A 57,671-nucleotide genomic window follows, 5' to 3' on the forward strand; every position below is an offset into this window, starting at 1 on the left:
CTGTCGTCACACAACCCGATTACACGCTGCCGGGAACCAACCCCATTACCGCTATGCCGGGACGACGACAAACACGGGGCCACCGACCGAACCGCTTGACACATAACGTCTTACGCTGATGTGCGGATATTCGCTTGACCGTAGTAGACGTTACTTATCGGCGATCAGAAAATTCAGGCTCTGCCGATGAAAATAGGGTGCGGATGCCTGGTCTGCCACGGAATCCGCACACCATCCACGCTGCTCTCCGGGGCAATCTATCCCCGGATCAACTAATCCACCTTTTTGCAGACCGCAAGGCCCCGCGATCGCACGAGGGACAAGCCCTGCTCACACTGGCTTTCATCAGTAGCTGTCTGGCCTTCCTTCTTTCGCGGCACACACCCGGACCTCTCGTTGAAGTACTGCTTGCTCGTACACTTCGGCGGTTTGGGCTCTGCGGTGGCCGTCGCGGCGGGGCCTGCGAGTACCGCACCGGCCATGCACACCGCCGCCACGGCGGCGGTCAGACCAGGAATCTTGCGCATAGCGTCCTCCAATGTTCGAACCGGCCGCGGATGGGGATCACCCGCGAATAGAACCACCGGTGATTCGGCACAGACGTGCTGCCGGATGGAAATGCGTCTGGTAGAGCACACTTCGGTCGAATTCGAGCACGCCGGTAGGCATGCTTAGCGGCGGTCAGGAGCGAGGACGCCGACTCTGGACTGACATACTGAAATCGGCAAGAGCGTGCGTTCGGTCGGCCGCAGCTCCGGCCGGCGGAACCGACCCGTAAGCGGCATTACAGCTCACTCGTGCCGAGTGCAGCCAGCACGCTAGATGGTCCGGCTAAATCGTTCGCAGCGCGGCTACTTACCGCGCGTTTGCGGGCGTCGCGGGTCGGGACGAGTGATCGGGCAAGCGGACTTCGCCGCTACCCGCCCGTGGTGCCGCAACGAAACCGGCCGGGCTCGAACAGTGTTCGCAGACGCGGACTGCGAACGCTGCAGCCAGCCGCGCCGGAGATGTCGACTGTGCGACCGGCTCTCGTGTGCGAGGCGGTCAGCGCGTCCTTTCGCGCGGCCTGACGCTCGGCGTAGCCTCGAAGCGGTACTGCGACATCGGTCAGCACAAGTTCACTATCAGGTTGGCTAGGGTGTTCTCGCGATCCAGCGGTTCCCCGATCCGCGTTATCGCTGTTTGACAGGAGTCACCGTGCGGGCACTGTGTGTGTTGCACGATGCCAGGTCGTCCACCGGCCTGATCGGCGACGCACTGTCTGACCGGGGCTGGCAGGTGGATGAGTTCCTGGTAGTGCCCGCGGATCAGCATGACTCACCAAATATCGAGGTTTCCTTTCCGGACAGTTCGATCTACGACCTATTGGTGATGCTGGGCGCGCCGTGGGCCGCCTATGACGACGCGGGCATCGGCCGATGGCTGACGCCCGAGCGACGGTGGCTGTCCAGGGCGGTAGCGGTCGGCGGTGCCGTGCTCGGGATCTGTTTCGGCGCGCAGGTGCTGGCGCGGGCGCTGGGCGGTTCGGTTGCCCGGTCGGCGAACCCGGAGGTCGGTTGGGTGCGTATCGATTCCGATGTCCCGGCGTTGATCCCGGCTGGGCCGTGGTTCCAATGGCACTACGACAGTTTCACCCCTCCACCGGGCGCGATCGAACTGGCCAGGAACGCGGCTGCTGTGCAGGCATTCCGGGTCGGTCGCAGCCTCGGCGTGCAGTTTCATCCAGAGGTGACCACGGCCGGAATCAGACGTTGGTTGGACAACGCGGCAACGACGCGAGCCCATCCGGACGTGGTCGATCCAGTCGAACTGCTCGCAGAGGCTGATCGGCAGGCCGTCGCGGCCCGTGGTCGCGCGGACACGCTCGTCGCGGGCTACTTGGACCGGATATTTCCTTCAGGTTGACGCGCTTGCGGCTTGTGCCAGGCGGGGGTCGGCGCACGCGACACCCGCCTGATCGCGACATGCGAACAGTGCTGCTGTCGTCCCGCGGCCGCCCCGGTGCAGCGGGCGAGGTCCGGTGTCGTCTTACGATTGTTCAGACGGCAGCGGTACGCCGGTGAGTAGCATCGCGTCCTCCTGCGACATTCCGTCGATGTGCTCGCCGTCCCAGTTCATGTCGCCGGCGAGGCTCACCAACTGGCCCATGTGCTCACGGAAGCTCTGGCCGACGGAATGGCACATCGCCAGCACCGAGTACATGGTGGGCAGCGGGTCGTGCCAGCCGCTACCGGCATCCCGCACCTGCGCGAGGTCGTCGATGGACTCGGGTAGGTGGTGCAGGCGATCGGCAAATCCGTCGGCCAGCACGGCGAGCGCGAGCTGCACTTGGTCGCCCGGTTCGAGCACGAACGTCTCGGCCCGCGGGGCGAGCAGCCCCGCCGCCAGCTCTTCCCGGGGCATCAGCAGCAGGCCGTCGGTGGCGCGGGGATTGCACTCGATGAAGCTCAGGCCGTCGTCGGTGATCATGAAGTCGAAGGAGATCTGGCCGGTGTAGCCCAGCTCGGCCACGATCGGCTCGATCAGCTTCAGCGACTTCGTCGCGTCGATCGCCTCGAACTGGATGCCCGTGCTGTGCCTGCGTTGTCGAGGGATCCGGTACATCAGATGAGCGCTGACTCGGCCCTGATGAACGGTGCTGTAGGTGCAGACCGTCTCACCGTCCAGGTAGGGCTGCACCAGCCAGGGCGACGCCGGCGTGGGGTGGACCTCGTCTATCTCCAGCGCGTCGGCCAGCGGACCGGTATTGGTTAGACAGCACACTCCGCCACGTGAGAACACTCCGCGCGCGAAGTACCTGTCGAGACGGTCGGTCGCCTCGCGTAGCTCGCTGTCGGAGGTCACCAGGACTGTCTCGGGAATCGGCAGCCCGAGCTGCTTGACCAGCCGCTCGAATGCCCCCTTGTTATGCAGACGGGCCAGCGTGGCGAACGGCGAGGCAAAGACGGTCGCGGCCCGACTGAGCCGCTCGATTTGGGTCGCGATGTAAAAGGCCTCTTCGTAGGTCGGGATGATCACGTCGATTTCGTGCTCACGAACGATCCGTTCGAGCTCGGAGAGGAAGCCCGCCGTGTCGCTGCGCGGCGGTGGATACACGAAATGACCCGCGAGGTACTTCGAATGGTTCCCCGGTGACAGGAAGTGATCATCGGCGGCGTAGATCTCGCGGCCCTCGCCCGCGAGCTTCCGGACCATGGCCAGCGCGAACGGCATCCGCGAGCTGGTGATCAGTACCTTCATGGGTTCATCTCGCTGTTGAACTCGCAACGTAGATGGACGCCACGTGAGTGGGGCGAGCCGTGCCGCGACCGGGTTTCTGGTCACTAGTCTAGGCCGACATCCCGTCGGTTAAATGGGATCGCGCCAATTTCATTGCGGCAGTAATAATTTCGCCGATATTGACCTTGTTGTCGACTTCAGGCGGCGCCGAAGTTTGCCGATGAACGACCGGCGCACGGGCCGTTGCACGACCCGGCCGCAGAAGACGACCGAAGTATCGAGGTGCGCTTGGTCGGCGCGTTCCGGACTGGTGCGCCGTCGAGCATTTCAAGCACCTTCATCGCGGCACGAACTGTATTCGTTCCACCCGGTAGCTACGGATAGGGCAGCCGATGCGAATCCTCGACCTCTCCAACAGCCGGTTTCGGTTGCTTACCGGCGGCCAGGAGCGGGGCGCCGACTCTGGACTGACGTACTGTAATCGGCTACTTATCGTTGGCGTTAGGGCCTGATCCCGGCCAGGATCGGGTCTAGGTGCCCGGTGAGAAGCTCCCTAATCGGCTGCCCACCTGCGTCATTGGTGTGGCTCATTATTGGCTTGCGTCTTACCGGTCACCGTGTCGGGAATGGCTGAAGAGGGGTTTGCCCAGCTCGAAGTAGCGGTGCCTTCCCGCACGGACCTCACACGCCGACACGGGAAGGACGCCACTGGTGACGGCCATCATTGGAATGGACCCGCACAAACGCTCAGCCACGATCGAGATCATCGACTCCGCCGGCACGGTGCTGGCCACGGGCCGATATGGCACCGACAACGCCGGATACAGCGAAATGCTCGCCGCCGCACAGCGATACAAGGATCGAGTGTGGGCGATCGAGGGATGCAACGGTATCGGCCGGCATATCGCGCACCGGCTGGTCCATGACGGTGAGGCCGTGATCGACGTGCCGGCGAAACTCTCGGCGCAGGTTCGAGTGTTCGCGACCGGTAACGGCCGCAAAACAGACCCCGTCGATGCGCACTCGGTGGCGTTGGCGGCGTTGCGGTCACCGGATCTGCGCCAGGTGCACGCGGATCCGGAGCTGATCGCGTTGGGCATGCTGGCTGATCGCCGCGATGAACTCGGTCGCGCCCGCACCGACACCGTCAACCGGCTGCACCGGCTGCTGCTGGAATTGCTGCCCGGCGGGGCCAAGAAGTTTCTCTCGGCGATGCAAGCGCGCAAGCTGGTCGCGACCGTCAAACCCCGCGATCCCGCAGGCAAGGTCCGGCGCCGTCTGGTCGTGGAGTTGATCGGCGAACTGGAAACCATCGACCGCAAAATCAAGGCCGCGGACAAAGAGCTGCGCGAGCTCGTCGCCGAGCGTGGTTCCACTCTGATCGATCTGAACGGGATCGGACCAGCCGGCGCGGCGCGGCTGCTTGCCGATGTCGGTGACCTGCACCGTTTCCGGGACCGCAACCGGTTCGCATCCTGGAACGGCACCGCCCCCTTGGATGCTTCTTCCGGTCAGCAGCAACGACATCGACTTTCCCGCGCCGGAAACCGGAAAATCAACCGCGTCTTGCACACCATGGCCATCGTTCAACTACGCAATCCCAGCGTCGGCCGCACTTACTTCGACCGCCGCAAAGCCGAGGGCAAAACGTCGATGGAATCGATGCGGGCACTCAAACGGCGCCTGTCGAACGTGGTTTACACCTGTCGTTCGTCATGTTGTGCGCTGCCTCGAGCCAACTTCAGTGACCGGGTTGCGGCGGCTGACGCTGTTGTCGCTGAGGGTGTGTCGTTGGTCCTCGGAGCTGGTCGGCCCGCTCTGAGGTCGGCATGCGTGGTGTCCCGTGTGGGAGATATGACACCGCAACGCTAGCTCGTCTCGGGCCGGTGCTGCCGTTCACTCTGCACGAGCGCGCCCGCCGCCAGCAGGTAGAACGGCGACATGAACAGCAAACCCGATCCCGCCGTGGCGCTGTGCTCGAGCGCCGACATCCCGAGATATCCGTCTACCGCGCCGAGAACGGCCAGACTACCTGCGGCCCAACGCGTTCCGAGCCGGGCATACCTGCGCGGCAGCACGAATACGACTGCGAGCAGCAGCACCACGAGGCCGGACTCTGCGACATATTCGAGCCATTGCTCGAGCAGCGGCGGCGGCGACAGGTAGGCCGCGAACACCGTGGCCTCGCTGTGGATCGCCCCGGCGTCGCTGTCCGGCAGTTCCGGGAAGTGCGCACTTAACACCTGTGGTAAAGCGACCAGGACCAGGGCCAACACGCGCCAGCAGGTGACGGAGCGCCACCACCGCCCCAGCGACACCATCATGCCTCCGCCCCATCTGACCGACCTCTCCGCGGGCGACGCTACCCGCGCAGCCCATCCGCAGCGAAATCCTGTACCCAAGCCCGCCGAGGCCTGAAACAACCCTACTGTCATTCCGGCGTGCCTTTGGCCGAAACTTACAGGCCGACAAAGGATCCCGTAAGAAGGCATGCTGGGATGACGAAGATGGGTGCTGGAGACTGCGAACGCCCGGGACACCAGAGCTACGGCACCCGGAGTGCTAGATCGCCGGGCCGAGGACGTTATCGAGTCCGCCGATGACTGCCACCGCGGCTCACCAAGGCTTGCGGACGCTCTGCGGGGTCGGTCGAGAGCAGCTGAATTGCGGGTTGCCACAGGCGAAGCAGTATCTGTAGGTCGGGCACATCCGACCTGCATACGGTCGGTTCGTATGCCGGTTCGCCATCGTTTCCGGCGAGCTGGTCGGCCGCGATAACCAGCTCGGCGACCTGTCGTAGGTGTTCTTGGTCGTTCTCGACGACGGTGGTCTCGATCAGGTCGTCGATGGCGGCCGGCAGGGGAAGCACGTATCTGGCGACGATCTGTGCCGCATCGTGGATTTCGATCCGTCGGCGGTGTAGACGCTCCTGCGCTGAAGCGTTCCAATCGTCGGCCCACTTGGGCCGGAATATGACCTGGGGTGCGGCGGCAGTCAAGTCCCGCCAGAGCGGATACAGCCGTCGCGCGGTGCGCGAGTCGCGATCCAGTCGCAGCAGCTGCGCGACGGCCTGTGCCGTGGACCGGGCCGTTACCGCAACCAGCGCGGCGAAGAGAAACAGTCCTGGCTCGCCTGAGGCGAGTCCATCGGAGACGACGTCGTACGTGCGCTGGGTCAGTTCGCTGCCGGCCCCTGTCGCGTCCAAAGCAGCGGAAACAACGATCGAGCACACGGGCAGAAAGTTGGCGACGCCGAAAAACACCGTGGCGACCACCATGATCAATTCCCACCGCGTGGTCGCCCGCCAAGTTATAGCTCGATATCTCAGTGCACACAAGTAGCAAGAAACTACTAGAGGCAGAATCGAATACAACCCGATGTAGGCACCGTATCGCCAACCCCCGTAATCGGCGATCGACGCCATTCCGTGCACTCGCGCCGGACTGCTCAACGCCAGGAATACGACGCCGACAACCACCGACAGCACGATCACGATCTTGAACCGGATTCGGAAATGCACCCGGCCGTATTCGCGGAACATCACTATCCCGAGTCCGCATGCCCAGGCCGTCACGGTCAGCCAGTGCCAGATATCGAAAACCGTGGGTAGGCCGCCGGGGACGACTCCGGCTATCCGGCGAGCGATGACCGGCTCACGCAGGATGGCTGCTGCCGCATCGAATCCGAGCACGGTGTTGATCAGGCTGCCGAAAACGGTTGTGCGCGGGGTCAGGACGGGCCGCAGGATCGCGATGGCGACGATGAACACCGTCGCCGGCAGCGTGGCCCAGGTCGGCAGGTGGTCGTCCGGCCACATGCACTACAGCTCTTTCATCATCGGGTCGCGGCGTGGTCCGATGCTTCGCGCCCGGGAGCCGATCAGGTTCGCGAACAGCTCCGCTTCATACTCTTCGCTCGAGGCGTAGCTGGATAGTCCACGGGCGGCGATCACTGCGGCGGGGTCGATCTCGTGGCCCAGCGCCAACTCACTGGTCAGCCTCGTCAATTCATCGGTGGGGATCGACGTGTCCTGCCCGTGGCCGAGCAGCATATGACCGACCTCGTGCAGAGCTACGTGCAGCTCTATAGCGGGATCGGACGACTGTCGAAGCAGGATCACGTCGCAGTCCACGCACGCCAGCCACAGCCCGCACAGCCCTACCGGGGCGGTCGGCGGGAGCAGCAATCGCACGATCCGGCGCCCGCGTGTGTGCTCGACCGACGCGATGAACTCCTCGACTGTCCAGTCCGCCGGCAGCTCCAGCCGGTAGATAATCGAATGCAGCCGGGCACGCGTAGAAATCTGACCTCGGATGCGTTTCCATTTGGCGGCGGATCGGGGTCCAATCACGATTCCCCCTTACCCTTGCAGATCGGGTCTTACCAACCGCGCATCAACAACGGCGTCATTGCCGCTGGCACAGCGCTTATCGTCGAAAGGTCCATTCGACCGAACTCGACATCATGCCTTGTCCCCGAACTCAGGCTAGCACGCCGGTACCGGACGCGGTCTGTGATCTTGCGTCTGGTGGAATGGCTGTTCAGCTGATGTCCGCTGAGGTCGGTGATGTTGCCGGAGTGCGGATTTCGGCGCGCATGTGCAGGCGTCGGGGGTGCAGCGTCACCGCAAGGGCGGGCCGCATATCGTTGCCCGGAAGCGCACGCAGGCGCCAGCGGGCGGCGATAGTGGCCAGGGCAATAGCGGCCTCGTCGAGGGCCGGCAGGTCACCGATGCATTTGCGGGCGCCGCCGCCGAAGGGGATCAGTGCGTTCTGCGCCGCCGTGGATTCGGGCACCGCTCCGGAGAATACGACGGTCGCGGTCGCGTTCGCGGCGAACTTCCCTGTCTCCATGAGGATGTCGAGATCCTGCCCGGATTGCCAGGCGCTGGTGACGGCATCGATCTGCGCCGAGATCGACGCCGCGTACGCGGGCAGCCGACTGCGGTGGAAGGCCGGTTGCAGCATGCGGCGCTGCCGTCGATGTCGGCTGTGTGGGCAGGTGACAACCTAGCTTTGCGAACCATAGCTGGCGAGGTGATCAGGATTGTCGACGAATTTGCGCATCTCGGTGAACATCTGCGCCGCGCCGCCGAGCGACCACCCACCGTCGACGGGAATGAGGGCGCCGGTGACGTAACTCGCCATCGGCGAACTCAACCAGAGGCAGCAGTCGGCGATCTCCTGCGCGGTTCCGTATCGGGCCAGCGGCACCGACTCGGTGATGATCTGCTCGATCTGTGGAGTCGGCGCCAGCCGCGCCATCCCCTCGGTGCCGGTGATCGGACCGGGAATGACCGCATTCACTCGGACACCGGCTGCGCCCCACTCGATCGCGCACACTCGGGTCAGCATGTCGACCCCTGCCTTCGCCGAGCATGCGTGCGCCTGCATCGGCATGGGGATCGATGCTTGCGGTGCGGAGATGGTGATCACCGACGCGCCGGGTTTGCGGAGGTGCTCGTACCCCGCCCGCAGCACGTTGTAGGTGCCGGCCAGGTCGATGCCGATGACGGCGTTGAATGCGTTCGACGACATGGCGGTGATCGGCGCGGGGAAGTTGCCCGCCGCACCGGAGACAAGGACGTCCAGTTCACCGAATCGGTCCCGCGCCGAGGTCAACGCCGCGGCGACGGCGTCGAACTCACGCACGTCGGCAGCGAATCCGAGCACCGAGCCGCCGTGCTCGCGCAGTTCGGCGACGGCCGCGTCGACCTTCGCCTGTTTACGGGACAGCACGGCGACACTGGCTCCCGCCTTCGCATAGGCGTGTGCGATGCCGAGATTGATACCGCTCGTACCGCCCGCTACGAAAACGCTGCGGCCCGAGTAGTCGAACGGCTGACTCACAGTCATGGGGTTCCTCTGCTTTACGAAGTCGGCACCGGCAGGACTTGCAGCGTGCACGTCGCCGTCGCTACCAGCTTGTCGGATCCGTTGTGTGCTTCCGCGGCGAGGAAAATGGCCGTCCGTCCACTCTTGCGCACCACGGTGTGCAACCTCAGCCGTTCTCCGGCGAACACCGGGCGCAGGTAATGCGTCGTCATGTCCAAACTCGTCGTCGGACCGCGCGCGGTCAGGTAACTGAGCGCCCCGAAGAGGTCATCGATCATTGCCGAGAGAAAGCCCCCCTGCAGCAGGCCGACGGCGTTCGCGAACTGCTGCGGCACTGCCACTGTCGCGGTCAACGATCGAGCGGGAACGTACTCTTCGAACTGCATGTCCAACGTCTTCGTCGACGGCGGCGGAAGCACGAGGTCGACTCCGGGTGGGATCGGAAAGCTGCGAAGCATTGCGAATGTGTGCTCGAGGATCTGTTCGTGCCCGTGAATCGCGTCATCGCTCATGAGTGCATCCTTCGTTATCGCGGCTGCGTTGCGCCGCTGTCAGAAATGATTCCAATACCTGTTGACGGGCCCACGTCACGCGCAGGCAGCCCGCCGTGCGCCAGTACGACCGAAGGCCCGGTCCCCGACCGTTGAATGAACAGGGGCGGCGCGGTGGATCCTGCTGCGGTCATAGCCCCTCCTCACCCCGAACGATGGCTGCGTAGCGCGCGAAACTTACGCTCCGCCAGCAAGATCAGTTTAAGCATCACTGTCGTTTCCAGTACGAAACATCGACGAATGAACTCGGCGCGGTTCCGCACACCGCCGCTCGCTTCCGGCCTGCCGTCACCGGACGGCGGTCGCGGTCGGCTCCGGCTGGGGGAGGTCGTATCTCTTGGCGAGTTCTCGCTCGAACGACCCCGCCCACGATTCCAGACGGTCGACATTGCGCCGCATGTCGCGGAAGCACCGGTCGGCGGTCTTGTCGGTGATCAGGTCCAAGTGCAGCTGTGTGCAGATAGGTTCCTTGCTGTACTCGAGGAACATGTACTCGTCCGTCGGACGGGTTTGCGTCGCGAAGGCCCGCAGGTTGGCTTGCATGCGCTGCTGGATGCCGTGGAATCGTTGTGCGATGGGATGGAATTCGGCGGCCGCGTCTTCGTTGGCGATCAGGCCGCGGAAGAGCAACTGGGCGGGCAATGCCCAGTAGAACGAGGTGTCCCAAATGACTTTGGTGAACATGGCAGGCGCGTGTCCGAAGATCGGGTAGTTGTTCAAGTACACCGGAAAGTAGCTCTGCCAGAGATCCTCGAGCAGCAGCTGGTTGTACGTGTCGGCGACAGCCTCGGTCAGTCGGCCTGTGCGGTCGAGCTCGATCATCCGCGTGGTGATGGTGTTGGTGTAGGCGATCCAGTCGGAGCCAGGGCTGTAGAAGGCGTCGAGGAATACGGCTGCCTCGCCGACACAGGACCATCGATGGTGTGAAAACGCTTGCTTGGAAAAGTAACTCGCGTTGCGCACCTTGAGGAAGTCGATGATCTCGGCCTTCTCGACGAACCCGGCGAGCGTCGGTTCGTATTCGCCGAGCCAGCGGCGGGCCTTCGTCTCGGTCGAGTAGGTGCTGAAGGGGTGGACGTTCTCGTCGGTCACGATGCCGACGCTGGTGTTTCCCGACGACAGCGGGATCATCCACACCCAGTAGCCGGTACCCATCAGGTGATTGGTGGAAAACCACCGGCGCTCCTGGGTTTTCGGCGTCCAGGTCGGGCTGGTGGCCGCCGCCATCTTCTCTACGTCGTATTCACCGCGGAAGCGCCACCAGGCGGCGTTGATCTTGTGTGCGCTCGGCGTGCCCAGGCCGAGTTTGCGTTGGATCAGCCGGTGCCGACCCGAGGCGTCGACGATGAAGCGCGCCCGGACCGTGCGTTCGGTGCTTTCGCCCTCCAATTCGTAGTGGACGACGTGATCCTCGTCGTCGCCGGCCAGGTCGACATCGGTCACCTTGGCCAGCTCTACGAGATCGACACCGAGGTCACGAACGCCGCGCCGCAGCTCTCGTTCGAGGATGCCGCGGTCGATCTGATACGAGTGCACGCGCGGGAACCGCCGCGAACCGATCTCGGGCCGGGCCTCGAAGGGGCCGCGGGCATCGCCGAAGAACAAGCGCAGCCCGAGCTTGGGCAACTGCTGCCTATTGAAATGCCCGCTGAGGCCGAGCTGTTCGGTGAAGTAGTGCGAACCGGCTTCGACCGCCGATTCACCCACCTTGTAGGCGGCGTCGGGGATGTCGCCGGTGCTGCGTTCCAGCACCAGCACGGTGCAGTCGGGCATGGCCCGCTTGATCTGCCTCGACGCGGTCAGTCCGGCCAAACCCCCGCCACACACCACGACGTCGTAACGTTCGACTTGATTCATGATTCTTCCGTTCATGCTGTTCATCCCCGTCGGAGCTAGTCGGTGACCACGAGACCCGTGAAACTCGGGAAGGCGTTCTCGGCAGACAGCTCCTCGGCGATCGTTTCCATCACTTGCGCGCTCGCGTTCTGGATGAACAGGTGGCCACCGGGAACAGTCGTGAGCGAGAAGCCGCCGATCGTCAGCTGCTCCCAGCCGCGCAGCTGGGCCGGCTCGAACAGCGGGTCGTCGGCACCGCGCAGGACCGTGATCGGAGCACGCAACGTGACACCGTTGTCGAAGCGATAGTTGCCGAGCATCTTGAGGTCCGCCCGTACCGCCGGTATCAGCGGCTTGACCGCCGATTCGTCATCGAAGTGTTCGGCGAACAGACCGTTGTCTCGCAACACTTCGAGTATCCGGCTGTCCGATTCGCGCTCCAGGTCGAAGCCGTCGCGGAGGTGTTTCAGGTTCCGCACGTAACCCTCGACCAGCTCGGGCGAGGGCCATCCCCCGATGATGAGTTTCATCGGGACCTCGGCGAACTGCTGCTCGAGGTACTTGGTGAGCTCGTAGGCGATCAGTCCGCCCATGCTGTGCCCATAGATGACGAAGGACCGGTCGAGGTACGGCAGCATGGCATCGGCCAGCTCCGCGATGAAGGCGGGCATCGAGTCGATCGGAACCTCGTCGATGCGGTTGTCCCGGCCCGGGTACTGGATCGCCACCACGTCGACCGTGTCGGGCAGGCTGTTCGCCCACGAGGTGAAGGCCGAGGCGCTGCCGCCGACGAAGGGCAGCGTGAATACGCGCAGTGTCGCCGTGTCGGATCGGCCCTTCGTCGCGCGGATCCAGCGCTCCGGGCCTGCGGGTTCCGCCCCGGATGCGGGGAGCGCCACGGACCCGGTGTCGAAGACGTGGGCGAGGACATCGGTGGCGAGCTCGATCAGGGTGGGCCCGCGCATCAGGCCCATGGTCGGGAAGTCGATGTCGAGTTGCTTGGCCAGCACGTTGCGGATCTGGCCTGCCATGAGCGAGTCCATGCCGAGGTCGGTCAGTGAAACGTCATGGGCCAGGCGATCGACCGGCATGTCGAAGATCCGCGAGACCTGCTCGGACAGTGCCGTGACCAGCCGCGCTTCGCGCGCGTCCGGCGCAAGCTCGACGAGCTCGGCGCGCAGGCTCTCGGTGCCGAACGTGGTGGCCGAGCCCGATCCGCCGTCGAGGGCGAGATGTGCGAGCCGTAGCGAGCTGCGGAACGACGGCATCACCTGACTCATCATCACGAAGTCCACGCCGAATACGCTTGCGCGGCTGACACCTTGGGCCAGGCACCGCCCGACGAAGCCGCACGCTGTGTCCGGTGAGATCGCCTTCCATCCCATCCGAGCGAGCGTGTCGAGCTTGTTGCGCACAATGAACCCGACCTCGCCGATGGCGCCCCAGTTGATCGTCAGGGCAGGCAGTCCGAGGTCGCGGCGGTGTGCGGCAAGCGCTTCCAGGAACCCGTTCGCCGCTGCGTAGTTGGCTTGACCAGGCGTGCCGATGTACCAGCTCATCGACGAGTACATGACGAAGGCGTCCAGGTCCAGCGCACGCGTGTGGTTGTGCAGATGCCACGCGCCGTCGATCTTCGGCCGCACGGCGCGAAGGAACTGCTCCTCCGTCATCTGCGCCAGCGCCACGTCGTCGAGCACCATCGCGGCGTGGAAGACGCCCCGTAGCGGCGGCAGTTCCGACAGCCGCTCCAGCAGCCCGACGACCTCGGCCTCGCTCGACACGTCGGCCCGTTCGAGCACCACATCGGCGCCGGACTCCCGCATCGCCGCGATCACCGACTCGTTCTCGGCATCGACCTGGGCCCGGCGCCCGACCAGCACCACGGTGCCCGCGCCCTTGTCGACCAGCCATTGGGCGGTCCACAGACCGAATCCCGTGTATCCGCCCGTGACCAGGTAGGTGCCATCGGCGACGAACGCCTGGTCCACACTCGCGGCCGGATAGACGAGAAGCTCCGTCTCCGGCTCGAACTCGACAACGACCTTACCGATCTGCTTGGCGCCCGCCATGTATCGGAACGCGGAGACCACGTCGTCGGCGCCGAAGTCCGTGTGGGGGAGTGCAGGCAGCGTGCCCGCCGCGACACCGTCGAGCACCTTCGTCATGGACTCGCGGCACAGCGCCGGATCTTCCAGCAGCAGTCGGTCGATGTCGATCGCCGCGTAGATGAGGTTGTTGCCGAACGGCTTCAGACCCAGTTTGTAGTTGTCGTAGATGTCCTTCTTGCCGATTTCCACGAACCGCCCTCGGGGGCGGAGCAGCTCGAGGCTCTTCGGAATGGTCTCGCCCTGAAGGGAATTCAGCACGAGATCGACCCCGTCGTAGCGCTGTCGAATCGCGTCGGCGAACGCCAGCGAACGGGAGTCGAAAACGTCCTCGACACCCAGCGTTCGAAGGTATTCCCGCTTCTCCTCGCTACCGGCGGTGGCGATCACCGTGGCGCCGAGCAGGTGTGCGATGTGGACCGCGGCGAGCCCGACACCGCCGGCGGCGGCGTGGATGAGAACCCGCTCGCCGCGGCGCAGCCTGCCCACTTCCACCATGCCGTACCAGGCGGTCAGGTACGCCATCGGCAGCGTCGCGGCATCGGCGGCCGAGAGTTCCGCCGGTGCCGTGAAGACCCGCCGGGCATCCGCGACCACCATCGAGCCGAAGCACCCGCGAGCAAAGGCGACAACACGATCCCCCGGGGCAATGCCCTCGACCTCGGATCCGACCTGCGTGACAACTCCGGCGCATTCGACACCGAGGTTGTTCTCGTAGAACCCGCCGAAGGTCGCGCCCTCCGACAGCACCCCGAGCGACAGCATGACGTCCCGGAAGTTCAGGCCGGTGGCGAGCGGCCGAATGGCGACGTCGCCCGGACCGACGACCGGCAGGGCCTGCTTTTCGAACCGAAGCTGCTCGACCCCGGGCTCGGCGGGAGCGGCCAGCGCAAAGGGGGTCTCGTCCGACACGCGGGCGAGCGTCGCCACCGACGCCTCGAACTCGGCGAGCGAGACGTGCTCGAGGCGGTCGATGAAGCGCTTGTCCGCGCGGAAGGCGACCTCCTCGTCCGCGGCCTGTGCATGAAGTAGCTCATCGAAGAGCTGAGCCGCGCGCTGCCCGGCGTCCGATGTCGCCGGGTCGAAGTCGATGATCTTCGCGGGCAGCGTGACCTGCTCGTTCAACAGCACCCGGAGAATTCCCCAGCTCGGCAGCTGTGCGGGCACGACGCGGTCGGTCTCCTCGATGATCTGTGCCCCTGCCGTCGCCACCCAGAACCTCGGCGCCTTGGTCCAGTCCAGCTGCTGAACCGCCTGCGCCAGCGCGATCACGCTGTAAGCGCCATGAAGTTCCAGCTCGGGCAACAGCTCGGTGGTGAGATCCGACCCCGCGAAATCCAGGTTCCACAGATGCAGCACGCCGGCCACACCTGCGGTGTGTTCACGCACCTGTTCCAAGACGCGCTGCATGTCCGCGCTGCTCGTCGGATGCACCCGGAAACTCCGCGCGTCGACCTGCTCGAAGGCCGCGCCGCGCCTGACGACGACACTCGCGGCGCCTGCCTCCCCGAGCATGGCGAGATAGCGTTCGGCGACACCGTCCGCGTCCGCGAGGACGACCCAGGCACCCGGCTCGACGTGCGGCTGATACGGCTCGAGGTCCAGCGCCTGCCCGCGCGCCAGAATCACCGAGTTGCCGGACTGCTCCGCGGTGGCGCGCTCGGAGAAGACCTGGACGTGCTCGAAGCCCGCGGTCGGCAGAAAGTCGCGCCACGCCGCATCGGACAACAGCGGGTAGTCCGGCCGCAGGTCGTGGTCGGCGAACTTCCACCACCCTTCGGTCATCCCGAAGGTCAGGTCGACCCAGTGCGGCGAAACCGCTCCCTCGACGATCAGGAGCTGCCCCTGCGACGTCAGCAGACGTTCGACGTTGTCGAGGGTGGCCCGCAGACTCGCGGTGGCGTGCAGCACATTCGACGCCACGACGAGGTCGAAGTAGTGCGGATCGAAGCCCTGCGCCTCGATGTCGGACTCGATGTCGAGGATTCGATAGTCCATGAAATCGCTGTCGGCGAACCGCTGGCGCGCCTTGGCAAGGAACAGCTCCGAGATATCCGAGTACACGTATTCCGCACGCTCGGCAGGCAGCTCGGCGAGCACATGGCCGGTCGTGCCGCCCGTGCCTGCACCGATCTCGAGCACCCGCACCGGTCGGTCGCTCGGCAGCGCCCGCAGCAACTCCGCGACGATGCGGCGGACGATGCGATTGGTCTTCTCGAAGGAGAACGAGGTCCCGTACAGATCGGCGACCGATTCGAACTCGTCCTCCGGGAAGATGAGTTCGACCGGATTGACCTCGTCGCGCAGGACGGCGGCCAGCTCCGTGCCACAGCGCTCCAGCACCGCGAACTCGCTCGCGCATTCCGGATGCTCCGCGCGCAGCCGGGCAAGTATCGGTCCGGGATCGACCCTGGCAGGCGTAGTCAGCACCTGCCATGTTCCGGCGTCGTCTTCGATGATCCCCTGCAGCGACAGCAGCTCGAGTACGCGACCGAGGTACCGCCGATGTTTCTCGTGCACCCCGAGCTCCCGCGCGACCTCGTCCAGGGTGAAGCGGCGGTCGATCGAGAAGTTCATACCCAGCTGGTAAAAGGCCTCGGTCACATAATCGATGCACAGCCGATCCATATCCACTTCCGTCACCGCGTGGTAGTGGTTGTTGACCGACCAGTCCCGCAGCTCGGCGATCAACGGATCGACGGCTACGTGCAAGTCTTCTTCCGAGGGCAGGAAATCGGCTGGGATGCGTGTCTTCGCGTGTACCGGTGCCGGGTGCCAACGGAAGTCGTAGAACGACTGCAGGAGGTCGTCGCCCGCATCGGTACTTTGGGTGATGGACTTGAGCCGCATGCCTTCGAACTCGGCCACGATCGTTCCGTCGTCGGCGACGATCAAGAAATCGCCCTCGCGATACATCGGGTCCCCGTGCAGGCGTGCGCTTCCGTAGCAGTACACGGTACCGCTGGGCTTCCGGTAATAGCTGAACCGTTTGACCTCGACCGGAAGGAAGAGCGTTTTGCCTTCGCCGTCGGGACGATTACTCGGCAGGACGTCGTCGTAGACCATGGCGAGCGAGGTGATGCACGAGTCGAGCAGTCCGGGATGGAACGCATGGCGCGGCGCCTCGTCGGCGGCCGCCGACGGCGTCTCGAGCAGGGCCAGAGATTGGCCGGGGGCGTGCGTGAACTTGATGGCCGCCTTGAACGTCGCGCCCAAGGACAGGCCATTGTGTTGGAGGTCGGTGTAGAAACCCGCGGGATCGACCTCAGCGGCGCACTCGGCCTGGAGTTCCGCGAGCGGTTTGGGGAGTGCGGCGGCGGGAGCATCGCGGCGAAGGGTCCCCAGCGAATGCAAACTCCAGTCCTTGTCGCCGTCCTGACGGCTGTACACGGAAAACTGCAGCGCCGCGGTCAGCACCACTTGGACCAATGGGGCCGGGCGGTTGTCGAAAACGAAGAGGGCGCGCCGGAACTCGACATTCTCGAGCGAGTACGCGCCCGCACCGAACGCATCTTCCGCGCAGCCGATCACCATGTCCAGGTGCCCCGCCGCGGGAAACACAATGGGCCCTTGGACCCGGTGATCGTCGAGCCACGGGAATCGGACCGGGTCGAGCTTCAGTTCCCATACGTGTTTGCCCGGCTCGTCGGCGACTGCGACGCGGTTCCCGTCCCCGACGAGCGGATGGCCCAGCGACGGGAATCGGTTGCTGCGTGACGTTGCCTCTTCCAGCCAGTAGCTTTCGCGCTGCCACGGGTAGAAGGGCACCGGGACACGTTCGCAGATACCGTCGAACAGGGTGTCCCAATCCGGGTCGAAACCTGCCACATACAGCGAAGCAAGCGAGTTCAACAGGGTGACGTAATCGCTGTGCTTGCGATTCAGTGATCCGACGACAGTTCCCTTGACTTGCCGCTTGTCGAGCAGCTCCGCAATGGACGTCGCGTGAATGGGGTGCGGGCCCAATTCGACGAACGTGAGGTGCCCGTCTTCGATCAGGCGATCGATGGTCGGCGCGAATTGCACGGGCTCGCGCACGTTGTGCCACCAGTACTCGGCATCGAGCGCGCCGGTGGGGGCGATGGCTCCGGTGACCGTCGAGTACATCGGAATCGTCGCCGGACCGGACTGCAGCCCGGCGAGCGAGGAGATCAGCTCGTCCTGCAGCGGATCCATGTGGTGGCTGTGGAACGCCACACTGACCTGGAGCATGCGGCAGAAGATCTTGTCCTGGTTGAGCTCACGCTCGATTTCCTCGAGCGCGTCGGGGTCGCCGGCCAGGGCGGTCGACTCCGGGCCGTTCAACGCCGCGACGGCCACCCGCCCGCGATACGCGGCGATTCGGTCCTCCGCCGCGTCTCGTGGCAGACCCACCGCGAGCATCTTTCCTTTTCCGGATGCTTTCTGCTGCACCCGGCTCCGATGGAAGATGACCCGTACCGCGTCCTCGAACGACAGCGCCCCCGACACGCAGGCGGCGGCGACTTCGCCGATGCTGTGGCCGACGACGGCCGCGGGGACGATACCCCAGCTCTGCCACACGGCAGCCAAACCGAGCTGTACCGCGAAGACGGCGGGCTGGGCGATGAAGGTTTCGCCGATGCGGCTGTCGGCCTCGTCGCGACCGAGCTCCTCGGTGACGGTCCAGTCGGCGTACTTGCTCAGCTCGGCGTCGATCCGCTCGACCGTCTGGCGGAACACCGCGTTAGTGGCGAGCAGCTCACGCGCCATGCCCCACCACTGCGGGCCTTGACCCGAGAACACAAAGGTCACACTCGAAGCGGCGTGCCCTTTGACACCGCTTCGAGCCGACTCGGGCGACGAGCCCGCCGCCACGTCGTGCAGGGCGGTGCGTAGCTCGTCCACGGACGAGCACACCATGGCTAGTCGATGGTCATAATGCGAACGCGTCTGCGCCTGCGTGGCCGCGATGCCGGGCAGCGCCGGAGCTGTCGTGGGGTCGTCGAGGAAGTCCGCGTAACTGTCGGCGTACGCGCGCAGCGCGTCCTTCGACTTGGCGCTGAGACTGAACAGCACAGGCTCGTGCGCCGCACGCTCCGTTACCGTGTCCGGCTTCGGCGCCCGATCCGGCGGACCCTCGAGGATCACGTGGGCGTTGGATCCGCCGAACCCGAACGAATTCACACCCGCCAAGCGCGGCCTACCCGCAGGCCACGGTTGACGGGCGGTAGCAAGCTGCAGGCCCATCTCCTCGAACGGGATCGCCGGGTTCGGTTCCGCCGCGTGAATGTTCGCGGGGATCTCACCTTTGCTGACAACCAGGCACGCCTTGATCATTCCGGCGATTCCGGCCGCGGGCTCGAGGTGCCCCAAATTCGACTTCACCGCGCCGACGATGCACGGCCCGTTCCCGTTACGCCCGGCCGACAGCGCTTTTCCGAGTGCGCGCGCCTCGATCGGGTCACCGACCGGCGTTCCCGTTCCGTGCGCTTCGACATAACCGATGTCGGACGGAGCAATACCCGCATCACGACAGGCATCCGCGATCATCTGCGTCTGAGATTCCTCGCCGGGCACGGTCATGCCATTCGTGCGACCATCCGAATTGGTCGCGCTACCGCGGATCACCGCGTAGATATGATCGTCGTCGGCAATGGCCGCCGACAGCGGCTTCAGGATGACCGTGCCCGACCCCTCGCTGCGCACATAACCATCGGCCGACCGACTGAACGACTTGGACCGGCCGTCGGGCGACAGAAATGTCCCCTGACTGAACGCAATGGTGGTCTCGGGCAAGATGTTCGCGCCAACGCCGCCGACGATCGCCATCGTCGCCTCGCCGGAGCGGATACTCCGGCACGCAAGGTGAATGGCGACCAATGACGACGAGCAGGCCGTGTCCACGATCATGCTCGGACCGCGCAGGTCGAGCAGATACGAGACGCGGTTGGCCACAATACAATTGGTGATACCGGCCATGGTGTGGCCGCCGAGCAGGTAACGATTCTCGGGATTGAGCTGAATGATCCCGTAGTCGTGGCCGGAGACGCCCGCGTAGACGGCAGTTCTACTACCGGCGAGGCGTTCGGGAACGATACCGGCATCCTGCAGCGCTTCCCAGGTCGTCTCCAGAAACAGGCGCTGCTGCGGGTCGATCCGCTGCGCCTCGAGTGGGGTGATTCCGAAGAAGTGCGCGTCGAACGCCGTGATGTCGTCGAGGTATCCGCCCGCACGGGTCCGAAGATGCCCCGGACGGGCCGCATCGCGGTCGTAGAAGGCGGTCTTCGTCCACCGGTCCGCCGGGACATCGCGAATGGCATCCCGCTCCTCGAGCAGGAGTTGCCAGAAGTCGTCGGCACTGGCGATTTGTCCTGGGAACCGGCAACCGATCCCTACCACGGCAATGCCCTCGTATGCGGTCGATACGTCCTCGATCGTGGAACTCTGAATAGAACTCATCGCGTTACCTTTGTTCGTAAACCATGCATCAATGCGCCAAAAGGTATGGCCGATTTGCCGCCATCGACGGACGAAGCCGTCCCCGAAACGGCGTAGAAATCGATGCCCCTCGAGAAACGTCCAGCCATCTCGGGAGCGGAAACTTCTGTCGATGGCTCGAAATATCGGACACGACAGGCTCATGCGAGCAGCAAGCCGCGATATCGAACGAAGAAGCAGACTTCCATCGTCGATTCGCGTTGTTCGGGCGCCGAGGCCACGGCGAGGCAAGGGCAACGGGCCGATTGGGCTGATCAGCGCAGGCAAACGTAGTTGCACCGGGACTCTGCTCAATCGTGCCGAACGTCCACATAGCCGATGTCTACCTCACGTCTGGTACCAAGACCTGCGCTCGTAGACGAACGTAACGACCCGCAGTGTCCATGTCAACGCATCGGTGTGCGTCACTGTGCATGCTGCTCGATAGCTGCACCGTACCGCAGTCGGCTCTCTGCCAAGAAACAGGACATGAACAGGGAAGATGCCTGGCGTCATTTGTTGAGGGGAATGCCCTCCGGGCCGGAATTCCACAGCACGACATCGGCCACTTTGCACTTCTAGCGTGCAGTCTCGGCCCAAATCGACCGAGGAAGAGCGATGCTCGTGTGCACGATGACGCGGTGCGCATGTGCACGATGGATAGCTCTGCGCAGCTAGGTGGTATCGTGTTCGCCATGGGCGCCGAAGAGACCGCGAAGCGTCATAGCGTCGAGCCGGATGGACCACGGTTCGGCCGGCAGTTGAAGGCGTTTCGGCAGCGCAATCTTCCCGATGAGCTGATAACCCACCAGCGCATCCACGACCTGGGTGGTCCCACCCGGAATGTCCAGTCTCGGATCGAGAGCGGGCAAGTCGACACCATCAGCTCCACCACGGCGGCCAAATACGACCGAGCGCTCGAGGCGCTGGGCTTGCCGCCCGGGAGTGCGACTGCGGCTCTGTACCATGCTGCCCCGCTCGGATCGCCCGCCGGCGAGCAACCCGCCCCGCCGGCAGCGGACGACGACGTCGAGAGCGGCGTGAGCGCGCTGCAGAACCTGGCTCGCAAGCACAGGCCTGTCGTAGATCTCGTGACCGAGTTCGATCGGCTCGGCATCGAATTGAAGAAGGCCCGCAGCCACACCGAGGGCTATCAGCTGGTCTTCCCCAAGTCGGCGATCGAACAGCTGCTCCAGGCCCTGCAACATGTCGCCAAACCCGCACACACAAGGCACGAATCGGACCCAGAAGATGCCCGCTCACCCGATGAGCGCATCGAATGACGGCCGCTGGTCAGGGTCCTTCGTCCTGAGCTGGAGATGACCTCGGCGGCGACCGTTCTGCCGCGACTCGAAAAGCGCTACAAGACAGCGAATCTGACGTGTGCAGTGGCGAGACAGCTGCTGGCAACCCCCTGCTTCACGTCGTCATGCGTCCGTGTGGGCGAGTGTGCAGGTATGTCGACATCATGGCGTCGGCTCCGACGTTTCCGGTAAGGATGGGTCATCCGGGCGCATCCGTGATCGTGAAGGAGCCGTGATGAAGTACGTGATCCTGATTCACTCCAACCCGCAGCCCTGGGGGCATCCGACGAGTGACTATCTGCCCGAGTACCAGGCGATGTCGCAGGAAGAGCGGGACCGGGTGAACTCCGATTTCGAGAAGTTGCTCGGCGAGATGCAGGAGAAGGGCGAGCTGCTGACGGGGGAAGCGCTCGGGGCGCCCGAGTCATCGCGGCTGTACCGATGGGGTGACGGCAAGCCGCTGGCGACCGATGGGCCGTATTCGGAGGCCAAGGAGCATTTGGCGGGGTTCTTCCTGATCGACGTCGAAAACCACGCTCGCGCAGAGGAGATCGCCGCGCAGTTCGCCGGTCCCGGTGAAACCGTCGAATTGCGGCCCGCGATGTGGCCGGGCGGCGACGACCAGTGAGCAACCGGGTGGTGCAGGACGTGTGGCGGCGCGAGTCGCCGCATGTTCTGGCCGCCCTGCTGCGTAGGCACGGCGACCTCGGTGACTGCGAGGATGCCGCCCAGGAAGCGGCCGAGGCGGCGACGGTGCAGTGGGGTCGCGACGGGGTGCCCGCCAATCCGCGGGGCTGGCTCATCACCGTGGCGTCGCGGCGCTTGATCGACCGGGTGCGGGCCGACCGGGCCCGGGCCGAGCGCGAAGCGGCCGTGGCCGTCGCACAGCCGAGTGACGCGCACGTGGTGGCGTCGGTGGATCAGGCGAGCGTCGACGACAGCGACGACATGCTGCGGATGCTCGTGCTGTGCTGTCACCCGAGTCTGAGCCGCTCTTCGCAGGTCGCGTTGACTCTGCACGCCGTGTGCGGTGTGGGAACGGCTGAGATCGCCGCCGCCTACCTCGTTCCGCCGCGCACCATGACCCAGCGTCTCACCCGGGCCCGGTCGACCCTGCGGTCGGCCGGTGCGGTGTTCGAGCTCCCGAGCCGATCGGACCTACCCTCGCGCATCGCGTCGGTACTCGATGTGTGCCATCTGCTGTTCACCGAGGGCCACACCCGTTCTGCCGGTGGCGCACTGGTGGATTGCAGCCTGACCGAGGAAGCGATCCGGCTCACCCGTCAATTACATTGCGCGATACCGGATCACGACGAGGTCGCCGGAGCGCTGGCCCTCATGCTGCTCACCCACGCCCGAGCGGCGACCCGGACCGTGGACGGCAACCTGGTACCGCTGGCCGAACAAAACCGTTCCCGGTGGGACTGGGACCTGATCGCGGAGGGCGTCGGCATCCTGGAGCGGGTCCTGCCTCGCGGCCATGTCGGCCGGTTCCAATTGCAGGCGGCGATCGCTGCGGTGCATGCGGAGTCACCCACATGGGAGCGCACCGACTGGCCGCAGATCAGCATCCTCTACGCCATGCTCGACCGAGTCGCACCCAGCCCGATCGTGACCCTCAACCGCGCCGTCGCTATCAGCATGGCCGTCGGCCCACAGCAGGGTTTGGACCTGATCGCGCCCCTGCTCGACAACTCGTCGATGCGGCGCCATCACCGGACGCACGCGGTACGCGCACACCTACTGGAACTGATCGGCGACCGGACCGGCGCCATCGACAGCTATCAGCGGGCCGCGCAACTCGCCACGAGCGTCCCCGAGCAGCGGTACCTCAACGATCGTGTGCGCCGCCTCACCGACCCCGGTTAGACGGCGCACACCCCGTCGCTAGTTCCGCGCCGCCAGGATCTGGCTGAGGTAGTCGGGGGTGCCTTCGATGCGTTGCAGATGCGGGTAGCGGAGGCCGTCGTGATAGTTCAGTTCAATGGTCCGTGTCTGATCGAAGTCCTTCACCTGCAAGCGGATCGGTGCGGGGTCGGTCTTGGCCGCCTCGATCGCGGCTTCCATGGTGGCTTGGGAATAGGGGGCGTCGTTGACGGAAACGACCGTCATTCCGGTGCCGACTTTTGCCTTGAATGCGGGGCCGTCCCATCGCACGTCGGTGACCTTGCCTGCACCGGATACGTTGAGACCGATCGAGTAGGTGTAGTTGACGGCGCCCTCGGCCTTTTTCATCTGCGCGGTGAGTAAGGCGCCCGGGTTGTTGTCGTAGACCAACTTCCACCCCGTCTTCTCGACACTCGCGGCGAACGGTTCCTTTCCGTCGATGCGATCGCGCAGGTACTTCGCCCAGTCGTCGGCGACCACGCCATTCAGCGTCGAGACGACTTCGTCGAAGTCGTAGGTTTTCTGTGACTCCCACTTACCGTCTTCGACACCGAAGAACGCGCGAGCGAAATCATCGAGTGACTTTGAGTTCCCGGTCAATTCGCGGATCCGCGCATCCACCCCCAGCCACACCAGTTGCCCGCCCTGGTAGTAGTCCTCGCTGAGCTGCCACGACCGATACGGCTTCGTCCGCCGCTGCGCGATGATGGGATCGTTGGTGGTGTCCTGCAGCGTGCGCCAGGCAAGTCCGGGCCGGTTATCGGTGTAGGCGGCGACTACCGAAGCCAACGCGTCACGAGAAACCTCCGCAGGTCGCAAGCCGGACCGGCCGGTGAGCACGTTGCCCCAATACTGCGTCTGTCCCTCGTAGACCCACAACAAGCTGTCTTGCATCGGGACGTTGTAGTTGGGGGTCCACAGGTCTGCGGGGCGTCGAAACTTGCCGTTCCAGGAATGGGTGTACTCGTGCCCGAGCAGATCGGCGCTGCCCACCGCGGGGTCCCACCCGGTGAAATAGTCCGTGGGCTGGCCGTTCTCGCTGGATCGCTGGTGTTCCAAGCCGTTGGAGCTGAGCTGATCCGACAACGACAGCAGGAAGTCGTAGTGGTCATAGTGTTGTGCGCCGTACAGTCCCAGCGCCTGTTGCACCAGCGCCTTGTGCAGCTCGATGTGCTCGGGCTTGGCTTCGAGCTGCTCCGGTGCGTCGGCGAATACTTGCAGCCGCACCGGGGTTTTCGCGCCGGGAGCCAGGTCGAACTCCTTGTGATAGCGCCCCGCATACACGGGCGAGTCGACGAGGATGTCCAACGGAACAGTCCGGTAATTCACCGTGTCGCCGTCCTTGCCTGCGACCTCCAGTGCGGTTCCGGCCTCGAATCCTGGCGGGTAGGTAACGCTCGCGGTGAAGGGAATCTCGCTGACGGGAGAACCGGCTGGATAGAGGACCACGGCATTCCACTGCAAGTTCAGCATATTCGGCGTCATCACCACACGCCCTTGAGTGGAATCGGTGGGGGTCATGTACTGGAAGCTCGCGTCGATCGATTCCGCGCCGTCAGGCACAGTAACCTTGAACGCGTACACGTTCCGCGGATCACGCTTCCACTCCAGCTTATTCCCGGCGTTGGTGAAGGTGATGCCCGCGATCTTATCGATCGGACCGGACGGAGAGTGGTTGCCGGGCAGCCACTGCGGAAAAAGCAACTCGGCCTCGCCCGACTGAACGGGGATCGTCTGCTTCACCTGAATCACGCGTTGCGGCAGATTGGTCATGTCGACCGCCACCGAGATCGCCTTCTGATTCGCCGGGGCGTCGTCAGGCTTGTCGCGCAAGCCGAAGTACAGCGAGCCTGCCAGGAGAAGAAGAACGACGACGCCAACAGCGCCGATAATACGAATCTTGGACAACGACACTCCCCGAGTAACAGACGATCTTGTCGACACTGCGAAGTAGACGCAATGCCCGTCCCCGGCGGCTGGTGCTCATCCGCCAAGGATAGGACCTACCGATTGCCGTTATAAACAATGCAGCTCATAGCGGCAACAAGTTCGCGTACGGTGCGGTCGCCACAACCGCCTGCCCCATCCCCTCCTCCGGCGTCAACGCTGCAAATAGTTTGTTCGGGTCGGCTAGCGTCCCTTAGTTGCTGAACTGATTGTCGATCCTACGAGGGTTGGTATCGCAGTGTGCGAGGAGCGAGTGTGGGCTACGTCATACCTGTCGGAAGGTTTGGTCGCCGACTGCAAGGAAGGCTCCGACGAGTACGTCACCGGACTCATCGGTAGCAACCGGTAAGACTGACCTGTGCCTTCGTCGCCGTGGCGCGCGTTCGTCCGGAAGTGGTTTGGAACAGCACGCTGGTCGGCTGCAACCGGGTGTTTGAATCCCTTGTCGGCCAACGCATCTGGACGATTGACCAACGTGCGGTATGCGGCATGTGCGGCTGTGCCCCGCGGAGATGGGCCGAGTGCAGAGGTTGGACACCGCCGGCCGCACGGCAGAGCCGTGGGTGTCGCAGTCGACACGGCTCAGCGGGCGATGGGCTGCGGATGCCGACTGGACGGTCGCCTCATTGCTGTTCGGGCCGTGGGCTATCCGCGCCTGGCGCCGGCGGCCGGAGGTATCGGGTCGATCGTGGCCGAGCCTGCCTGCTACCCGGCAACGCGTCACGCATGATCGGTGGAAGATCGGTGCGGGAGAACCTGGACGAGTTGCGGTGAAGTCGTTTGCAACGTTCACGCGAACTATGCGACCGAGTCGACGCCGGCAGGAAGCTGTGGCTTCTCCTGTGAATGGCACTCGGACCGTTGGTGTTCGGCAAAAAGTCGGAGCCGGGCCGATATCCCGGCTAATGTAACGTGTTGATGGACAACAAGCCTCAGTGTTTCAGATCGGTTGTCGCCTGTCCGTGCGGGAGTCCCCGTGCGGACTATCGGAGAAAGTCTGAGACCGAGGCCGGTTTGTCGAAAGTTGTGAGGAGATCGTTGCCCGACACGCTGATCCAGGAGTTGGCTATGACCGACCAAGTCGGGGGGACCGCTTTTCGTAGCCGAGGCGTCCCACGGCATCGGCGGGGCAGTCGCCCTGCGTCGTGCCGCCGACGAGCGCTCCTCCGCTGATGCCCGTCGGCAAGCTCTCTGCACAACCGGTCCACGCGGTCGACTGCGGTGGGGTCGCTGCTGTCTGTGTGGTGATCCGATCACCCGAAGTCTCTGGTCTCGAACCTGCCGAACGAAAGGCAACACGCAGTGGAACTTCGTGACGTCCCGAGTGCGGCTGGACGTTTGCCGGTTCTCGGGCACGGTTACCAGATATTGCGTGACCCAGTCCAGTTCATGGTGGATCTGGTCAACGTCGGGAAGATAGTACGTGTCGACATCGGCAGTGTCGTTGTCTATGTCATCACCGATTTCGAACTACTCCACCGGGTTCTGGTAGAGACCCCTGATGCCTACGAGCGAGGGCTCCTCTTCGAACGCATCCGTCTCATATTCGGGGATTCGCTGATCGTGGCGGATGGTCAGCAACACAGGGATCTTCGTCGTCTGCTGCAACCAGCGTTCCACCGGACAGCGTTGGAAACCTACGCGCCCAGCATCAAGCGCAACGCGGATGCGTTGGCGAGCTCGTGGCGGCCAGGCCAGATCATCGAGGCCCGTTCCGCGCTGTTGGGGTTGGTGATCGCCAGCCTGCTGGGGTCGCTGTTCTCGCGCGAACCCGATACCGAAGAGCTGCAACACATTTCGAGTCTGATCGCGGACATAGGCGCAGGCGCCATCGTGGGCAGTGTGCTGCCCAAGAAACTGGCGAGCCTGCCATTGCCGGTCAACAGCAAATTCCTGTCGGCTGGAACGCAACTGCGGGACTACTGTCAACAGCTGCTCGTCGCGCGCCGGGACAGCGGTGAGCGCCGGAACGACCTGATCGACATCCTGCTGTATTCGTTCGGTGACGAACACCGTAGTGACAAGTTCCTGGCAGAGCAGGCGGTGACCGTTCTCTTCGGCGGCATCGACGCCACGACCGCCACACTGACCTGGGCTATGTACGAGTTGGCACATCGTCCGGAGGTTGCTTCGAGACTGCAGCAGGAGATCTCCGCCGCGGGAGACCTCAGCCCGCAGAGCCTCGACCAACTCGACTATCTGAACCGGTTCCTGAACGAGGTCACCCGGACCCATTCGCCACTACTTCAGACGAGACGCAGCGTCAGCAAGGTCGAACTCGACGGTTTCACATTTCCTGCCGGGACCGATATCGGCTACAGCATCGCAGCTATTCACCGCAACCCGAACATTTTCGCCGATCCGGACACTTTCGACCCCGACCGGTGGCCGACCTCGGGCTCTGGTTCGAAATGCAAGAGCTTCGTTCCGTTCAGCGAGGGCAATCAGATGTGCATCGGTAACAATTACGCCTGGATAGCGCTGCAAACAATTCTCTACAGTCTGCTGTCGAAGTGGGAGTTCCAGCCCGTCAAAACCAAGAAGCTGCCGCGAGCCCTGGGTCCGATCCCCTCGATGGGACGGCTTCCGCTCGAGGTTCGTCCGGTCTCTGTGTTATCGCGCGACCGGAAGTCGTGACGACGGGCTCGGCTCAGGCTGCGTCTGAAGTGGTGCGCGTCCTTCTGCGCAGTCCGGAGATCCGTCGAATGAGGATCGGTAGGACGGCTGTGATGATGAAGAGGCTGACGGCGACGAGGATGAAGTAGAGCAGCGATCCGTTGCGGCCGAAGCGCGGGAGGAAGGCGACTTCCTGGCCGGTCGCGGCGACGGCGTTGAGGAACGGGGCGTAGGCCTGTATCGCGGACCCGCGGGGCAGCAGATTGATGGAGTTCTCGCCCACGTATACCCAGAACAGCAGGACGGCGACGGCGGCGGACGGAGTGCGAATCAGTGACCCGACCGCGACGCCGACTCCGCATGCGGCGAACGCGTAACACGGGACGGTCCAGAGGAACCGGATGCCGGCGGAGTCGGTGATGTCCACATCCCCATAGATTTGCGGGAACAGGTGCGGCAGCGTGACCATGACGGCGATGAGCAGCAGCAGTGTCGAGATTGCCGTGATGGCGCCGTAGTAGATCCACCGGGCCGTCGCGGCCGTCCAAGACCGGGGAAACAGGAAGGCATTGAGATCGCTGGTCTGACCGCGCCATTGGGTGGCGTGGGCGTAGGCGGTGGTCACCATCATGACCGCCACGGACATGGTGATCACCCAGTACACGGAGTTGGTGGTGGAGACCGTGGCCAGGTAACTCTGTCCGGGAAGGCTGGCGAGTCGTTCCGCGACGGCGGCGATTGCGAAGGTGACGCCCAGTGGCAGCAGGAAGGTGAGGGGGACAGCGACGGCCCACAGGAAGCTGCGACCGGCGGTGCGGGTCCATTCCGCGGCGATGGCGCGGCGGATCAGGGTGGCCGGACCGGGGTTGTTCATGGGGCCACGCCGATCGCGACGTCGGTCGGCAGGCCGGCGATGCGTAGGTAGGCGTCTTCGAGGTTGGTCTCGCCAGGACTCAGGGTGTTCATGAGGTGGGCGAACGGCTGGTCGGCCAGCACACGCTGGTTTCCGACGATGACGATGTGGTCGGCGTTGCGTTCGACCTCGTCGAGCAGGTGCGTGGCGACCAGGACACAGGTCCCGGCGTCGGCGAGCCGGCGCAGCAGTTCGCGTATCCAACGGATACCCGCGATGTCGAGGCCGTTGAGCGGTTCGTCGAGCAGCAGGGTTTGCGGCTCGGAGAGCAATGCGGCGGCGATGCCGACCCGTTGCAGCATGCCGAGCGAATAGTGCCCGAGCCGACGATCGGCGACCCGGTGGAGGTCGACGATCTCGAGGACGTCGCCGACCCGGCCCGTGGGTAGTCCACGAGCGCGGGCGATCCAGCGGAGGTGCCGACGTGCCGTGTGGCGTGGGTCGAAGGCTCGGTAGTTGAGGTGCATTCCAAGTGTTGCCGGTGTGGTGTGATGGGCACGGATGAGGGTGCCGTCGACCCGGACGGTGCCGACCGCAGGCGCTATGACGCCACAGATACACCGCAGCAGCGTGGTTTTGCCGGTGCCGTTGAGACCGATCAGGTAGGTGAGTGCCCCGTCCGCGACGGTCAGTTCTGGTACTTCGAGGACGGTCACGCCCGGGTAGCTCAGGGTGAGGTCACGGATCTCGATCACGGCGCTCGGAGCCGGTCAGAAATCGCAGCCCATGGCCAGCCCCACGGCCCTGACGCCCTCGCACACGGAGCTGTTGGACAGCTTCCAGGCACCATCGATGCGCTTCCAGACCACTCGGGCAACCAGATCCGGCTTCCCCACTGACTTGCTGCGCAGCATAGCGGTGTGCACGTCGCCTTCGTGGGTCTCGGGACCGGTGATCGTGTTCGACCCTTGCGGGGCTCGATACCAGCCGATGTTGTAGAGGGTGCGCGCGACCACGACCGCCCTCGTGCCGCCTTCCATATGGGCGGCCTTGGCCTCGTCGGAGCCGGGTAGTTCGATCAGAAACGCGACTTGGTCGTCGAGTTGGCCCACGGTGGGGACATCTGCGGTAATGAGGTCTCCGGGAGCGGCGGAGGCGATAGGGGCATTGACAACGGCGGCGCCGGTCGTAACCGCGGCGACCGATGCGATCGTCGACACGACACCAGCGACAGTTTTGAGGGTCTTCATCAGTTTATCCTCGGATCGACTGGGACAGCACCTGACGCACGTTCGAATGTGCAGGCGGCCAACAACAAATTGGCGGGTTCGAGATTACTCCTGTTTGCGCCGGATAATTCACGGTTTGCGGCCGATTGCCCCGAGCATGATCATTCGAGTGTCCGGCAAGTCGGAGCGCAGCCACTGCTGTACCGGCACCACACCAGGTTCGAGCAACTCGAAGCCGGCGAACAATGCCTCCGTCTGTGCTGCTGAACGAAACTCGACTTGGGCTGAAGTGCCTTTGGTGCCGGCGAGCACCTGCAGTATCTCCGGGGCGGAATCAAGGGAGCCATGAGTCATCGCCAGGTAGCTGCCCGGGGCCAACTGGTCGCGGAAGGCGGCGATGATCCCGGCGGGGTCCTCGGCGTCCATCACGTAATGCAGCACGCTGATGAGCGTGATAGCCACGGGCTCGCCGAAATCGATCAGGGTGCGGTTCTTCAGCTGATCGAGGATGTCGAGGGGATGACGAACGTCGCCCAGCAGTGCGGTGACACCGTCCGGCTTGGCCAGCAGCGCGTCGCAATGGGTGTGCACGACCGGGTCGTAGTCGACGTACACCACCCGCGCGGCCGGCGCGATCTCCCGAGCCACCTCATGCACGTTGGGCGAGGTCGGGATGCCCGAGCCGAGATCGAGGAACTGACGGATACCGGCTTCCGCGGCCATCTGGACGGCTTTGATCCCGAAACTTCGGGTGAACCAAGCCAAGGTCTTGAGTTCGGGTGCGCTGGAGAGCAATTCATTGCCCATGTCGCGGTCGATCTCGCGATTGTCTTTTCCGCCCAACAGGTAGTCATACACCCGGGCAGAGTTCAGCTGACCATGCTCGAACGGTTGCGGCGTTCGGTTGTCGTCTGACGGGGGCCCTTCGGTTCCTTCGACCACAGGTGCAACCGTAGCCGATCGATACCCCGGACGGGTGCTCCTCGAGAGATTTGGTGCTCTTATCTGGTGGGAGTACGCGTTGTCCGAACGAGGCGCCGCGCCCCCCGACCGAACCGGCCGCCCGGTCCGGGTCATCGATGAATCATGCTCCCACACAGCGTGATCCAACATTTTACGACAGGCCTACCAGCGCTTACTCCCGGCCTCAGTGGCAGCCGAGGGCATCGGCGACGTTGCCGGCGAACCGTCGGCGCCGATACAGCTAGGACCCACAGCGACCGAATCCGCCGTAGGGTCAGGTGGGCATATATGTCCGAAATATCCGCTGGCGCACGCCGATTCGAGTCCGTCTGATCGTTCGGCGACTGTTCAGGTCTCTGTTTCAGCCAAGGCGACTGCGTGTGCGACTGCGGACTGCGCCCGCTCGACGGTCTTGTAGCGGCCCAGGCCGCACGGGGCCGCGACGTCCAACCGGCCGCCATAGGCCGACTCCGCCGCTGCCAGCCCCTGTCGTGCTTGCGCGAGCGGCTGCGCGGGATGCGCAAGTCCGGCGACAACACGCGTAGTAGCAGGCAATTCGAGGCGGGCCAGGGGCGCGTAGTACCGCGGCCGGACCGGCGCCTGTTTGCCATCGCCGATGGGCAGGTGAACGAAGTCGAGATGCCGCCCGGCGGGCCAGTATCGCGCTATCGCGTTGGCCAGCGCAACGACCGGGGCCGCCGACCTCGGTGCCACGACCGGCTTGTCTTCGAGGCTCCCGTAACACAAGTGCACACCGAAATGGGAACCATGGGGCGCCCGTGCGACCAGGCGCCCGATCGCTCGACCTGCCGCGGTGGCCGGACCTTGCCGCAGGCCCGCGGGTAGCCCGCTGCAGAGGAGTGTCTCCGCGGCCAGCTCGAGCTGGAATACGACGTTGTCCCGCAACGCCTCGTGGATACGGACGATCTCCCTGACGGTGGCGTCGAGAATCGGGCGGTAATAAGGAAAGCCCCGGTCACCACGGCCCAGCGAGCCTCGGCGCCACGCGAGCATCCGCGCCTCGAAGGCGATGAAACCGATAACGAAGGGCGTCGGTATGCCCACCTGCAAGCGAAGTTCGGGATCGGTTCGGCGCAGCTCGGCCAACGCGTCCATGGCACGCCCGGCCTCCTCCGCATAGCCGAGCGCGGCGTCGATATCGGCTTCGGTCAGCGAGCGGCCGGGCCGCAGGCGGAAGGTGTCACGGGAACGCAGCGTCGACCAATCACCGCGGCGCACGGGCGCCAGCGCCGGGATGTCGTTGAACCGGTCGATGATGGGTCTGATGTACCACTGGGCGCGGTATGGATCCGCTTCACCGCCCGGAACCATGCCGTCGAGGTATTCACCGGCGGTGTCGACGGCGAACGCCATTGCCTTCTCTGGGCTGTCCAACTGCGCGGGCAAGCTGCCCACGAAGTGGATCCTGCGCTTGGGCTGCACGGCGACAGTGTCGCATATCGGCCGCCTCGAGACGTGGGCGTTCCCCGAGTGTCGGCTGGACTCACCGGGATTCGGGCGTTTCCTGGACAACGCGACCGACCGGCCTGTTCGCTAACGCCGGCCGCGGCACCATGCGAGAGGCGGCCCTCCGTCGTAGGGGGCTGTTGCCGGACGGGTGCCGGGCAACTTTTCGAAGAACTCCGGTGCGAACTTTTGGCGGCCGTGGCCCTGTTCGTCGGGTTTGCCGGGCCTTGAAATAGCGGGCCAATTGATTGCGGGCGATCCGGAAAATCCGGACATTGATTGCGTCCACCGCAATGTCCTTTCTGTTTCGTCGTGGTGGCGCAAATCTTGAAACTGTCGCCGGGCCGGTCGGGTGCCCCCTCTGTACACTGAATTCGCGTGGCCGACACCGAGATCGAGATCACCGCTGACCTGGTCCGCGACCTGCTGCGGGAGCAACATCCAGACCTTGCGGGGCTGACCATTCGCGAGGTGGCGGGCGGCTGGGGTAACCAAATGTGGCGACTCGGCGACGGGTTGGCCGTGCGCATGCAGCGCATGGACCGAACCCCGGAGTTTCAGCTCAAAGAGCGGCGGTGGCTGCCTGTCTTGGCCCCGCGCTTGCCGCTGCCGGTGCCGACCCCGGTGCGGTTCGGTGAACCGTCCGAGCGCTTCCCCAAGCACTGGACTGTGATGACGTGGGTTCCCGGCGAGCCGCTGGACCATGGCACGATCAGCCGCGGCGTCCATGCAGCCGACACACTGGCAGCCTTTCTCCAGGCACTGCATGTGGAGGCACCTGCAGAGGCGCCGATCGGTAGAGACCGCGGTGCCCATCCCCGCAACTGCACGGCCGACTTCGGGCACTTCCTTCAGGCCGTTGCCGCCGACGACATCGCTACCGACGTCCGCGCCGTCTGGGATGACGCCGTCGCGGCCCCAGCGTGGGAGGGCCCGTCGGTGTGGGTGCACGGCGACCTCCATCCCGCGAACGTCGTCGTCGCGGACGGAACACTCACGGGCATAGTCGATTTCGGCGACATGTTCGCCGGCGATCCGGCGTGGGATCTCGCTGCCGCATGGGTGCTGCTACCCGCGGGCACGGCCGCACGGTTCTTCGACATGTACGCGCAAGCAGATGACGCGGCGATCCGGCGCGCCCGCGGGCTGGCAGCTATGAAGAGCCTCTTTCTGATGCTCATGGGGCAGAACGGAGATCGGGGCCTCCCCGGTGGCAAGCCGCACTGGGGACCTGCGGGCCGGGCGGCACTGGATCGTGTTCTGCAGGGCGTTTGATGGATGCCGCCAAGCCGTAATTCCGCGTACAGGCACTCGGCGTACCACGATGGGGATACTGTCGGCAGATCGCCTCGGAGTTACCTGAGTCGGGTTGTGTGGTGCGTGGACGTGTCTGTTGTCCGCGCACCGAAGAGAGGGACTCTCGTGCGCCGCAAGCTGTTCGCCGCCGTCATGCTCACCATCGTCGCCGCCACCGGGCTCACTGCCTGCGGAAGTGCCGACCCGAATGTGTTGAAGATCGGCACCGAAGGTGTTTACGCGCCCTTCAGCTACCAAGGCTCTGACGGCAAGCTCACCGGCTACGACATCGAGGTCGTGCAGGCGGTCGCCGAAAAGCTCGGCAAGAAGGTCGAATTCGTGATGATTCCATGGGACGCGATCTTCGCCGGGCTCGAATCGAAGCGCTTCGACCTCATCGCCAACCAGGTGACGGTCAATGACGAGCGCAAGAACAAGTACGCGCTGTCGCAGCCGTACACCTTCTCCGAGGGTGTGATTGTCACCCGAACGGACAACAACAGCATCACCTCGCTCGCCGATCTCAATGGCAAGGTCTGCGCGGAGTCCGCGACAACCACCTGGGCCAAGGTCGCCACGAACGCGGGCGCGAAAATCGAGGCGGTGGAAGGCTTCGTGCAGGCCATCCAGCTGCTGAAGATCGGCCGGGTCGACGCCACCGTCAACGACAACCTCGCCGTCGCCGAATACACCAAGAAGACCGGTGATACCAGTGTGCGGATCGCCGGCAAAACCGGTGCCGCCAGCCTGCAGTCGTTCGCGGCCCGCAAGGGTGATGCGCTGATGACCGACGTCGACAAGGCGTTGGATACCCTGCGCGCCGACGGCACACTGGCGAAGATCTCCGAGAAGTACTTCGGCACCGACGTCAGCAAGTAGCCGTCTGTTGCCCTCACATCAGGGCTGATCCGTTGGGCGGAGCGGTCATGAAAACTGACCAGGCGGGTCATGGCTCGGGTCGCCTTTCACGCTTAACGTGATCGAGGCACTTCCATATAGGCGCCGGCATGTCGGGAAGCGCCCAGTTGCTCGAGTCCTTTGGGGCAGTGGCTATTTCGCGCCACCGTGACGTTCGGTCGCGGTACTACTGCTCGCCTCGGAGGGAATTCCTATGGCTGACCGTGCTCGACTTCGCATGTGGCGGTGGCGCTCCCGTGCTCTATTGCGGATGGCCGCTGCTACCGCGGTTGTCGGTATCACTGTGCCGTTCTCGTCGAGTGTTCTCGCGCAGGCAGAGCCCGATGCGGGTGAACTGGGCAGAGAGTCAATTACGCCCGCAGCACATAGAGCTGAATCCTGACGGGCCGAGCTTCATCAACGTTCCGGTCAGCGGTGCGCCGTGGTGAGCCGGGCGGTCCTCACGTGCGGTATGGCGATTGCTAGTCGAAGACTCCGCTGGGCTCGTCGGTGATCTGGACCTGGATCAGGTGCGGGCCGGGGGCGCCGAAGGCTTGCTTCAGTGCATCGGCGAGGTCGTTGGTGGTGGTGACGGTGCGGGCAGGGACGCCGTAGCCGGTGGCGATGCCGGTGAAGTCGATGCCCGGCAGGTTCAGGCCGGGTAGTCCTTCCGCGTCGAGCCAGGTGCCGTAGTCCTTGAGGACCTGGTAGGCGCCGTTGTGCACGATCAGGTAGGTGATATCGAGGTTGTGCTGGGCAGCGTTCCACAGTCCGGTGATGCTGTAGTTCGCTGAGCCGTCGCCGATCAGCGCGATCACCGGCCGGTTCGGTTGGGCCAGTGCGACTCCGGCCGCCGCGGGTAGCCCGTAGCCGAGGGCACTGGCGGCGCCGCAGAAGAAGCTGTTGGGTGCGGTGATCGGCAGTTTGTCCCACCACGCGCCCAGCGACGGCGCTTCGTATACCCAGGCGGCGTCGTCGGGATGGTGCTCGGCGAGCACCTGGAGAAACTGAGCCTCGCTCACCGAATCGGTATCTTGTGCCGAAATGTCAACCGGCGCAGTGGTTTTCTTTGCGACGGGTAGTGGGCGAGTGATGGTGACCTGTTCGGCGAGCTGGGCCAGCGCTTCGGCGGGGTCGCCGACGATGGCCGTTCCGAGCGGTGCGCGTGCGGCCTGGTCGGGATCTGCCGTGATGAGGGTCAGTTCGGTTCCTTCGCGCAGGTACCGGCCAGCCTCCCACGCATGGTAAGGCAGCACCGCGCCGCCTACCCAAGCGACGAAATCGTAGGGGGCCAATTGATCTCGAACCTGGCCGATACTGGCCCCGAGGGTGCCCTGGTAGCAGGGATGCCGGGTCGGAAACGAGATCCTCGGGTACTCGTAAGTGCCGAATTTGACTGGTAGACCGGCTTCTTCGGCAAGCGCAACCGCAGCGTCCCAGCCGCCGTAGGCGTCGACGTCGGGTCCGAGCACCAGCACGGGATTCTCGGCGGTGTCCAAGCGCTGAGCCAGCGCTCGCAGCGCCGCCCGGTCTGCTACCGGCCGACCAGCCACTTGCCGGCCCAAGAGATAGGGCAGGTTGTCGGTATCGGCGGGCTCGTTCCAATCCGACAGTGGGACAGACAGATACACCGGCCCGGTCGGCATGGTCATCGCACAGGCGACCGCCCGTGCCAGCGCGGCGGGGACCGCTTGGGGCGACGGCGCTTCGAAGCTCCACTTGACCAGCGGCCGCGGCAGAGTGGTCGCGTCGTGGTTGGTGAGCATGCCCTGCAAGGTGATCAGCGGCCGGAACTGCTGTCCACTGATCAGTACCAGCGGCGTTCCCGCCTGCCAGGAATTCACGAGGTTACCCATTGCCTGTCCCACACCCGCTGCCGAGTGCAGGCTGACCAGCACCGGTTTCCCGGTGGATTGGGCGTAACCGTCGGCCATTGCCAGCCCTGCCCCCTCCTGGAGGGCGAGGATGTAGCGGAAATCATCGGGGAACTCTTGCAGAAACGGCAGTTCGTTCGACCCCGGGTTGCCGAAAAAGGTGGTGACACCCAGCGACCGCAGGACCTCGTAGGAAGCTTCTCGTACCGTCGTCACGTGCACAAATACCGCCTTCTCGTCGAGTAATCGGTGTTTCGTAACGAGCTCGCGATCGAAATGTGCGGTCGTCGGGTCGGATCTCCATCATGCTAACCGCAAGCCTGTTTTGTTTACGGCAGGCCGTTTTCGGTCGGGCTGTATTCGATGTGACCGGTTTAGGCTTCTATCGAAGAATCGGCGGATCGGCGAGGTGCTGGAGGCTGGATTGTCATGAGCGAGGTAGCGGCACGACTCCGCGCGGCACTTCCCGAAATGGTCATGAGTTTCGAGGGGGACCCCGATTACGACCGAGCCAGGGCGACGTGGAATGTGCGCACCCGGTTCCGGCCGCTCGGATTGGTTCAGCCACGCAATACCGCGGAGGTGCAAGCAGTATTGCGCGCCGCGCGGGCGGTGGGCATCGCCCAATTGGCTATTCGTTCCGGTGGTCATTCGATGGAAGGCAACGGGTTGGGCGGGCCCGACAGTAAAGCGTTGGTGATCGACTTGATGCAGATGCGCGCGATCAGCGTCGACTCGGCGGCGAAGACAGTTACTGCCGAACCCGCGGTGCTGACCGGCATTCTGTATTCGAAAGCCTTCGAACACGGGCTGCTGGTGCCGGGCGGTGACTGCCTCAACGTCGGGCTCGGCGGCCAAGTCACCGCCGGCGGCTACGGGCGCTGCCTGCGCACCTACGGCAACCTCACCGACCACGCCCTGGAGTTCGAGGTCGTCACCGTCGACGGCGAGGTCCGCACCGCCAACGCCACCGAGCACGCCGACCTTTTCTGGGCGCTGCGCGGCTCCGGAACCGGATCGTTCGGCGTCATCACCCGAATGAAGCTGAAGGCGCACGACGTACCGAGGGCGCCCGCCGACTTCACCTTCCGCTGGCACTTCGACCAGGTCGACGTCGCCCGAACCCTGATCGACGTGCAGCGGTACTGCCTGCATTCACCGACTACCGTCAGCCCGATCCTGGCCACCTGGCGGGGCATGATCGAGCTGTCCGGCGGACTTTTCACCGACACCGCCGCCGAACGCGACGCGTTGATCGCCGACATGCGAGCCGCACTGCCGACACCCACCGAACCCGCGCACATCGAACCCCTGAATTTCTTGCAGGTACTCGAGCGTCAGAGCGAAGAGCAGACCTCCGCTCACTGGCTGGTCGACGCGAGCGCTGTCACCCGCGAAACCAATAATCATCTACGCTATCAGCGGGTACGGGCAGGATTCCTACCGAAACCATTGTCGGAGAGTTTGATCCGTGAATTCGCGGAGCTGCTGAAAAGTCAGCTGCCTGGCAATCGAGTGCAGTTCTGCCGGATCAACCCCGCCGTCGAATTGCCTGTCGAAGCTTGCGCGATCAAAAACCGTGGCTGCACGTGGCTTTCGGGTTTCGGCACCGACGTCGAATCCGGCAACGGACTGACCGTCGATGATCTGGAAGTCGAGGGCGACCGCCGCTACCGTGAATGGGAGGACCAGGCCTACGAGCTGTTCCATCCCTACTCCGCCGGCCCATACATCGGCGACGACGATCTCATGGAAGGCAACCATGGTCGCGATATGTTCGAGGCCTACTACGGCCCGCACCTGCCCCGACTGAAAGAGATCAAACGCAAATACGATCCCGAGAACCTACTCCACCACAAGATGAGCATCCCCCTCGATTGAACCGAGTGAGAAGGGAACGGCGTGACGAATTTCGCGGATTACACCCAACTCGAAGAAGAAGCGCGGACAACGATGGCGGCCGATCTCTGGTCTTACGTTTCGCACGGCTCAGGTGATGAATCCACCCAAGCCAACAACGTGGCCGCGTTCCAGCGAATCGGTGTGCTGCCTCGGATGCTGCGCGCGAGCGAACACCGTGAGCTGTCGGTCGAGTTGTGCGGCATGAGCCTGCCGACCCCGCTGTTCCTGGCCCCGGTCGGTGTGATCGGTTTGTGCGATCCACAGGGACACGGCGAAGTCGCGACCGCTCAGGCCGCGGCCCGCACCGGAGTACCGATGATGGCGTCCACCATGGCCGTCGACCCGCTCGAAACCGTCGCCTCGCATTTCGGCGACACCCCCGGCATATTCCAGCTCTACACCCCGACCGATCGCGACCTGGCGCAAAGCCTGGTGCACCGCGCCGAGAACGCCGGTTTCCGAGCACTGGTGGTGACCCTGGACTGCTGGCACACCGGTTGGCGCCCGCGTGACCCGTTGCTGACCGACTCGCCCCGGTTGCGCAGCGACTGCCTCGCGAACTACCTCACCGATCCGGTGTTCCAGCGGCTGCTGCCGACCGCACCCGACGACAATCCCTCGGTCGCCTTGGACACCTGGAACACGATCTTCGGCAACCGTCTCACCTGGGACGACCTACCCTGGCTGCGCTCACTGACCGAGCTGCCGTTGATCCTCAAAGGCATCGGCCACCCCGAAGACGTCCGGCGCGCCAAGGATGGGGGAGCCGACGCCATCTACTGCTCCAATCACGGTGGCAGACAAGCCAATGGCGGCCTCGCGGCGATCGATCTACTGCCCTCCGTCGTCGCGGCCGCCGACGGGCTGCCCGTCCTGTTCGACTCCGGCATCCGATCCGGCGCCGACATCGTCAAGGCCCTCGCCCTCGGCGCGACCGCCGTCGGCATCGGCCACCCCTACATCTACGGCCTCGCCTGCGGCGGCACCGACGGCATCGTCAACGTCCTGAACGCACTCCTCCAGGAAACCGACCTGCTCATGGGCCTCGACGGTTACCCGACCATCGCCGACCTCACCCCCGAGGTGATCCTGCCTACCGGGCGATGAACGGGCTGGAAGTCTTCCGAGGTAGCGGAGCAGCTGGGGTGCGACCGTCGGCGGTGCGGTGAATAGCGCATCTATTCACCGCAGATTATGCGGTGAATAGGGCGTATGATCGACGCATGCCGGACGGAAAACGCACCTATATCTGGGAGGACCCGGACTGGCCCGGCTTTCGGTACGACGCTGAGCGGCTGGCCGGCCCGCTGTTCGACGTCGCGCAGCAGCAAGGGCGTCTGCTCGGCAGGCTCGCCGACACCGAAGATGCGGTGCGTGAGCAGGCCGGTCTCGCGGCCCTCACTGCGGATGTGGTCAAGACCAGTGAAATCGAGGGGGAACTGCTCGATGTCGCATCGGTTCGTTCATCGATCGCACGTCACCTCGGTGTGGATATCGGCGCTCTCGTTCCCACGGACCGCCACGTCGACGGGGTGGTTCAGATGGTGCTCGACGCCACGGTCCATCACGATCAGCCGATGACCGCCGACCGGCTCTTCGGCTGGCATGCGGGACTCTTTCCCACCGGGCATTCCGGCATCTCGCGCGTGCGTGTCGGAGGGTGGCGTACCGATGCCACCGGCCCGATGGAGGTGGTTTCCGGAAGTTACGGCAGGCAGCGCGTGCATTTCGAAGCGCCGCCTGCCGCGCTGCTCGACGCCGAGATGCAGCGGTTCCTGGACTGGTTCAATCGCGATGCGACCGAGCCGCCGATCGTGAAGGCTGGTCTGGCGCATCTGTGGTTTGTGACCGTGCACCCTTTCGATGACGGGAACGGGCGCATCGCCCGCGCGCTCGGTGACTTGTGGTTGGCACGCGCCGACCGCAGTTCGCTTCGCTTCTACAGCCTTTCGGCTCAGATCCAGCGAGACCGCAACGCCTACTACGCAATTCTGGAACGCACCCAGAAGGGCACCCTCGATGTGACCGAATGGCTGTTGTGGTTCCTCGCCGCGCTGCATCGCGCGATAACCCACGCCGATGACACCGTCGACACAGTCCTGGCAAAGACCCGATTCTGGCGGCAGTGGGCAGCGACTCTCATGAACACCCGCCAGATCGCCATGCTCAACCGCCTGCTGGACGGATTCCAGGGCAAACTCACCACCCGCAAATGGTCGATCATCACGAAGTCCTCGCAAGACTCCGCACTCCGTGACATCAACGAGCTTGTCGACCTCGGCGTTCTGCAGCGCTCGAACTCCGGCGGCCGAAGCACCTCCTACGAGCTCGTCCGGCCCTGACCCGGCGGCCGTCTCGTCCACCTGGAGTGCCGCGAACCAGCGCGGCCCTCAGTCTCCGCTGAATCCTCGGCGAATGCGACGCCTACGGCGGCGGTGTCCGGCGAATCTACGCGATGGTCGACGACGTGGGGCGCACCTGACCGATCGCCGTGTCAGTGGGGGTGTCAGGTGGATGTCAGGGCCGTGTCAGTTGGGGCGGCGACAGTGTGTACATCGAACACAGCGACCGGGACCGACAAGGGGTTTCGGTCGGTGCCACAACGGATTTCGAGGAGTACACGACATGTCGAACATCATCACCCTGACCGATCAGGACAAGGCCACTGTGCGGACTGCTGCTTATGGGGCGGTGGCGTTGCTGGCGGCTGCCGGTGCGCCGCATAAGGGCAATGCGCAGGCTTCTATTGCGTTGACCTCGGCGACGGGGCTGGTCGGGCATGTGCTTTCGGCTAAGTCGAAAGACATTCACCTGCCGGGTAAGTCGGTTGCCGAGCTGGCTGATCAGGTGCTGCCTGCGCTGACCGCGGCGATGAGCCTGCTCGGTGATCAGTATCCGGGGGAGGCAGACAACTTCCGTGGCACCGTGCTGGTTGCCGTCGAAGCCGTTCTCGGGTCCGGTAAGGGCGAGCCCAGTCCCGCTGTGGTTGCTATGGCTCGCAAGATCACCGCGGCCCTCGACGCCGCCTGACCGCTGCCTAGCTGTGCAACAGCGGCACCGCCGGACGGTCAGCGAACCTCCGAGGAGACCTTGCCACACCACTATTCAGTGTTACTATCTACTGGTAGCTAGTAACACTGAATAGTGGGAGGTGATCCGTGGGCAAGCAGATGACCGAGATGCTCAAGGGCACGTTGGAGGGCATCGTCCTGGCGATTTTGTCGGTGCGGGCCGCGTACGGCTACGAGATCACGGCATGGCTGCGGGAACAGGGGTTCGCCGATATCGCCGAAGGCACCATCTATGCCCTGCTCGTCAGGATCGAAAAAAAGGGCCTGGTGGACGTGGAAAAGGTCGCATCGGAGAAGGGGCCGCCACGCAAGGTGTATTCCCTCAACACCCAGGGGCGCGAATACCTGGACGAGTTCCGCAGGACCTGGGATTTTCTCGCACAACGGCTCGAACAGCTTCAGGTAGAAGGGGGCAGATGACCATGGTCGTCTCCAAGCTCATCGCAAAAGTGGTCGGCGACATCGGCGAAAAACGGCGATGGTGGCAGTACAAGGCACGCAAGGAGCAACTTCCCGCGGGCTATCGCACAGCCGTCGATGCGCTCGAGCGATACCTGATGCATTTCGGTGTGGGAGGCGGGGTTTCGATGCTCGAGGACCTTGCCGATCTGTTCGAGCAGAGCGCGGCGGATCGAGTCCCGGTCCGCGATGTCGTGGGGGAGGACCCAGTCGAGTTCATCGAGACGTTCGCGCGGAACTACGAGGAGTATTCGTGGCGAAAGCGGGAACGGGCACGGCTGATCAGTGCCATCGAGCGCGCTGCGGATGAAGGCACCGGAAAAGGAAGCTAGGGCCGTTCGATGACGACACGGCAGGCCGCGGCTGTCCACGTCGACAGTCAGCAGAAGCCCAGAAAGACGCCGAATATGCGGGAAGGCTTCACGATCGACCAAGCGGCGGCATTCGCCGGCGTCACGATTATGACAGTGCAGGACTATCACCAGCGCCGGCTGGTCGACGAACCGGCATGTGACATCTCCGGACTTCGTCGGTACCGATCCGCCGAACTACTACGGCTCGTGCAGGTCCGAACGCTGGCCGGGGCGGGCGTACCTCTTGCCGAAATCGGCGATCTCCTCGATTACCTTTCCGGCATCGAGCGCGTGCTCGAATCTCGGTAGGTCTGCCCGGCACATCACCGGGGTGCGCAATCATGTTGTGCCCCAGCCTTATACGGCCCAAACAGCTCCAGCATTCTTCAGATCTCTAGAAATGGATTTCAGCAATGGTAGGCACGACGAACAGAACATCAGGGCAAGGAAACTCTGCCCGCGAGAACGGTGTCGAGGACGGCTGGGGAAAGGTCGCCGACGCGTTCCGGGCGACCTTCGACGCAAACCCGGGCGAGGCGGGCGCGGCATGCTGCGTCTATGTGAACGGCCGCCGCGTCGTCGACCTGTGGGACGGCCTCGCCGATCGGCAGGCGAACCGACCGTGGGACGAGAACACCATCGTCCAGGTCGCATCGACCACGAAGGGCGCCACCGCGATCTGTGCCCACATGCTGGCGGCGCGCGGTGAACTCGACCTGGACGCGCCGGTAGTCCAGTACTGGCCGGAGTTCGGCAACGCGGGCAAGGAGCGGATTCCGGTGCGCTGGTTGCTGTCTCACCAAGCCGGGCTGCCGGTTGTCGACGGCCCGTTGACGTTCGAGCAGGCCTGCGAATGGGATCCGGTCATCCGGGCCCTCGAGGCGCAGCCGCCGCTGTGGCAGCCGGGCACCGAACACGTCTACCACGGCGTCACTTTCGGGTTCCTGGTCGGGGAAGTCGTGCGCCGGATCTCCGGCAAGTCGCTCGGCACGTTCTTCGCCGACGAGGTCGCAGGCCCGCTCGGACTGCGCGCCTGGATCGGGCTGCCCGAGGAACAAGAGCAGCACGTGGCCCAGATCGAGTACGCCGCTCCGTTCAGTCTGGAGGAGCTGCTCGACGGGATGGCCGAGGCTTCCGGGCTCGACAAGGACACGGTCACCGCATGGGTCAATTCCGCATGGGGTCCGGACTCGGTGCAGATGCGCGCCGGTTCGCTCGGCGGCGCGTTGGACAACGCGGCCGACCCCGCGTCCGCGTACTACACCACGCGGGCCTGGCGAGCGGCGGAGTTCCCGGCGGCCAACGGAATTGCGGACGCGCACTCGGTGGCCCGGATGTATGCCGCCACGGTCAGCGATGTCGACGGCGTGCGGTTGCTCGATCCGGCAACCGTCGAACGGGCGACGGCGGTGCAAACCGACAAGTCGCGGATGCACGGACTGCCGCCGGAGTTGAACATCCCGGCGGACCGCTCGTTCAACATGTCGCTGGGGTTCTGGCGCGATTGCCCACCCATGCCGATGGCCGGACCGGGGTCGTTCGGCCACCCCGGTTCCGGCGGATCGATCGGCTTCGCGGTCCCCGATGCCGGTGTCGGCTTCGGCTACGTCACCAATCTCTGGAACTTCCGACCCGACGACCCGCGGGCCTCGAGCCTGGCCGAGGCCGTCCGATCCTGCCTCGGCTGAGATCGGCCATTCAGGTGGGGTCGCATTTGCGGCCCCACCTGACGTACTCCCAACCGATGACTACTTTTCGACACTCTCGTAAGCGAAAAGGCCGTTCCAGGTCAGCTTCGCCTGCCGCACCTTGTCCGAATGTCCGGCGTTGTTGTTGTCGTTGAACACCGGAACGTCGGGCATGTCCTGGAACAGGATGGCCTGCGCCTTGGCGATGTGTGCGTAGGACTCCTCCGGTGTGGGTGCGGCCAGCGCGGCGGTGATGTGCTTGTCGAATTCAGGATTGACGTAGCCGATGTCGTTGCTTGCCGAATCGGAGACATACTGCGGAATAAGGAAGTTCAGCATCGTCGGGTAGTCGCCCTGCCAGGCGTTACGGAACGCGGTGCGGATGGACTTGCTGGTGATCGCGTCGCGCAACGGCTTGAACGTCGGATACGGTGCGCCGATCGCCTCCACGCCGAGGGTGTTCTTGACGCTGTTGGCGACCGCTTCGATCCAGGCCTGGTGGCCGCCGTCGGAGTTGTAGGCGATCTCGAGGCGACCGGTCCACGGCGCGATCGCGTCGGCCTGGGCCCACAGTTTCTTGGCCTCGTCCGGGTTGTACGACAGCAGTTCCACTCCGGGAAGATTGTCTTGATAACCGGGCAGGCTGGCGGAGGTGAAGTCGCGCGCCGGGACCTTGGTGCCGTGCCAGATGGACTCGGAGATCTGCGGCCGGTTGATGGCCAGCGAGATCGCCTTGCGGCGCAGCACGCCTTCCGCGCCGGCGAAATGCGGCACGGTCGGCTGGAATCCGATGTGCTCGTAGCGCGCGGTCTTCTTCTGGATGGCGCGGTCACCGAGATCGTTCTTGAAGCTGGTCAGCGCGTTGTCGGGGATGGTGTCGAGCAGGTCGAGGTTGCCGGCCAGCAGATCGGCGTAGGCGGTGTCGAAGGACTGGTACATCACGAACCGCAGCCCTTTGTTCTTCGCCGGACGCTTGCCGCGGTAATCCGGATTCGGCACCAGATCGATCTGCACGTTGTGCTGCCAGGCATCCGGACCGGCGAACTTGTACGGGCCGTTGCCGATCGGGCGCTCGCCGAACGCCTTCATGTCCTGGTAGGCGACCGCGGGCAGCGGACGGAACGGCGTGAATCCCAGGGAAAGTTCGAAATCGATCGACGGGCGGGTGAGATCGACCGTGAAGGTGCGATCGTCGATCACCTTCAGCCCCGCCATCGTCTGCGCCTTGGGCGGCGCCGCCGATACCTCGTCGTAGCCGACGATCGAGGCGAAGATCCAGCTCTGCAACTGGGCATTGGTGCTCAGCGCACCGTAGTTCCAGGCGTCGACGAACGACTTCGCTGTCACGGGCGAGCCGTCGGTGAACTTCCAGTCCGGCGCGAGGGTGATCCGATAGTGCTGCCGGTCGGTCGACTCGATCGACTGCGCCACCTCGTTGTGCGCCACGCCGTCGGTGTCGTAGTACTTCAGGCCGGCGAACAAGCGGTCGACCACGCGGCCGCCCTGGTTCTCATTGGTATTGGTCGGAACGAGCGGATGTTGCGGCTCACCGCCGTTCACGGTGACCACGCCCTCCGCCGCATCACCTCCATCGGAGGAACAGGCCGTCAAGCCCAGCCCGGTCGTCAAGACGACAGCCGCCAGTAACGCAGTCCATCTGGTGGATCTCAACACACTCTCCGTCCTCGAGTGGCCGAATCGAACGCGGCCCCCGTAATAAAGTCGGACAGTAGCTATTTCGTGCGTCGTTGTCCTCGAAATCCGCACCCGGGGCTGGAGTGAAGGTTTAGTTCATGTCGGCCTGCGGCCACCGCAGCCGCGATTGTCCAGGCCGGCCATCATTGCGGCACCGCTACCCTCTCGTCGCGTCGGCGTACGGTGCGCAGACCACATGCCTGCCCAACGCTCGCGCCTTCGAGGACGAACTGAAAAACGATGACCACGAAGCCGAACAGCCACCGCCCCAGCGTCTGCCAGAAGCGCGGGCGGCGGCCGTCCTTCCAGCGCAGCACGCGCATGCCGAACAGCAGTTTGGCGACACTGCCGCGAAACAGCAGCGTGCCGAAGACATGGTTGACGAATGACGCTGCGAGCACACAGGGGATGAACGTGGCCAGAAACGCGGCGACACCATCGGTAGCGTGAAAAACCTTCTGTGCCAACGCGATACCGATGAGGAGGGCTAGGAAGCCGTCGGTCATCGCCGCCAGTGCCAGCCGGTTGTCACTTGCCTGCCCCGGCGGCCATCCGTGCGGTCGCTGGGCGGCTCGTGCGGGGGACACGGCGGGATCGGTATACGGTGCGCTCATTCGACACATTGTGCCGGTGTCCGGCGGCCCGTTCCCAGCAGTGAAAACCAGTGGCTGGACAGATTATCGCTGCACGTCGGTTTGCCGGGGCGCTCAGAATTCCTTGAGGTAGATCTTGCCGTCGGTGCCGATGTGCAGCAGGTCCAACCGACCGCGGCCGCGACTGCCGACTGCCACCGCGTGATCGGTGACTCCGCCCATGTCCTCCCAGCCGTTCCAGCCCCCCTCGTCCGTGTCCAACCATGCGTGATAGATCGACGCGTCCGTGCCTCGGTGGAACAGGTCGATGCGGCCCGGACCCCAGGAGCATGCCGCGAGACCGTGCTCGGTGACGCCGCCGATCGCGTACCAACCGGACCAGTCGACGCCGGCGTTCTCGGTCCACTGGTGGTGGATTCCGTTGTCCCGGCCGACGGCGAAAACGTCGATCCGATCGGGGCCCCAGGTGGTCGCCGCCGGGGTGCGGAATCCGTTGTCGGGTGCGTCGTACCATTCGCCGCCGAGGGTTTCCCAGCCCATGAATCCGTGGTTGTCGTCGTAGTACATGTGCAGCATTTCGAACGGCGGACCGGTGGCCGACAGCGCGAAAATGTCCATCCGCCAACGGCTCCGGCACACCGCGGGGCCCGCGCCGATGCCTGCGGGCAGTGGGAACACCGGCCCGAGATCTTCCCATCGGGTCCACGACTGCGGCCTGGTGCACGAGCGGTGCCGCAGCGAGAATCCGGCATTGACGAACAGATCGCGCCGATCGGTGATGCAGGCCAAGGCAGGCACTCCGGACAGGCTCGTGCCGGCGGGTTGGCCGATGTTCTCGTTCGACGCCCAGTAGCTGTTGCCGAGGTAGACCGCCTCGTGCAAGTCGTCGTTCTTGTCCCGGATTATGACGCGGAGTACGTCCTCATCGCCGGCTGCGGTGATCTCCCTGGGCTGCATGTGCCACGCGACGCTGGTCTCTTGCCATTCTGACCATCCCATGGTCGATCTTCCTTCGCTGACGGCGACGACGTCGCCGGGGATTCTGCTGCAATATTAGTCAGCTTATCTGACTAATATTGTCAGTTCTTCGTACTGAAGTCAAGAAGTGGAGAACGCCGAACGCATCCCCGACGTCAGCGGGCGGCCGCCTGTGCCTGGTGCAGCTGACCGCTCGCGGGCGCAGCGGATTCAGCTCTTTGCGAGCCGCGGCGGCATAGAATCTGGACAACGCGCTACGGGATCGGGGGTACCGGTGGGGTTCTATTCGCGCAAGTCGGTGAATGCGGGTCCGTTTCGGGTCAACGTCTCCAAGTCCGGCGTCGGTGCGAGCGTTGGTGTTCGGGGGTTCCGGGTCGGCAGTGGGCCGCGGGGGACCTACGTGCATGTCAGTGCGCAGGGTCTCCACTACCGGCGGATGCTGTCGTCGCTGCCTCGTGCGCAAGCTGAGGTGACGCCTGCGCAAGCGACGCAACTCCGCGGGATGGGCGCGGCGGACGAAACCGGTTTCGACGCAACTCAATTGGTGCCGACGGGCCCTGGCGCACTGCTCGACCAGTTGAGCGCCGCGAGTCGCTACAACGCTCTATTGCCTTGGGGCGCAATTGCCCTGATTCTGACTGCTGGCGTCGCCGCAACATCGAAACTGCTGTGGATGCCGATCACTGTGCTCGCTGCCGGCATCCCCGGCTTGGTGTGGTTGTGGTGGTGGGACCGCCGTAAGCGGACGGTCACCGTGGCGTATGAGGTGACCGGCCCCATCGCGGACTGGTTCAACGAACTCACCGATGGCTACCGCTCTGTCGTCGCGCTCGGCGGAGCGTGGCGCGTCGAGGCATCTGTCTCTGTCGCAGGCACTTACGGTTACAAGGTCAGCGGTGGCGCCGAGACGCAGATCAGCCGCAAGGCGGTGACGCGCAGCCTGAAACCGCCACGCATCCTCGCCACGAATATCGCAGCACCGACGATCTCCCACGACCGCCAAGCACTCCTGTTCCTGCCCGACCGAATCCTCGTCCGTTCCGCAGACAGCTGGAGCGACGTCGACTATCGGCATCTGCACGTGGAGTGCCACCGAAAGTGGGTGATCGAACCCGAACCTCCACCCCGCGACGGGATTCAGGTCGATACAACGTGGCAGTTCGTCAACGTACGCGGCGGCCCCGATCGTCGATACCGCCACAACCCGCTCCTGCCGATCATGGAGTACGGGCACCTGACGTTGACCAGTCCACACGGTTTGCACTGGATCATCGATTGCTCGCGTCCCGAGGTGGCAGAGTGGTTCGCCGCCGTGCTCGCTCGCCGACCCTGCTGATACGGCCTGGAGCGACTGCATCGCCGCGTTGAATGCCGGTGTCTGACAACGAGTTCAGGGACTGTCTGCGCCTGTTCGGTGACGGATTACGACTGCTTCGCTTTGCGGGGTGAGGACATTTCGGAGACCACAATCATGGTCGCGACCGGATTGTCACGAATAACGTCCAGCATTTCCGTCTCCACCTGTTTGATGCATGTATTCGGCAGCTCGGCAATCATGGTGCCGCGGGCGGCATTTCGGGTCCGTCCTGCGCGGAATCAAACGTAAAGCCCGAGACGTTCCGGCCGCGTCCTCCTATCGGAGGACTACTCCATCGACATCCGGATGACATTCGCGCCATGCGAAAAGGCTCATGCACGATGCGCATGAGCCTTCGAAACGGGTGGAGTGCACTAACCGGTCATCGACCCGCGGAACCTGTCGGCGGAGCGTCCGCTTTGGTGACCTCGACATTCCGGTCGAGCATCGTATCTCCGAAACCACCGTTGATGCCGACGGTGATCACCACGTGGTGGCTACCTGGCCGGACATTCTTGATGACGTACGACGGGCCGACAATCCCTTCGCCGCCCGGGCCGAGCACGAAGTCCTGATGGTGCCCGTCGACCTGCACCAGCCCGACCCAGTACTTTTCGTCGGAATTCACCGACACCGTGATCTGCTCGGGGCCGCCGATGGCATTGGCGGTGGTTTCGGCCGCAGCGGTACTCGTCCCAGCCAGCATGAGCGCGGTGGCGAAAAGCGGGGCAGCCAAAAGAGAGTTTCGCATGATTCCTTTCAATGGATTACGTTGCGGACCGGCGCGTCCGAAAAACGCTGTGACGAATCCATCAGCTCGACCGGGGTTGAGTTCGCCGACTAGGCACCGGTGCTGCCGGCGGGTTGGTGACAACGTTAGGAAAGGCGGGACGTCGGAGAAAGTCCCGAGTTGTCCTGCCCCTGATACTCGGGGGATCCATCGATCGTCAGGATCACGCGAATTCTGTTGGCGGAGCTCAACTTCAGGAGCGATTAGGCGGGGCTTAACTTGCCGCCACGAGTCGGTCGTTTCGCTACGCTGACTCGTGAAACAACCCCGATACGCGATGGTGTGCGATCGGGGTGTCCGGCTGAGGTGAGTGGCGCTGCCACGAATGGTGTTATGTGGGAAGGGATATCGACTGATGTGGGCGCGGCGAATGGTGGCGGGGATGGTGTCGGCGGTGATCGGGGCGTTGGTTACCGGGCTGGCGGTGGCTCCGGCGCAGGCGGATCCGTTGCCGCAATTCACGACGATCGGCAGCACGCTCTACTCGTTCGGTGACGCGAAGCTCTGTGCGGGCGCGATCGATATCGCGCTGGAGGCCGCTCCTGGTCGTCCCGGTCATGTGCTGGCGCATGTGACGCCGCGGGGTTATCTGGGTGGGCCGTGCGGCAACCTGGTGAAGCTGGGTTGGGTGGGTTCGGCAGGTCTGCGCACTCAGGATGTCTACGTCCGGACCGGTGCGGCGGAGGGTGATACCGAAACGACTGATTTGTGGGTGGGGATGGGGCCGGCCAAGGTGATGGCGGTCTCCTGGCCGATTCGGGGCACATTCGCGGAGTGGTATCTGCTGGTGCCGTAACGAGCGCTGATCGCGGTGGCTGCGCACTGGCGAAGGTCGCGCAGGCCCGGTTTGATAGGCACTGGGGACAGGGCAGGAAACGCGGGCGACAGTTCTGAGGGAGAATACGGGCGTGAGCTATGCAATCAGGACGAAGTTCAGAGATCAGCTCGGGGTACCGGCGACAGTGGCGCTGACGAGTGCCACGGCATTCGTCGGCTGCTAGCTCGATGTCGGAGCGGGAAGTGCCTGGTCGCGGCTCCTCGCCGGGGCCAGGTGAGAACAGATCCGATGCGGTGGAACGGGTTCACAGGAAGCTGGAAGGTATGAAGACGGGTGAGACCGGTCGCTCCGAAGCGGGAGACGGCGCGTCGAAACTCATTCGGCTGCCGCATCGTCCGCGGCGGATGACGGAGGACGCGGGCGAGCGTCCGCGTAAAACGTGGCGTTCGGAAGGCGGCTCCGTCCACGATCCCGCCCCGACCAGGCCCGTTATGCGTTCAGAATTGCAGCGTGAGACAGGGGCATGGCCGGTCGACCCGGGCGCGACGTGGCACGCTCCGCCGGAGGGTGATCCGGACAAAGCCGAACAGGACGCGAGTGTCATCGATCTCGGCGCGCTGCGGCGGAAACGAGCCGGTGACGATGCCCCGGCCACGAGCACGCGGCGCATGCTCAAGCCGCGCAGAATCGGTCCGGACAAACCGTAGAGCCCTACCGGCAGCCCTCGAGTAGCAGTCGGATGGTGAGGCGGGGGTCGTACTGCGCGTCGACCATTTCCGCGCCGGCGCAGATGTCGCCGATCGCTCGAAGCAGCTGGTAGGCGGTGAATTCCGCAGTGACCTCGCCTGCGTTTCTTGCGGCGGCGAGCAGGTCGTCGAGCACCGGCACGAGGCGATCGAGAAACAGTGCGTGCAGTGCGCTGAAGGTATCGGGGTCGTTCCGCATCGCCGCGGCGAGCCCGTGCTTGGTGACCAGGAAGTCCGCGAAAAGTTCCACCCATTGACGCAGCGCGGCGAACGGTGACGCCGCTGACGCGAGCAGGGTGGGTCCGGCGTCGGCACAGGCGTCGACCTGGTGTCGATAGACCGCGACGACGAGGTCCGCGCGGGTGGGGAAGTGCCGGTAGATCGTGCCCATGCCGACGCCTGCCGCGGCGGCGATCCGGCGTACCGGTACGTCCACCCCGTCGGTGACGAAGACCGATGCCGCTGCCTCGAGCAGAGCCTTCTCATTGCGCCGGGCGTCCGCGCGTTTGGCGGTCGACTCCACACCGCCCTCCTTTCGCAGGGATTCAGGTTCCTCTTGCTAAGCGGAGCACTGTTCCGTATATTCGGAGCAGTGCTCCGAATAACACTTTATCCGGTGCGCCATGCCGTCGGAAGGCGCCGCAGCCCGGCCGCGGCATTCATCGTCGATCGAAGGACCATCCCCATGTCCACACCTGTCACGAGCGCCGTCCCCGCCCTGACCACGCCGATCATCAGCGTCAAGCCGGTCGTCCTGTCCGCACCGCAGCGCGGCGACGACCTCCAGGTGCGCGTGTCGGCGCCCGCCGTCGGCACCGACCTCCCGGTCATCGTCCTCGCGCACGGCTTCGGCGAGTCGATGTCCGGGTACGACCCGCTGGTCGATTTCTGGGCAGGCAACGGGTTCGTCGTCCTCCAGCCCACGTTCCTCGACTCACGCACCCTCGGCCTCACCCCCGCCGACCCGCGGCATTCGGAGATCTGGCGCATCCGGGTCCAGGACGTCGGGCGCGTGCTCGATGAACTCGATCATGTCGTCGCCGTTGTTCCAGGCCTCGGCGATCGCATCGACCGCGAGCGCATCGCGGTCGCCGGACATTCCTGGGGCGGACAGACCGTCGGCATGCTGCTCGGCGCACGCGTTGTCGGCGCGGACGGACAACCCGGCCCCGACCTGACCGACACCCGCGTCAAAGCCGGTGTGCTGCTTGCCACGACCGGCCTCGCCGGTGACGACTTGACGCCGTTCGCCGCGCAGAACTTCCCCTTCATGCACCCCGATTTCGATGCGCTGACCACGCCGGCCCTCGTGATCGCGGGCGACAACGACCAATCCCATCTCTCGACCCGCGGCCCCGACTGGTTCACCGACGTGTACACCTACAGCCCTGGCGCCCAGAGCCTGCTCACCGTGTTCGGTGGCGACCACTCGCTCGGCGGAGTCCACGCCTACAACGCCAAGGACACCACCGACGAAAGCCCCGAGCGCGTCGCGCTGATTCGCACGGCGTCCTGGGCCTACCTCCGCAGTGCCCTCGGCATCGACGACACGGCATGGAAGCAGGTGCAGGCCGACCTCGCGGAGGCCGCCGACCCGATCGGAAAGATCGACAACAAGTAAGACGCCACCGGTGCGGGGTATCGCAAACTTCTGGTGGACTTTCGAAGCCAAGGTTCACGACACGAAACGCGGTGTTCCCGCCCGCGCCCCCGACACGATCTGCACGATGGCCAGCGCCACCAACAACGCCAACACGGCGGTCCACGCGTGAGTAAGGTCGTGCAGCGCGCCGGCCAGCACCGGACCGACCGCGCACAGCGCGAACCCGGCGATCTGGCTCATCGCAGTCAGCTTCGCCGTCGTCTGCGCATCACGCGACCGCAGCAGCGGGAGCGAATACCCGATCGCGGTGCCCGCGCCTAACCCCGCACCGAGCAGAATCATCCACACGATCGCCCCGCCGGTCGGCGAAATCAACAGTCCCACAAAGGAGATGGCCAATACCACACCGGTCGACGTCGCGGCCCAGACCTGCCGTTCGCTCCGATTCACCACAATGGACATGGCCAACGCCGAGGGAACCGCGACCAGATTGGCCACCGAGAGCATGCCGCCCGCCCACGAAGCGTCCATGCCCGCATCCACGAGAATCGTTGGCAGCCAGGCGGACACGGTGTAGAACAGCAACGCGGGCATGGCGAAGAAGATCGTGACCGCCCAGGCCAGCGGCTGCAACCACAAGCTACGCGGCGCACCCTCGGGCGCAGAACCGGCGCCGGAATCGCTGCGGACGCGCAACTGGGGCAACCACACCAACCACGCGACGACAACGGGCACCGCCCACAGACCCAGCGTCGCACGCCAGCCGAGGCCGGTGGCATCCTGTAGCGGCAGCGTGATTCCGGAGGCCGCGGCCGCCCCGGTATACAGGGACATGGTGTAGAGCCCGGTCAGCAGTCCGACATGCCCCGGGTGATCGCGCTTGATCGCGGCCGGAACCAGCACGTTGCCCACGGTGATGGCCAGGCCGATGATCGCGGTCCCCGCGAACAGCGCCACCACGCCGGGCAGCAGCCGAATCCCGAAGCCCGCCAGCAACACCAGCAGCGCGAAGCCGATCGTGCGGTTGAGCCCCAGCTCGCGCCCGATCCGCGGCGTGAGGCCGGAAAAGCCCACCCAGCAGGCGATCGGCACCGCCACCAGCAGACTGGCCACGGTGCTGTTGAATCCCTCCTGCTGCTGCACCTGCGGCATCAGCGTCGCGATCGCCGTGATGGGCGGCCGCAGATTCAGCGCGACCAGCGAGACGCCGACTGCCACCAACCAGATCGGCACCGCCACAGCGGATTTGGCTGCGAGCGCCGTAGTGTCACCGTCTGATTCGGCCCTCACTGTCCCTCGATCGTCACCGTGGACCAGTCGAACGTGAGTTCCTCGAGAATGTCCAGTTCGCTGCAGAACTTGTGCAGCCCACTGAAATTGGACAGCAACCGCTTGGTCGACGTGTCGTGCTCGACGTCGCGCAGCATCTCGTGCCCGCCCTCGACGCCGACCAGATCGACGATGCGATGCCAGGTGGGGAAGTTGTTCGCGGCGAACGCCTCCAGCCCGTCGACCATTGCCTCGCGGAACAGGGCGCGCTGCGCCGGATCGAGCCGGTGGTAGACGGCCTTGGCGATCTCGTCGGCGATCGAGGAGTGGCAGTACTCGTCGCGGTTGTGCATGGTCGCGGTGACCTTGTTGATCGGCTGGATCTCGTCGTCCTCGGCGATCAGGTCGAGGTAGGAGTTGATCGAGATCTCGGCGACCGTGGCGAAGGCGAGTGCGCTGAGATCGCGCTGCCAGCCCTGCTCGCTCCTGGCCATACGCTGGCGGAGCCGAGCGGCCTTGTGCCCGAGCGGTAGTGCCGTCTCGGGCATCCGCCAGCCGCGGCGGCGTCGCATCACCGAACTGGCATTGAGGTGCATGAGGGTGTGGTACTGCTCGTCGAGCATCGCCTGCGTCATGGCGGTGGTGAGCATGTCCATGTCGAGGCCGGTGTCGAAGGTGTCCTCGATGACCAGGGCGAAGGTCGGATTCACCACGTGCTGTTCGGTGTCCATGATGTGTTTGTTGAAGGCCACCCAGCCCCAGCCGAGCATCCGCGCCTTGGTGTCGGTGTCCAGCGCACGGTAGGTCGGATGCTCTCGGAACGGGACGAGACCCTCCGGGTAATCGGGGCGGGCGGGTTCGAACAGCTCATCCAGGTCGGGCTCGGGGCGCTTCACCATCGCGCGCCGATGCCAGTTCCCGGTGAGCCTGCTGATCACCGCGTTCTCGACCGGGTCGTCGGGGTCGTGCTCCGGTAGCGACGGCATGGCAGGTCCGCCTCCGGGATATTGCGGCACAGTCACGGCTATCCCTCCATTTCTCTCCGGCCACCCGCATCCGGGTGGTCAGCGGTGATCGCCTCGGCGAGGTCTTCGACGCTGGCGGCGAGCACCGCGCTCGACGAAATTTCGGTTCCCCACCGTTGTTCCAGCCTGGCACGGATCTCGACGGCGGCCAGCGAGTCACATCCGACGTCGCGCAATGGCCGCCGGCGCGGAATCCGTTGCGCCGGAAGGCCGAGTACCGCGCCGAGTTCGGCGGTCAGCGTGTCCAGCAGGCCGCCACCGGCGGGGACCTCCGGTGCCGGTGGGGTAGGCGGCGAGTAGACCGGGGTGTCAGCCACCGACTCGGCAGGCGTGAACCAGGTACGCCGCCGCTGCCACGGGTAGGTGGGCATCTCGTCCGGAATGCTGAACCTCGGATAGATCGCGGACCAGTCCGGATCGACACCGGCGGTGTAGAGGCGGGCGACGATCTCCGTGAGGCGAGCGGTTTCGGATGTGTCCCTGCGTAATCCGGCCACCGCCGTACCGGAGGCGCTGTCGGCGAGGCACTGCTCGATGGCTTGCACCAGCACCGAATGCGGGCTGATCTCGAGGAAAACAGTTGGCCCCAGGGCATTTTCGGCGGCGATCGCGTCGGCGAACCGAACGGTGGACCGCAGGTTGTCGGCCCAGTACCGTGCGGCGAGATCCGGGCCGGACATGCGCTCACCGGTGACGGTGGACCGCAACGGCACGGTCACCGGTTCGGCCCGCAGCCCGGCGAGGGCGGTGACCAACAGCGGTTGCAGCGGATCCATGAACCGACTGTGCGAGGCGAAGTTGATCCGCACCCGCCCGGCACGCACCCCGGTGTCCCGCAGCTCGGCGAGTAACCCATCCAGTGCGTCGCTTTCGCCGGACAGTACGGTCAGCCGCGGGCTGTTGCGCGCGGCCACCACGAGCCGATCGCCGTAGCGCGCGGCCGCCGCCGCCGCCTCGTCGGCCGGCATTGCCACGGCGACCATTCCACCCAGGCCGTCCGCCTGCGAGGTGAGTTCGCCTCGGCGACAGATGAGTTCGGCGGCAGCGGGCAGATCGATGGCCCCGGCGACCGTGGCGGCGGCCACCTCACCGAAGCTGTGACCGATGACCACATCGGGCCCGATGCCCCAGGAGCGCCAATGCTGCGCCAAGGCGACTTGCATGGCCCACACGGCCGGTTGGATCACGGCGGTCTTCGCCAGCTCCGCCCCGTCGTCGGCGAGCACCTTCAGCAGTGACCATCCGGCCGCGGATTGAATTGCCGCGTCGCAGTTTTCGATTGTGGTGCGGAAGGCGGCCGAGCTGTTCAGCAGCTCGCGGCCCATGCCGACCCACTGGCTGCCATGTCCAGGAAAGACGAAGGCGACGCGGACTCCGCCGGTCGGCCGCTGCGTGACCTCATCGGGCAGCTGGGCTCGTAACGCCTCGGCCAGCCCGTCGCCGTCCAGCGCGGCCACCGCCGATCGCCATTCGTGATGGGCCCGACCGCGCGCGGCGACGGCACAGACCTGCCGCGCCGTGACCGGGTCCGCACCGTCGAGCCGGTCCGCGTAGGCGGCCGTAAGCGCCTGTGCCGCAGCACGATCGCGCGCAGAGAGCGGCAGCACCAAGGGCTGCGGCTCATCGTCGTCGTCCGGTGTCGAATCGACAGGCGGCGCGGTGAGCACGACGTGCACGTTGGTTCCGGACAGGCCGAAGGACGTCACCCCCGCGACGGGAGCTGAACCCTCCGGCCACGCAACAGGTTCGGTCGGCATCCGCAGCGGTGTGCCCGGCTCCAGCAGCACCGGATGTGGCTCGGTCAGCAGCGGATTCGCCGGAATCAGCCGATGGTGCAGGCTCAGCACCGTTTTGATGAATCCCGAGATGCCGGCCGCCCCCTCGGGGTGGCCGATATTGGTCTTCACCGAGCCGACGAGGCAGGGCCGGCCCGCCGGCCGCGTTCCGGCGAATACGCGCGACAGCGCCCGCAACTCGATGGCGTCACCGGTATTGGTGCCGGTGCCATGGGCTTCCACATAATCCACCGCAGCGGGATCGATCCCCGCGCGGTCCAGTGCGTCGCGCAGCAGCCGTTCCTGCGCCTCCTGGGCCGGTGCGACCAGCGAACCACCGCCGCTGCCATCGTTATTGCTCGCACTGCCCGCGATCACCGCATAGACGCGATCCCCGTCGGCGCGGGCCTGCGCCAGCGGTTTGAGTACCACCACGCCGACGCCCTCGGAACGGACGAAGCCGTCACCGGTGGCGTCGCCGAACCGGCAGCGGCCCCGCCGCGACATCAACCCGACCTGCTCGTAGATGGCGGCCAGTTCGGGCAGGAGTACCAGATTCGCCCCGGCCGCCAGCGCCAGGTCCGAATCCCCGAGTTGCAGGCTCTGCCAGGCCAAATGCACTGCGGTCAGCGATGACGAGCACGCCGTGTCGACCGAGACGCTCGGGCCACGCAGGTCCAACGCGAACGAGATGCGGCCGGACAGGAACGAGGACAGCCCGCCGCCGGTGAGCGCGTGCAGGTCGAGTGAACTCTGCCGCGCCTGCAATTCCCAGTAGTCCCGGCCCATCTGCCCGACGAACACACCGGTGCGCGTGCCTGCCAGTGCGGTCGGCGGAATACCCGCGTCCTCCAAGGCTTCCCAAGCCACCTCCAGCAGCAGCCGCTGCTGCGGGTCCATCCGATCGGCCTCTCGCGGGGAGATACCGAAGAAGGCGGCATCGAAACCCTCTACGTCGTCAAGGAATCCACCGAAGCGGCGGAATCCGGACGGCACCGCGGGCAGCCGGGCGAACACGGTGGGATGCTCGGTGCGCCGATCCGGCACCTCGGTCACCGCGTCCACGCCATCGACCAGCAACCGCCAAAGTGCTTGCGGGTCATCGGCTCCCGGTAGGCGGCAGCCGATCCCCACGACGGCCACCGGTTCGATGCGCCCGTGTCGCGCAGGCTCCGGGACAGCGGCCGAACGTGGCCGGTCGACCGGCGGCAGGAAGCGGCGCAGCTCGGCGGTGACCATCCTGGTCAACTCGCGGCGATGGGTCCGGACGAAG

At 64.9% G+C, this 57,671-nt stretch carries 44 protein-coding genes (1 of these 44 running past the window's edge); 20 read left to right on the top strand and 24 right to left on the bottom strand.

Annotated elements, in window-relative coordinates; translation table 11 throughout:
* Nucleotides 1-1,197: 1,197 nt before the first annotated feature.
* Nucleotides 1,198-1,905 (top strand): type 1 glutamine amidotransferase, encoded by a 708-nt coding sequence (locus tag IBX18_RS15450; protein ID WP_194834367.1) that lies wholly within the window; start codon nucleotides 1,198-1,200, stop codon nucleotides 1,903-1,905.
* A 123-nt stretch (nucleotides 1,906-2,028) separates the two neighbouring features.
* Here the strand turns inward: IBX18_RS15450 and IBX18_RS15455 are convergent, their stop codons facing one another.
* Nucleotides 2,029-3,240 (bottom strand): carbamoyl-phosphate synthase large subunit, encoded by a 1,212-nt coding sequence (locus IBX18_RS15455; RefSeq protein WP_194834368.1) that lies wholly within the window; start codon nucleotides 3,238-3,240, stop codon nucleotides 2,029-2,031.
* A gap of 690 nt (nucleotides 3,241-3,930) precedes the next feature.
* On the opposite strand from IBX18_RS15455, the gene IBX18_RS15460 reads away from it, so the two are divergent.
* A complete protein-coding gene (locus tag IBX18_RS15460) occupies nucleotides 3,931-5,091 on the top strand; it encodes an IS110 family transposase (protein WP_306796270.1) in 1,161 nt (386 codons plus the stop codon).
* Here the strand turns inward: IBX18_RS15460 and IBX18_RS15465 are convergent.
* From IBX18_RS15465 to IBX18_RS15500, 8 genes are all read right to left on the bottom strand, one after another.
* Nucleotides 5,088-5,543 (bottom strand): hypothetical protein, encoded by a 456-nt coding sequence (locus IBX18_RS15465; RefSeq protein WP_194834369.1) that lies wholly within the window; start codon nucleotides 5,541-5,543, stop codon nucleotides 5,088-5,090. The genes IBX18_RS15460 and IBX18_RS15465 overlap by 4 nt on opposite strands.
* Nucleotides 5,544-5,803: 260 nt before the next feature.
* The gene (locus tag IBX18_RS15470; protein ID WP_194834370.1) at nucleotides 5,804-7,036 is read right to left on the bottom strand and encodes a DUF6545 domain-containing protein; all 1,233 of its coding nucleotides are present in this window, start codon (nucleotides 7,034-7,036) and stop codon (nucleotides 5,804-5,806) included.
* A 3-nt stretch (nucleotides 7,037-7,039) separates the two neighbouring features.
* Complete coding sequence (locus tag IBX18_RS15475) at nucleotides 7,040-7,570, bottom strand: hypothetical protein (protein ID WP_194834371.1); 531 nt, start codon at nucleotides 7,568-7,570, stop codon at nucleotides 7,040-7,042.
* A 190-nt stretch (nucleotides 7,571-7,760) separates the two neighbouring features.
* Complete coding sequence (locus tag IBX18_RS15480; RefSeq protein ID WP_194834372.1) at nucleotides 7,761-8,186, bottom strand: cytochrome P450; 426 nt, start codon at nucleotides 8,184-8,186, stop codon at nucleotides 7,761-7,763.
* Between the two features lie 42 nt (nucleotides 8,187-8,228).
* Nucleotides 8,229-9,074, bottom strand: coding sequence for an SDR family oxidoreductase (locus IBX18_RS15485; protein WP_228541231.1), 846 nt, complete (start codon nucleotides 9,072-9,074; stop codon nucleotides 8,229-8,231).
* Nucleotides 9,075-9,088: 14 nt separating this feature from the next.
* On the bottom strand, nucleotides 9,089-9,565 hold the full coding sequence (locus IBX18_RS15490; protein WP_194834373.1) for a PaaI family thioesterase: 477 nt from the start codon (nucleotides 9,563-9,565) through the stop codon (nucleotides 9,089-9,091).
* 327 nt (nucleotides 9,566-9,892) lie between these two features.
* Nucleotides 9,893-11,461, bottom strand: coding sequence for an NAD(P)/FAD-dependent oxidoreductase (locus IBX18_RS15495; protein WP_194834374.1), 1,569 nt, complete (start codon nucleotides 11,459-11,461; stop codon nucleotides 9,893-9,895).
* A gap of 35 nt (nucleotides 11,462-11,496) precedes the next feature.
* Nucleotides 11,497-19,965 (bottom strand): type I polyketide synthase, encoded by an 8,469-nt coding sequence (locus tag IBX18_RS15500; RefSeq protein WP_194834375.1) that lies wholly within the window; start codon nucleotides 19,963-19,965, stop codon nucleotides 11,497-11,499.
* 713 nt (nucleotides 19,966-20,678) lie between these two features.
* Here IBX18_RS15500 and IBX18_RS15505 point away from each other — a divergent pair.
* The 3 genes from IBX18_RS15505 to IBX18_RS15515 all read left to right on the top strand — a co-directional run bounded on the left by IBX18_RS15505 (nucleotide 20,679) and on the right by IBX18_RS15515 (nucleotide 23,156).
* Nucleotides 20,679-21,266 carry a hypothetical protein gene (locus IBX18_RS15505; RefSeq protein WP_194834376.1) on the top strand — a complete coding sequence of 196 codons (588 nt, stop codon included), beginning with the start codon at nucleotides 20,679-20,681 and terminating at the stop codon, nucleotides 21,264-21,266.
* A 256-nt stretch (nucleotides 21,267-21,522) separates the two neighbouring features.
* Nucleotides 21,523-21,915: a YciI family protein gene (locus IBX18_RS15510; protein WP_194834377.1), complete on the top strand. Its 393-nt coding sequence runs from the start codon at nucleotides 21,523-21,525 to the stop codon at nucleotides 21,913-21,915.
* Nucleotides 21,912-23,156: an RNA polymerase sigma factor gene (locus IBX18_RS15515; RefSeq protein WP_194834378.1), complete on the top strand. Its 1,245-nt coding sequence runs from the start codon at nucleotides 21,912-21,914 to the stop codon at nucleotides 23,154-23,156. The genes IBX18_RS15510 and IBX18_RS15515 overlap by 4 nt, the downstream gene beginning before the upstream one ends.
* A gap of 18 nt (nucleotides 23,157-23,174) precedes the next feature.
* On the opposite strand, the gene IBX18_RS15520 is transcribed toward IBX18_RS15515, so the two are convergent.
* Entirely contained in the window at nucleotides 23,175-25,088 is a 1,914-nt protein-coding gene (locus IBX18_RS15520) for a M61 family metallopeptidase (RefSeq protein ID WP_194834379.1), read from the bottom strand.
* A gap of 1,335 nt (nucleotides 25,089-26,423) precedes the next feature.
* Here IBX18_RS15520 and IBX18_RS15525 point away from each other — a divergent pair.
* Nucleotides 26,424-27,758, top strand: coding sequence for a cytochrome P450 (locus tag IBX18_RS15525; protein ID WP_194834380.1), 1,335 nt, complete (start codon nucleotides 26,424-26,426; stop codon nucleotides 27,756-27,758).
* A gap of 13 nt (nucleotides 27,759-27,771) precedes the next feature.
* On the opposite strand, the gene IBX18_RS15530 is transcribed toward IBX18_RS15525, so the two are convergent.
* The 5 genes from IBX18_RS15530 to IBX18_RS15550 form a co-directional block, all read right to left on the bottom strand.
* Nucleotides 27,772-28,611, bottom strand: a complete 840-nt coding sequence (locus IBX18_RS15530; protein WP_194834381.1) for an ABC transporter permease — start codon at nucleotides 28,609-28,611, stop codon at nucleotides 27,772-27,774.
* A complete protein-coding gene (locus IBX18_RS15535; protein ID WP_194834382.1) occupies nucleotides 28,608-29,345 on the bottom strand; it encodes an ABC transporter ATP-binding protein in 738 nt (245 codons plus the stop codon). The genes IBX18_RS15530 and IBX18_RS15535 overlap by 4 nt, the downstream gene beginning before the upstream one ends.
* A gap of 15 nt (nucleotides 29,346-29,360) precedes the next feature.
* Nucleotides 29,361-29,840: a hypothetical protein gene (locus tag IBX18_RS15540; protein ID WP_194834383.1), complete on the bottom strand. Its 480-nt coding sequence runs from the start codon at nucleotides 29,838-29,840 to the stop codon at nucleotides 29,361-29,363.
* Nucleotides 29,841-29,948: 108 nt separating this feature from the next.
* Nucleotides 29,949-30,896: an SAM-dependent methyltransferase gene (locus IBX18_RS15545; protein WP_194834384.1), complete on the bottom strand. Its 948-nt coding sequence runs from the start codon at nucleotides 30,894-30,896 to the stop codon at nucleotides 29,949-29,951.
* 234 nt (nucleotides 30,897-31,130) lie between these two features.
* A complete protein-coding gene (locus IBX18_RS15550; protein WP_194834385.1) occupies nucleotides 31,131-32,198 on the bottom strand; it encodes a hypothetical protein in 1,068 nt (355 codons plus the stop codon).
* A gap of 429 nt (nucleotides 32,199-32,627) precedes the next feature.
* Here IBX18_RS15550 and IBX18_RS15555 point away from each other — a divergent pair, with 429 nt between their 5' ends.
* Both IBX18_RS15555 and IBX18_RS15560 read left to right on the top strand, forming a co-directional pair.
* On the top strand, nucleotides 32,628-33,524 hold the full coding sequence (locus IBX18_RS15555; RefSeq protein ID WP_194834386.1) for an aminoglycoside phosphotransferase family protein: 897 nt from the start codon (nucleotides 32,628-32,630) through the stop codon (nucleotides 33,522-33,524).
* Between the two features lie 147 nt (nucleotides 33,525-33,671).
* A complete protein-coding gene (locus tag IBX18_RS15560) occupies nucleotides 33,672-34,424 on the top strand; it encodes a transporter substrate-binding domain-containing protein (RefSeq protein ID WP_194834387.1) in 753 nt (250 codons plus the stop codon).
* 500 nt (nucleotides 34,425-34,924) lie between these two features.
* On the opposite strand, the gene mdlC is transcribed toward IBX18_RS15560, so the two are convergent.
* Nucleotides 34,925-36,532: a benzoylformate decarboxylase gene (gene mdlC, locus IBX18_RS15565; protein ID WP_194834388.1), complete on the bottom strand. Its 1,608-nt coding sequence runs from the start codon at nucleotides 36,530-36,532 to the stop codon at nucleotides 34,925-34,927.
* A 213-nt stretch (nucleotides 36,533-36,745) separates the two neighbouring features.
* Here mdlC and IBX18_RS15570 point away from each other — a divergent pair, with 213 nt between their 5' ends.
* The 8 genes from IBX18_RS15570 to IBX18_RS15605 all read left to right on the top strand — a co-directional run bounded on the left by IBX18_RS15570 (nucleotide 36,746) and on the right by IBX18_RS15605 (nucleotide 43,789).
* Entirely contained in the window at nucleotides 36,746-38,197 is a 1,452-nt protein-coding gene (locus tag IBX18_RS15570) for an FAD-binding oxidoreductase (protein ID WP_194834389.1), read from the top strand.
* Nucleotides 38,198-38,269: 72 nt separating this feature from the next.
* Nucleotides 38,270-39,325: an alpha-hydroxy-acid oxidizing protein gene (locus IBX18_RS15575; RefSeq protein ID WP_194834890.1), complete on the top strand. Its 1,056-nt coding sequence runs from the start codon at nucleotides 38,270-38,272 to the stop codon at nucleotides 39,323-39,325.
* 116 nt (nucleotides 39,326-39,441) lie between these two features.
* On the top strand, nucleotides 39,442-40,560 hold the full coding sequence (locus IBX18_RS15580) for a Fic family protein (RefSeq protein WP_194834390.1): 1,119 nt from the start codon (nucleotides 39,442-39,444) through the stop codon (nucleotides 40,558-40,560).
* A 283-nt stretch (nucleotides 40,561-40,843) separates the two neighbouring features.
* A complete protein-coding gene (locus tag IBX18_RS15585; RefSeq protein ID WP_194834391.1) occupies nucleotides 40,844-41,248 on the top strand; it encodes a hypothetical protein in 405 nt (134 codons plus the stop codon).
* Nucleotides 41,249-41,376: 128 nt separating this feature from the next.
* Complete coding sequence (locus IBX18_RS15590; protein WP_107658767.1) at nucleotides 41,377-41,709, top strand: PadR family transcriptional regulator; 333 nt, start codon at nucleotides 41,377-41,379, stop codon at nucleotides 41,707-41,709.
* A 29-nt stretch (nucleotides 41,710-41,738) separates the two neighbouring features.
* The gene (locus IBX18_RS15595; RefSeq protein WP_306796271.1) at nucleotides 41,739-42,080 is read left to right on the top strand and encodes a DUF1048 domain-containing protein; all 342 of its coding nucleotides are present in this window, start codon (nucleotides 41,739-41,741) and stop codon (nucleotides 42,078-42,080) included.
* 9 nt (nucleotides 42,081-42,089) lie between these two features.
* Complete coding sequence (locus IBX18_RS15600; protein ID WP_228541234.1) at nucleotides 42,090-42,410, top strand: MerR family transcriptional regulator; 321 nt, start codon at nucleotides 42,090-42,092, stop codon at nucleotides 42,408-42,410.
* A gap of 104 nt (nucleotides 42,411-42,514) precedes the next feature.
* The gene (locus IBX18_RS15605; RefSeq protein WP_194834393.1) at nucleotides 42,515-43,789 is read left to right on the top strand and encodes a serine hydrolase; all 1,275 of its coding nucleotides are present in this window, start codon (nucleotides 42,515-42,517) and stop codon (nucleotides 43,787-43,789) included.
* A gap of 60 nt (nucleotides 43,790-43,849) precedes the next feature.
* Here the strand turns inward: IBX18_RS15605 and IBX18_RS15610 are convergent, their stop codons facing one another.
* From IBX18_RS15610 to IBX18_RS15620, 3 genes are all read right to left on the bottom strand, one after another.
* Nucleotides 43,850-45,463: an ABC transporter substrate-binding protein gene (locus IBX18_RS15610; protein WP_194834394.1), complete on the bottom strand. Its 1,614-nt coding sequence runs from the start codon at nucleotides 45,461-45,463 to the stop codon at nucleotides 43,850-43,852.
* A gap of 164 nt (nucleotides 45,464-45,627) precedes the next feature.
* On the bottom strand, nucleotides 45,628-45,990 hold the full coding sequence (locus tag IBX18_RS15615) for an RDD family protein (RefSeq protein ID WP_194834395.1): 363 nt from the start codon (nucleotides 45,988-45,990) through the stop codon (nucleotides 45,628-45,630).
* A gap of 201 nt (nucleotides 45,991-46,191) precedes the next feature.
* Entirely contained in the window at nucleotides 46,192-47,076 is an 885-nt protein-coding gene (locus tag IBX18_RS15620) for a hypothetical protein (protein WP_194834396.1), read from the bottom strand.
* Between the two features lie 253 nt (nucleotides 47,077-47,329).
* Here IBX18_RS15620 and IBX18_RS15625 point away from each other — a divergent pair, with 253 nt between their 5' ends.
* The gene (locus IBX18_RS15625; protein WP_194834397.1) at nucleotides 47,330-48,391 is read left to right on the top strand and encodes a DUF4236 domain-containing protein; all 1,062 of its coding nucleotides are present in this window, start codon (nucleotides 47,330-47,332) and stop codon (nucleotides 48,389-48,391) included.
* 403 nt (nucleotides 48,392-48,794) lie between these two features.
* Here IBX18_RS15625 and IBX18_RS15630 read toward each other — a convergent pair whose 3' ends face one another.
* Nucleotides 48,795-49,163: a hypothetical protein gene (locus tag IBX18_RS15630; protein WP_194834398.1), complete on the bottom strand. Its 369-nt coding sequence runs from the start codon at nucleotides 49,161-49,163 to the stop codon at nucleotides 48,795-48,797.
* Between the two features lie 394 nt (nucleotides 49,164-49,557).
* Here IBX18_RS15630 and IBX18_RS15635 point away from each other — a divergent pair, with 394 nt between their 5' ends.
* Both IBX18_RS15635 and IBX18_RS15640 read left to right on the top strand, forming a co-directional pair.
* Nucleotides 49,558-49,998 (top strand): hypothetical protein, encoded by a 441-nt coding sequence (locus IBX18_RS15635; RefSeq protein ID WP_194834399.1) that lies wholly within the window; start codon nucleotides 49,558-49,560, stop codon nucleotides 49,996-49,998.
* A 305-nt stretch (nucleotides 49,999-50,303) separates the two neighbouring features.
* Nucleotides 50,304-50,687, top strand: coding sequence for a hypothetical protein (locus IBX18_RS15640; RefSeq protein WP_194834400.1), 384 nt, complete (start codon nucleotides 50,304-50,306; stop codon nucleotides 50,685-50,687).
* Between the two features lie 4 nt (nucleotides 50,688-50,691).
* On the opposite strand, the gene IBX18_RS15645 is transcribed toward IBX18_RS15640, so the two are convergent.
* Nucleotides 50,692-51,249 carry a helix-turn-helix domain-containing protein gene (locus IBX18_RS15645; RefSeq protein WP_306796272.1) on the bottom strand — a complete coding sequence of 186 codons (558 nt, stop codon included), beginning with the start codon at nucleotides 51,247-51,249 and terminating at the stop codon, nucleotides 50,692-50,694.
* A 162-nt stretch (nucleotides 51,250-51,411) separates the two neighbouring features.
* Here IBX18_RS15645 and IBX18_RS15650 point away from each other — a divergent pair, with 162 nt between their 5' ends.
* Entirely contained in the window at nucleotides 51,412-52,347 is a 936-nt protein-coding gene (locus IBX18_RS15650) for an alpha/beta fold hydrolase (protein WP_194834401.1), read from the top strand.
* Nucleotides 52,348-52,401: 54 nt separating this feature from the next.
* Here IBX18_RS15650 and IBX18_RS15655 read toward each other — a convergent pair whose 3' ends face one another.
* The 3 genes in view from IBX18_RS15655 to IBX18_RS15665 are tightly spaced (at most 53 nt apart) and all read right to left on the bottom strand, a layout consistent with a single transcriptional unit that may run on beyond the window.
* Nucleotides 52,402-53,562, bottom strand: coding sequence for an MFS transporter (locus IBX18_RS15655; RefSeq protein ID WP_194834402.1), 1,161 nt, complete (start codon nucleotides 53,560-53,562; stop codon nucleotides 52,402-52,404).
* A 53-nt stretch (nucleotides 53,563-53,615) separates the two neighbouring features.
* The gene (locus IBX18_RS15660; protein ID WP_194834403.1) at nucleotides 53,616-54,584 is read right to left on the bottom strand and encodes a diiron oxygenase; all 969 of its coding nucleotides are present in this window, start codon (nucleotides 54,582-54,584) and stop codon (nucleotides 53,616-53,618) included.
* Nucleotides 54,585-54,622: 38 nt separating this feature from the next.
* Nucleotides 54,623-57,671: the 3' portion of a type I polyketide synthase gene (locus IBX18_RS15665; RefSeq protein ID WP_194834404.1), read on the bottom strand. Its footprint extends 668 nt past the window's final position; 3,049 of the gene's 3,717 nt are visible here — the last part of the coding sequence; its start codon lies off the right edge, out of view — the gene reads right to left on this strand; its stop codon occupies nucleotides 54,623-54,625.

This window comes from Nocardia sp. XZ_19_369 (genome assembly GCF_015355715.1).
GTDB lineage: Bacteria > Actinomycetota > Actinomycetes > Mycobacteriales > Mycobacteriaceae > Nocardia.

Bases quoted from the DNA above. Each gene is read 5' to 3' on its own strand.
- IBX18_RS15490 (WP_194834373.1), bottom strand. From the start codon at position 9,565: ATGAGCGATGACGCGATTCACGGGCACGAACAGATCCTCGAGCACACA.
- IBX18_RS15545 (WP_194834384.1), bottom strand. From the start codon at position 30,896: ATGACCCGGACCGGGCGGCCGGTTCGGTCGGGGGGCGCGGCGCCTCGT.
- IBX18_RS15585 (WP_194834391.1), top strand. From the start codon at position 40,844: ATGTCGAACATCATCACCCTGACCGATCAGGACAAGGCCACTGTGCGG.
- IBX18_RS15510 (WP_194834377.1), top strand. From the start codon at position 21,523: ATGAAGTACGTGATCCTGATTCACTCCAACCCGCAGCCCTGGGGGCAT.
- IBX18_RS15650 (WP_194834401.1), top strand. From the start codon at position 51,412: ATGTCCACACCTGTCACGAGCGCCGTCCCCGCCCTGACCACGCCGATC.
- IBX18_RS15640 (WP_194834400.1), top strand. From the start codon at position 50,304: ATGAAGACGGGTGAGACCGGTCGCTCCGAAGCGGGAGACGGCGCGTCG.
- IBX18_RS15485 (WP_228541231.1), bottom strand. From the start codon at position 9,074: ATGACTGTGAGTCAGCCGTTCGACTACTCGGGCCGCAGCGTTTTCGTA.
- IBX18_RS15465 (WP_194834369.1), bottom strand. From the start codon at position 5,543: ATGATGGTGTCGCTGGGGCGGTGGTGGCGCTCCGTCACCTGCTGGCGC.
- IBX18_RS15540 (WP_194834383.1), bottom strand. From the start codon at position 29,840: ATGAAGACCCTCAAAACTGTCGCTGGTGTCGTGTCGACGATCGCATCG.
- IBX18_RS15600 (WP_228541234.1), top strand. From the start codon at position 42,090: ATGACGACACGGCAGGCCGCGGCTGTCCACGTCGACAGTCAGCAGAAG.
- IBX18_RS15530 (WP_194834381.1), bottom strand. From the start codon at position 28,611: ATGAACAACCCCGGTCCGGCCACCCTGATCCGCCGCGCCATCGCCGCG.
- IBX18_RS15630 (WP_194834398.1), bottom strand. From the start codon at position 49,163: ATGCGAAACTCTCTTTTGGCTGCCCCGCTTTTCGCCACCGCGCTCATG.
- IBX18_RS15605 (WP_194834393.1), top strand. From the start codon at position 42,515: ATGGTAGGCACGACGAACAGAACATCAGGGCAAGGAAACTCTGCCCGC.
- IBX18_RS15580 (WP_194834390.1), top strand. From the start codon at position 39,442: ATGCCGGACGGAAAACGCACCTATATCTGGGAGGACCCGGACTGGCCC.
- IBX18_RS15570 (WP_194834389.1), top strand. From the start codon at position 36,746: ATGAGCGAGGTAGCGGCACGACTCCGCGCGGCACTTCCCGAAATGGTC.
- IBX18_RS15635 (WP_194834399.1), top strand. From the start codon at position 49,558: ATGTGGGCGCGGCGAATGGTGGCGGGGATGGTGTCGGCGGTGATCGGG.
- IBX18_RS15480 (WP_194834372.1), bottom strand. From the start codon at position 8,186: ATGCTGCAACCGGCCTTCCACCGCAGTCGGCTGCCCGCGTACGCGGCG.
- IBX18_RS15455 (WP_194834368.1), bottom strand. From the start codon at position 3,240: ATGAAGGTACTGATCACCAGCTCGCGGATGCCGTTCGCGCTGGCCATG.
- IBX18_RS15505 (WP_194834376.1), top strand. From the start codon at position 20,679: ATGGGCGCCGAAGAGACCGCGAAGCGTCATAGCGTCGAGCCGGATGGA.
- IBX18_RS15470 (WP_194834370.1), bottom strand. From the start codon at position 7,036: ATGTGGCCGGACGACCACCTGCCGACCTGGGCCACGCTGCCGGCGACG.
- IBX18_RS15495 (WP_194834374.1), bottom strand. From the start codon at position 11,461: ATGAATCAAGTCGAACGTTACGACGTCGTGGTGTGTGGCGGGGGTTTG.
- IBX18_RS15575 (WP_194834890.1), top strand. From the start codon at position 38,270: ATGGCGGCCGATCTCTGGTCTTACGTTTCGCACGGCTCAGGTGATGAA.
- IBX18_RS15660 (WP_194834403.1), bottom strand. From the start codon at position 54,584: ATGCCGTCGCTACCGGAGCACGACCCCGACGACCCGGTCGAGAACGCG.
- IBX18_RS15500 (WP_194834375.1), bottom strand. From the start codon at position 19,965: ATGAGTTCTATTCAGAGTTCCACGATCGAGGACGTATCGACCGCATAC.
- IBX18_RS15615 (WP_194834395.1), bottom strand. From the start codon at position 45,990: ATGACCGACGGCTTCCTAGCCCTCCTCATCGGTATCGCGTTGGCACAG.
- IBX18_RS15620 (WP_194834396.1), bottom strand. From the start codon at position 47,076: ATGGGATGGTCAGAATGGCAAGAGACCAGCGTCGCGTGGCACATGCAG.